This window comes from Acinetobacter sp. LT1, assembly GCF_059800965.1.
In genome coordinates this window covers 1-57671 of the sequence record NZ_JBBAXE010000015.1, presented here as the reverse complement: position 1 = coordinate 57671, position 57671 = coordinate 1, and the positions used below count along the sequence as shown (strand labels likewise).

Sequence of the window (57671 nt, the reverse complement as noted above, 5' to 3'; positions counted from 1 at the left end):
CAAAATCCCTCTATAATACCGCCAATCTTATTAAAGCCAATTGAGTCGTTCATTAAACACATGGCTTTAATCTCTCATTTTTTTAAGTCAATTTCTTCGCTGTGATTCGGCTTATTTTTCAATATTTAGAATTTTATGTGTCTGTGCTGACACATAAAAATATTTAGGTGCCAGCATGGAAATCAAGGTTAATTATCTCGACAATCTTCGACAGGAAGCTAAGTTCGATGACTTTACGGTAATTGCCGATCAACCAATTCGCTACAAGGGTGACGGTTCGGCACCGGGCCCATTTGACTATTTTTTAGCATCGTCAGCATTGTGTGCAGCGTACTTTGTAAAAGTGTATTGTGCAGCTCGAGATATCCCAACCGATAACATTCGTTTATCGCAAAATAATATTGTTGATCCTGAAAACCGTTATAAGCAAACCTTTAAAATTCAAATTGAATTACCAGCCGATATTTCAGAGAAAGATCGCCAAGGGATTTTACGTTCGATTGACCGTTGTACTGTTAAAAAAGTGATTCAAACTGGTCCTGAATTTATTATTGAAGAAGTGGAAAGCATCGATGCAGATGCACAAGCATTGTTATTGCCAAGTCTAACTTCAGAAAGCCATACCTATATTCAAGGTAAAGACCTGCCATTAGAAGAAACCATTGCCAATATGTCTGCCATTTTGGCAAATTTGGGCATGAAGATTGAAATCGCATCTTGGCGTAATATCGTGCCGAATGTATGGTCATTACACATTCGTGATGCACAATCTCCGATGTGCTTTACCAATGGTAAAGGTGCAACTAAAGAAAGTGCTTTGGCATCTGCATTGGGCGAGTTTATTGAGCGTTTAAACTGTAACTTCTTCTATAACGACCAGTTCTGGGGTGAAGATATTGCGAATGCTGAATTTGTGCATTATCCAGATGAAAAATGGTTTAAACCGGGTCCAAATGGTGAATTACCTAAAGAAATCTTAGATGAATATTGTCTTGAGATTTACAACCCAGATGATGAGTTACTGGGCACGCATTTATATGACACCAACTCAGGCAACGTAGAGCGTGGCATTTGCTCGCTACCTTTTGTGCGCCAGTCTGATGGTGAAGTTGTCTATTTCCCATCAAATTTAATTGAAAACTTGTACTTAAGTAATGGTATGAGTGCGGGTAATACTTTGGCAGAAGCCCAAGTTCAATGCTTATCAGAAATTTTTGAACGTGCTGTTAAACGTGAAATTTTAGAAGGTGAAATCGCACTTCCAGATGTTCCTGAAGACGTATTAGCAAAATATCCAAGTATTGTTGCTGGTATTAAAGGTCTAGAAGAGCAAGGCTTCCCTGTATTAGTTAAAGATGCATCATTAGGCGGTCAGTTCCCTGTAATGTGTGTGACTTTAATGAACCCGCGCACGGGTGGGGTGTTTGCATCTTTCGGTGCGCATCCAAGTTTTGAAGTTGCGTTAGAACGTAGTCTGACTGAATTACTTCAAGGCCGTAGTTTCGAAGGCTTAAATGATTTACCTCAACCGACTTTCCAAAGTAATGCAGTGACCGAACCGAATAACTTTGTTGAGCACTTTATTGATTCAAGCGGTTTGGTATCTTGGCGCTTCTTTAGCTCTAAATCTGACTATGACTTTGTTGAATGGGATTTTTCTGGCGAAGGCGAAGAGTCGAACGCAGAAGAAGCTGCAACATTGTTCGGCATTCTCGAAGAGATGGGCAAAGAAGTATATATGGCAGTCTATGAGCATTTAGGTGCGACTGCTTGCCGTATTTTAGTACCAGATTATTCAGAAATTTATCTTGTTGAAGATTTGATTTGGGATAATACCAATAAAGCACTTTCATTCCGTGAAGATATTCTAAATCTACATCGTTTGGATGATGAACAGCTTGAGGCATTAGTTGAGCGTTTAGAAGAATGCGAGCTAGACGATTACACTGAAATCACCACGCTGATTGGCATTGAATTTGATGACAATACAGTTTGGGGACAGCTCACCATTTTAGAACTGAAATTGCTAATTTATGTGGCTTTACAACAGTTTGAAGAAGCAAAAGAGCTTGTAGAAACTTACTTGCAATACAACACCAACACCGTTGAGCGTGGCTTGTTCTATCAGTGCATGAACGTGGTGCTTGAAGTGATGTTAGATGAAGAACTAGAGCTTGAAGACTACCTTACGAATTTCCGCCGTATGTTTGGTGACACACGAATGGACGCGGTATTAGGTTCTGTCGATGGTAGCGTTCGTTTCTATGGTTTAACACCAACAAGCATGAAACTAGAAGGGCTTGATCGCCATTTACGTCTGATCGAGAGCTATAAAAAATTGCATGCAGCTCGCGCTAAAGCCGTAGCGATGTAATTTAAAAAGCGAAATAAAAAAGCCTATTTTTAAATAGGCTTTTTTTATAAAACGACTCGCTAGTTTAAGCAGAAGCTTTGGTGGTCTCTATGGTTTCTGCATCTACTCTATGATCTTGCTGCTCATCCAAAGTATGTTTAGCCGGAATATAAGACATTGCGCGTTCTGCAAGTGCTGTAATGGTAAGACTTGGGTTAACGCCCAAATTGGCACCTAACATTGAACCATCCACAACGTATAAGTTTTTATAGTTAAAGACACGGTTTTGTCCATCTACCACGCCACGCTCTGGACTTGAAGCAATTGCACAACCACCCATACAGTGGGCTGTAAAAGGTACGTTAAACAAAATTTCGGTAATGGTCGTCATTGGGTGACCATTAAACATTTTGGCAACTTTTTCGGTAAAAGCATTGGCCTGTGGAATATACACAGGTAGTTTTTTACCTTCGCTCGATAACACCTTGCCAAAAGGCCAGAACCAATTACGTTTCAAGCGCATGTTGATGGAGGCATCTGCTGTTTGCATCACCAAGAAAATTAAAGTCTGACGTGCAAAACTGACCGGATTACTCATGCGAAGAAAAATAAATGGATGGCAAATGAGTGCCCATAACCAAAAGAAGATACGTGTCCAACCCGGTTTACCTTTCGCCATATAAGTACACATAAGACCCATGGCATCTGAACCAGTTTGGTAACGTGTTGCTTCAATGTGGGTGTCATGGTCAATGTAAATACTTGAACCAATGGCCACACCTTTACTCATGTCGACATCTTTACCAAAAAAACGAACACCTAAAATTGACTCAGCATTAGTACGAACCCGATTGCCCAAATCATCAGAAACATTTGGCAGAGAACCAGACTGTTTTAAACGGAATAACATCTCTTGCGTACCCAAAGAAGATGCAGAGAAAATCACATTTCGAACACACCATGTACGGCGTTGTTTGTTAAACCATGAGCTTGAACATTCAGTCGTAACTTCATAGCCATCGCTGCCATCGGCTTTACCATTAAGTGGTTTAACATCAACAACTTTGGTTTCTTCGTAAACCTTGGCACCATTTTTTTCGGCAAAGTACAAATAGTTTTTATCTAAGGTATTTTTTGCGTTGTGTTTACAACCTGTCATACAACCGCCACATGCGGTACAGGTTCCGCGGTCTGGACCTTCGCCGTTAAAATATGGGTCAGGGTAGGTCTTGCCGCCTTGTTCACCTTCGGGTGGAAAGAAAGTGGCAACACGAGTGGGTTTAAATGTATGACCAACACCGACTGCTTCACCCATTTTTTTTAGCATATGATCGGCAGGACCGAAAATTTTATTATCAGTCACCCCAAGCATGCGTTCTGCTTCAGCATAGTGCTGTGGCATTTCATTTTTCCAGTCCGCTGCATCTGCCCACGTGCCTTCATCCCAAATATGTTCAGGTGGAACCAGTAAGGTATTGGCATAGGTGATTGAACCGCCACCTACAGCATTACCGCAAATAATGGTGACATGGCGAAAAAAACGCATGTTGAAATAACCAAAAAGTTTCATGCCCGGACGCCAAATCCAGCGACGGGTATTCCAGTTATTTTTAGCAAAATCTTTAGCTTCCCAGCGTCGTCCCATTTCCATTACAGCAACAGAGTAGCCTTTTTCGGTTAGACGGCAGGCAGAAACACTACCACCAAAGCCTGAACCAATAATGAGGTAATCATAGTCATAATTGTTTGTTGTCATGCCGAGGACTCCTCTCTGGCGATATTTTTATATTGACTGTGTATGTTTATCAATGAATTGCCCAATGCGCTCAATCGAGTCATTAGATTCGTTTAGTATACCCGCGTGAAACTGAAAAACATGCCCGACTCGGTCATAAACCTTCAAGTTCGTCGGAATACCATACTTTTCGGTTTGTTCAGCGAGACGTTTTGCATCGTCCAATAAGACTTCTTCGGTACCGACATGAATTAGAATAGGAGGTAGACCAGTTAAGTCAGCATAGAGTGGGGAACAGATTGGATCGGTTAGCGATTTTTGTCCGCAATAGTTTTTTGCACACCAAGCTAACCAGTCCTCTGATAGCATCGCATCTTGAGCAGCATGAGTTTTCATCGTGCTTCCAGAGAGGCTTAAGTCAACCCAAGGTGAAAGTAAAACTAATGCCGCTGGTAACGGTAACCCTACATTTCGTATTACAATTGCAGTACTTAAACTCAGTCCACCGCCCGCAGAATCGCCAGCAATCACGAGTTTTTTCGGGTTTTGTCCTTGGGCAAGTAAAGCTTTATAGACTGCAACGACATCTTCAATAGCAGCAGGGCTTGGGTGCTCAGGGGCTAGGCGATATTCAGGTAACCAGACTTGTGCTTGAGCTGCATGTCCGATTTGCGCCGCAAGTTTGGTGTGACTTTTTGAGCTACCCACCACATAGCCTCCGCCATGTAAATACAAGATGCCGACGCCTGATTGAGTCGTTTTGGGCTGAATATGGACTGTCGGTACTTGAGCGATGGTTTGCTTTTTTGTTTTATAGCCACGTGGCCCAAGCACAATTGCACTGGCTGCATCGCTACAAAAACGTTGTAGCTTTAGTGGTGTTTTAGGGGATAAAGCTGGACGTAGTGTGGTACGAATAGTCCATGCAAGAAGCTGCTTCATAATAAGGACTCATACTAAGCATTTAATGTCAGTCAGCATCTCTTAAAATGAAGAGTATGCTGACCACTATTTTTATTTTGCTGATTTGTTGAGTAGGCGAGTTTGCAAGGCAGTGGCAGTTGCAAAAATCTTTTGGTAGCCTTGTGGCAGAATACGTTGAATCATATCAACGGCTTTCGCATCGGCTCCAATAAGTAAACGGCGACGATCTTTACGAACAGCTTCTAAAATTTGTTGAGCGGCATCATCAGCAGGGGTGCGAAGTAATTTATCGAAAGCATCCTGACTTTTTAAAGGATCCATTCCTAAAGACTGGACGCTATTATTCATGCGGGCAGCTTTGGCAATATTGGTACGAATACCACCCGGATGCACACAGGTCGCACTCACTCCAGCATTTTGCATATCAAGTTCTTGGCGCAATGATTCAGTAAAGCCACGAACGGCAAATTTACTAGCGTTATAAGCACTTTGAGTTGGTTGAGCTGTTAAGCCGAACATACTGGAAATATTAATAATATGCCCGTCACCACTTTGCTTTAAGTAAGGTAAAAACTCTTTGGTTCCATAAACTACGCCCCAAAAATTAATACCAATCAGCCATTCAAGGTCTTCGTAGCTCACACCTTCAGCCGTACTACCAATTGCGACACCAGCGTTATTAAAAATCAGGTTAACTTGGCCATGTTCATCTACTACTGTCTTTGCCCAAGTTGCAACTTCATCACGCTTAGCCACATCAACTTTTTGAGTGGTGACTTTGACAGAATAGGGTGCCAACAGCTCGACTGTTTTCGCTAATCCAGCTTCACTGATATCGGAAAGTGCCAGATGGCAACCTTGTTTTGCGAGTGCTATGGCAAGTGCTTGTCCAATACCAGAGCCCGCACCTGTCACAGCTGCGACTTTATTTTTAAAAGACTTCATAAAATTCTCCGTTTATTTTTCTCATTTCCTATGGTGAAGCTTGTTTAAGAAATAGCCGAAACCTGAGTGTAGTTTTCAATATCGAAGCGACGAGTACGTTGTCGATATTCAAGGGTAAAAACTGGCCAGTTATTGGTATTTTTGCCGTCAGCAGTTTGATACCAACTGGTACAACCTTGCGCCCAGACAGTTTTTTTCATTTTTTCTTGAATGCTTTGATTAAACTCATGTTGAACTTCTGCACGAACATTGGTGAACAGAAGTTTGTTTTGTAGGGTTGTTTGAATGGCATCTAAAATATAATTCACTTGGCTTTCAATCATATACACAATTGAGTTGTGCCCAAGATTGGTATTTGGACCATAGAGCATAAAGAAATTTGGAAAGCCGCTAACAGTTAAACCGAGATAAGCTTCTGCACCATCTTTCCATGTGTCTTTTAAGGTGCGGCCATCAAGACCTGTAATCTGCATTGGCGCCATAAATTCCGTTGCGGCAAAGCCCGTACCATAAATAATGGTATCGACTTCACGCAGATTTCCTTCAGTATCTAAAATACCGTTTTCAGTAATTTCTTGAATGCCCATATTAATCACATCAACATGAGGCTGGGTCAGTGTTTCATACCAATGGTTAGAAATTAAAATACGTTTACAACCAATTGGGTAATCCGGCATAAGGCGGTGGCGTAACTTCCCATCTTTAACGACTTTACGGATGTGACGCTGGAATAAATATTCCACCAACGGCATTTCATTTAAAGAAGTTGTAAAGGCCAGCAAACGAATTTCATGGTGTCCATATTGCAAAGCACGGTCTAGACTTTGCAAAACTGGCAGTTTACGGAAAGCTTTTTTCTCTAAAGGCTGGTAAACCCGATCCGGTTTGGGAATAACATACGGTGCCGAGCGTTGATAAACATCGAGATGGGCAACTTGTTTAGCAATTTCAGGTACAAACTGAATTGCGCTTGCACCTGTGCCAATGACTGCAACACGTTTGCCAGTTAAGTCATAGTCATGATCCCAACGTGCTGAGTGAAATGCCTTACCTTTGAAGTTTTCAATACCTTTAAGTTTTGGATAGGCTGGGCGGTTAAGTTGGCCTACCGCGCCCACTAAAAATTCAGCTTCAAATTGTTCGCCAGTCGTGCTTTGAATGTGCCATACACCTTGTAGGGCATCAAATTCGGCACTGGCTATTTCAGTATTAAATTGAACATGTGGACGAATATCATATTTATCCGCACAGTGGCGTAAATATTGATAAATCTCTTGAGATGTTCCGTAGCGATTTTTCCAGCCTAGCTCTTGCTCAAAAGAAAAGGAATACAGATGAGAAGGCACATCACAGGCAGCGCCCGGATAAGTGTTGTCACGCCAGACACCGCCAACATCAGCAGCTTTTTCAAAGAGGGTAAATTGTTCAAAACCTGCTTGTTTGAGTCGAATGGCTAAACCTAAGCCTCCAAAACCAGTGCCAATAATGGCGATGCGTACATTTTTATTTGAATTAGACGACGAATTAAACATGGGCTGCTCTAAATCCTTAAAAACAGTGAGGGAAAAAATCGCAATTTCCTGTATGCAGAATAGACGTTTATTTGCTTGATTTAGAGGATGGATGAGGACAAAATATTGTGATTCGAGGACATTCTGAGCAATACAGTGAAGTATGCATGGGCTTTTGAACGCAGTGTACATAGTGTTCGGTTAATGGCTGATTTTGCGGTGGAATCAGGCATTTCTTATCAGACGATTTTGCAAGGGACAGGGCTTAGCCAACAACAATTACTCGACCCTAATATGGTGGTGACAGGCCATCAGGAATTACAGCTGATTAATAACTTGGTTGAGCAACTAGGAGGCAGACCAACATTAGGTTTAGAGGTAGGTACGCGCTATCATTTCACCACATTTGGGCCATTAGGTATGGCTCTGATGAGTAGTGCGAGCATTCGTGAAGCACTAGATTTGGCTTTAACCTATTTTACTTTAACCTTTGCTTTTACACGCTTTGATGTGTCGGATACACCGCAAGGAATCCGTATCGAAATTGATGAGCAAGATATTCCATCTTCAGTGCGTCAATTCATTATTGAACGCGATGCCGCTGCACTCATTACGGTACAGCGAGATTTGGTGCAGGACAATTTTTGCCAGTATTTGGCTTTTTCTTTCCAACTCAAAGGTGATGCCGAGCCTTATCAGGACTTATTTGGTGTGATGCCAGAATTTGGTGCTGCGAAAAGCTTTGTAATTCTTGACCCGCAAAAAGTAGATCAAAAGCTACTTATGGCAAATGATTTGGTGCTACATACAGCCGAAGAACAGTGCCGTCAAATATTAGAAAAACGCCAATCACAAAATAAATTTACAACCTTAGTGCAACAGCAACTTATGAATGTGCGAGGGGAAATGCCTTCTATGGAAATCGTGGCTGAACGTTTGCATTTAAATGTTCGTACTCTACGCCGTCATTTGGCATTAGAGGGAATGACTTTTATTCAGATACGTGAAGAGGTCAGACAAGTTCTAGCTGAGCAATATTTGGCATTACCAAAAGTTTCGGTTGAACAGATTGCCGAGTGGTTGGGTTATGCAGAACCTACCAGTTTTATTCATGCTTATAAAAGATGGCATGGGAAAACACCTCATGCCATGCGTTTAGTACAAAAATAAAAAAATGAAGGGTGCTTTTGCTTTCCCTTCATTAAAGAGCAGTTTATTTAATAAAGCTTAGTTGCTTACTGATTTTTTCTAAAATCGGTGCTTTCTTGGCTTGAAATTCAACTTTGTTTTGTTGAATCAGGTTGTTGCCTTTGGTGTCGATAGAAATAATGAGCGGACCAAATTCTCTCACACGGTTAATCCAAAGGGTTTCTGGCATACCTAGGTCTTGCCATTCAGCGCCTTCAATCTCTTCAACCAAAGTTGCTGCAAGTACTGCGCATCCACCTGGGAAAATCGCATGAACTGCAATATTTTCCTGACATCCAGCAGCTGTTTCTGGTCCCATGCCACCTTTACCCACAATGAGCTTAACGCCAGTTTGCTTGATAAATTCCCGCTCGAATTTTTCCATCCGCATACTGGTTGTTGGACCAATCGAAACCATTTCGAAGTCGTTTTCACCTTTCTTACGCACAATAGGGCCGGCATGAAAAATCGCTCCGCCTTCAAGGTTAACTGGTAGTTCTCGACCTTGTTCGATCAGTCTGCGATGGGCAACATCGCGACAAGTCACTAAACGGCCAGTCAAATAAACCACATCACCGACTTTAAGGTCTAAAAGATCTTCATCTTTGATTGGCGTTGTCAGAATTTTTTTCATAGTACAACTCCTTCATGAGACAAGATTTCATACGACATATCTGGGTTAATCTTAATTTTGCCACGGCGATGTGCCCAGCAACCTGTATTTACGGCAACCCCAATGGTTGATGGGTGGCGCGCAGAAGATTCAATATTGACTCCCATCACACTGTTATTGCCTGTTAGTCCCTGAGGACCAATACCAATTTCATTAAGACCTTGTTCTAACAGTTGCTCCATCAAGGCAGCGCGTGGGTTATCACTTGTTGAGTCAACCGGACGCATAATCGCGAGCTTAGAAAGGCGAGCCGCTGTTTCAACTGAAGTCGATACGCCAACACCAACCAGTAAAGGTGGGCAGGCATTAACACCGCGTTCGGTAATAACATCCATCACAAATTCAGCAACGCCTTCGTAGCCTTGACCTGGCATTAAAACTTTTGCCGCACCCGGTAAGGTACAACCGCCACCAGCCATATAGACATCAATGGTACAAGTGTCGAGTTCAGGTACAATACGCCAATCTAACCATGGAATTTGAGTACCTGTATTTGTGCCCGTATTTTTTTCATCGAAGGTTTCCACAGCGTTGTGACGTAAAGGACCTATGCGAGTTGCCTCAGCAGTTGCTTCGCTCAAAATATCTTGAAGTTCACCAAGCAAAGGGAAGTTGGCACCTGCTTCAACAAAATATTGAATGACACCCGTGTCTTGGCAGCTTGGACGGTTGAGTTTATCGGCAGCTTGCTGATTTTCTTCCATCGAGTCATAAACTGATTTAGCCAATGGATTGGTTTCTAAAGTACGCAGTTCAATTAACTTGCTTTTCACATCTTTCGGTAGGCGTTTTCCAATATAAGCCGTAAATTTGGCCATGGTGTCCGTAAGGGACTGGACTGCAATATCTTTGTCCATGTTGTGCTCCTTGAAGAAACTTGTTCAGATCTAATTGATATAAATAGGGTTATTGTGTGGCTTTGGCAGTATTTACTTTCACTTTTTGGGAGAAGCTCAGCACTAGTGTTAGTAAGGTCGAGATAATCAGTAAGCCCGCAACAAAATAGAGTCCACCTGTGAAATCTCCAGTTTGATCTTTAACCCAGCCGATCATGGCAGGGCCTGCAAACCCACCTAAATTTCCGATTGAGTTAATCGTGGCAATGCCTGCTGCTGCGGCTGATCCTGACAAGAACATGGTTGGCATGCTCCATAGCGGTGGCTTGGCACAGCTAATACCGACATTCACAATGGTAAGTGCTGCAATTAACCCAATGACGTTGTGTGTGCCTGCTGCAATTACGAGACCAACTGCTGCGGTTAAACATGCAAGAGCAACATGCCATGTACGTTCATTGGTGCGGTCAGAGTGTCGAGACCATAAAACCATGGCAATGACAGAAACAATTGGTGGAATGGCATTTAAAAGCCCCACAGTCATAGACGTCACGCCAAGCTGTTTAATAATTTGTGGCGCCCAGATGCCGAGTGTATAAAGCCCAGCCGACGTTCCGAAATAAATCAATGCAAGAGCAAGTACTCGTGGGTTGGCAAGACCGCGAAGAATGCTGTGATGCTGAGGTGCATTTTTTCCTACATCTTCTTCCTTCATGGTTTTTACAAGCCATTCGCGTTCATCCTGTTTTAACCAAGTAGCTTGTTCAGGGCGGTCAGTCATATATTTAAAAACCACAACACCTAAGATGAGTGCTGGTATAGCTTCAATAATGAACATCCACTGCCAGCCAGCGAGACCCCAAATTCCATGCATTTCAAGTAACGCGGCAGAGATTGGTGAACCAACTGCTGTGGCAATTGGGGCGGCTGCCATAAATAAAGCAATCACACCAGCGCGATGTCGTGCAGGAAACCAGTAAGTTAAGTACAGAATAATGCCGGGAAAGAAGCCAGCCTCGGCAACACCGAGTAAAAATCGCATAACGTAAAAGCTGGTTGAGCTTTCTACAAAGGCCATACCGGCTGCAATCAAACCCCATGTCACCATGACTCGAGCAATCCAGATACGGGCACCGACTTTATGCAAAATAATGTTGGATGGGACTTCAAATAAGAAATAGCCCAAAAAGAAAATTCCGGCACCAAACCCGAGAACCGAGGCTGTAAAGCCTAAGTCTTCTTTCATGGTGAGTGCGGCAAAACCAATATTGACGCGGTCGATATAGGCTATAAGGTATAACAACATAATAAACGGTACGATTCTCCAAGTAATTCGACGTAACGTTCGCTTTTCAATATCCATTTCCATGTCATGACTCCATATTCATGACTACCAATCCTGATTGGTAGTTTTCGCTTTCTTTACCGCTATTGATTCGGCTAGATGGCTTTTCCCGTTCATCCACAGCATTCCTTCTGCGAACGTTTTTATGCTCTTAAACAAGAGGCGACTTATGTCGGGAAACAATGAAATGGATGTTAAACCCTTTAAAAAACTGATGAATCGATATAAAGTTAAATCACTATTGCAAAAAACTTAATAATCATGAATGCAGATACGGAATTAGCTTTCTTTTGTTTATTGGTCAAACAAGGAAGTCTTGTCGCGACGGCACGAGAGTTAAACTTGACTCCACCTGCGGTTTCTAGACGTTTAACTCAACTTGAAGAGCGTTTAGGCGTAAGACTTTTAAATAGAACAACACGGCGAATTAGTTTAACCAGTGAAGGTGAGGTCTACTTTGAAAATGCAGTTCGTATTTTAAAAGAGATCGATGAAATGGAGCGTTTGGTTTCAAGTAGTCGGGCAGCGCCCAAAGGGGTATTGCGTGTGAATGCTCCTTTAGGCTTTGGTCGTTCTTATATTGCTCCAGCGATTTCTACGTTTGCCAAAATCTATCCTGATGTCGATATCCAACTGCATTTAACAGACCGCCCGATTAATCTGCCAGATGAAGCCATTGATGTATCAATCCGCTTTGGCGAAATACCTGATTCACGTCTAATTGCAAAAAAATTGGCAGCCAACCGCCGTTTATTATGTGCATCACCTGGCTATTTAAAGACAGCAGGGCAACCACTCACTCCTCATGATTTAACGCAGCATCAGTGTATTGTGATTCGGCAAAATGATTCTGCTTATGGCAATTGGCGGTTAAGTCATGGCAAACAAGTTGAAACCGTTAAAGTTCATGGGCAACTGAGTACGAATGATGGTGCAGTTGCATTAAATTGGGCCTTAGAAGGCTATGGTATTTTGATGCGGGCAGAGTGGGACGTAGCAAAATATTTAAGAAGTGGTAGATTAGTTCAAGTGCTAGCGGACTATGAAACACCACCAGCAGATGTCTATGCGGTGTATTTAGAGAGACTGAATCTGTCGCCTAAAGTCGCGCACTTTTTAGATCATTTACGCCAATTTTTAAATCAGCATGTCGATGGGCCAGAGCCTCATTCAAGTTGGTAACGATGGTATTAACCTCAATTAAAAAAGCCAACTTAAGGTCTAAGTTGGCTTTCAACATCATTTTCTATTTAAACGCAAATGCAATAACCGTGTTGCTGAGGTGTGGCGAATTTCATCGGTCCGTGCATTAAAATATCGTTCAGTAATGGCTTCACCTGAAAGATCTTCGATCACTTCAAATCCCATCTGCTCCACGGCCTGATGTAAATCTCTTGGTTTAAATTGGCCCAATAAAGGCTCTTTCAGCAAATGAGTAAACTGCGCAACCCCCATACTTCCAAGTCGCTCAATACCGTTTAATTCCTGAAAATCGGTCGAATAGTCGAGTACCACTTCGCTATCGTTTGCAGCAAATTCAGCAATACTTTTTAAAGTTTGTAACGTAGTTTGCGGATTTAAATAGTGCGTTGTGCCTAACCACGAAAAAAATGCAGGAGCAGATGAATCATAGACACTTCTGGTCAAGGCTTCCGAAATAGACTCTTTTTCAAAGTTAATCGCGACAAACTCAACGGTAGTAGGAATATTTCCTAACTTTTTTAGCTTGGCTTGTTTGGCCGCTTGAGTATCAGGATGATCAACTTCAAAAATTTTCAAAGTAGGATAATGGTGTGATTCACGTAGTGCAAAAGAGTCTAGGCCAGCACCCACTAATACATATTGTTGAGTATTTTGTTGAACTGCCTGAGCAAGTAAATCTTCGGCATAGCGAGAGCGACCGACCACTTGTCCAGTAAGTAGACCTAAAGTACGGTTTAAAACCGCAGAATTCATGACTTTAACAATCAGTGAACTAGAGAGAAGTTTTTTCCAGCCTTTACTGGTTAGTTCAAAAGCATAAGGATCTGAAAATACAGGGTTCTGTGTATTTTGAAAATGATTGGCCCGTAATGCAGCAGCGGCTTCAGCAGTACGGCTTGATTGTCCTTCTTTCATCTTTATCCTGTTTTTTTATTTCTTGAAGATATTCAACGAAGAAGGCAGTGTATTTCATGAAAAACTAAAATACACTGCCTATTTCTTACAACTGATTTGATCGAAAATACAAATTAGTGAGTTTTTGTCGTTTGATACGTCACTTCATAATCTTTCAAATCTACTTTTTTCAAACGTTGTTTAAGTTTTTTCAATGACCAAGGCCATGCAGCAAAGTTACGACCGTTGGCATCAAGATAATAACTCTTACATCCGCCGCTATTAAATACCGTTGTTTGTAAGTGCTTTTGTACTAAATCATTATGCTTTTTAATCACATCAGATTTAACATTTAACTTGCTAATTCCTTTGTTTTTAATTTTCAATAAGCCATCTACGATATAGTCGAGCTGTGCCTCTGCTAAACCAATGAAAGAATCATAAACCAGTACGTTAGGTCCTAAAATTAAAAATGCATTTGGTACATTTTCAATGTTGGTTCCTAAGTAAGCCTCTGGTGAACTATCTTTCCAAATATCTTGTAAACATTGACCTTTTTCATTGTGGACACGTTTACCAATTGGTGGGTGAGATACTTCAAAACCTGTACCCCAAATAATCACATCAACTTCGTGGCGTTCACCATTGGCAGCAACCACTGTATTGCCTTCAACTTTCACTAAACCATGAGGGATCAGGGTCGTGTTTGGTGCTTGTAGTGCTGGATAATAATTGTTAGCGAATAAAATACGTTTACAACCAATGTCAAAGTTCGGCGTTACGTTTTTACGTAGCACTGGGTCATTAATTTGCAATTTAAGTAATTGCTTACCCAATACATTCACTGGTTTTAGTGCAAGTGGATTACGTAAACCAAAGTTAATTGCATTTAGCGTTAACGCTACACTTTTACGCCAGCTCGCCTGAATAGCCGGATATTTAGCAATGATTGATTTACTAAACTCGCCCAAGTCTGTATCTGGTTTTGGTAATACCCAAGGTGCTGTACGTTGGAATACAAAAAGTTCTTTCGCTTTTGGTTGAATTTGAGGCACAAACTGAATAGCAGATGCACCAGTACCAATCACGGCAATGCGTTTACCTGTCAAATCATAATCATGGTTCCATTTCGCTGAATGGAACATTTCACCTTTAAAAGTTTCTAAGCCTTCAAGACGTGGAATTTGAGCTTCGGTAATTGGACCTGTGGCAAAAATAACGGTTTTAGATAAATATTGCCCAGTAGTGGTATCAAGTACCCACACATGACGTGAGTCATCCCATGCTGCGTTAAGCAACTCGTTGTTAAACTCAATTTTAGATGCAATATTAAACTCGTTACTCACATCTTCCAGATAACTTAAGATTTCTGGTTGGCGTGCAAATAAATGGCTCCATTTTGCACTTGGTGCAAATGAGTAAGAATAAAGAGCAGAAGGTACATCGCAACCACAACCCGGATAGGTGTTCTCACGCCATGTTCCACCCACGCGGCTAGCTTTTTCAATAATTTTATAATTGGTATAACCAACTTGATCTAGGCGAATGGCAGCAGCGATCCCTGAAATGCCCGCACCCACAATAAAAGTATCGAAAATATGGCTTGGTGATTTGACAGCTTTTTTTGCTGATGCATTTGTTTTCATTTGCGCAGTCATATGTGTACTACCTATAAATTTCTTATTTAAATAATTTGTACGATGTACCAAGGAACTTGGTATACAAGCTTGGGGATGCACGTTTCATAAGCCAGAATAACTTCGCATCAATTTGAGGAATGGTATACATCTCATCCTGATCAAGGCGATTAAGGGTTAATCTTGCGACATCGTCACTTGTGGTCAGCGCATAGTTCATCAGCGCATGGTCTGCTAGCTTTGAATAGCGTCCTGGAATTCGACCATTTTTAATGATATTGGTTGGAACCAGCGTCGGGCAGAGTACATTCACTTTAATATTAAACTTATGCAGTTCAGCTGAAAGCGTTTCTGAAAGCGCACGCACACCCGCTTTAGTCACGTTATAAGCAGTCATTTCTGGTGCAGCCGTGTAAGATGCTGCAGATGCCACATTAATAATCGCGCCGTAACCTAACTTTTTAAACTTGGGAACAAATGCGTGACAACCATGAATAACTCCCCATAGGTTAATATTCATGACCCAGTTCCAGTCTTCTAGACTGAGTTCGTCAAATTTACCACCCAAACCCACACCAGCATTATTAATGACAAGAGTTACAGGGTGCCCAAGCAAGATTTCAGCAGTTTCAGCGAGATGGTTAACCTGTTCAGCATTACCCACATCACAGCGCATAGCAAAAGCTTTTGCACCTTCTTGTTCAAGAAGTTTTACTGTTTCTTCAGCAGCTTCCAGATTAATATCTGCACACACTACGCTGCCACCACGTTTCGCAAGTTCAATTGCAAAACTTCTACCAATCCCACTGCCTGCACCCGTCACTACGGCATAAGCTTTTTGGCTTGGTTTAACTTTCTTTTTGCCAAATAAAATCATGATTCATCCATAAATAGCTTGAAGAGATACCAGCTACCTCTTTGATAGCTGGAAATGCAGGACGATTAAGACATGCGTACTGGTGGGGTAAATTCTTTAACAAAGTAAGGAGCAATTGCGCCGCCTTCGGTCAGCAATTTCTTTTTGTAATACTCAAGATATTCAGTTGTATCATGATCATTTGGATGAAAATCTGGGCGTAAGTAGTCAAGAATTTGACCAATCGTACTGCCGAAAACTCCGTCTTTTGGACCAAAGATTAAGCCTACACCACGACGAGCATCTTTCCAGAATTTCAAAGTCAGCATCTCTTGTGGCTTTCTTAACACAGGCACAAATAATGTAGTTGCAGGAATTAAACCTAAAATGGTAAATAGCGCGAGGAAGAAACCAGACGCGCGTAGTGCATAGCTACCATTTAAAAGCTGATAGACATCGTAGGCAATATCTTTATGCTCAGATTCTTCAAGCATATGCCACATCCACAATGCACGGCTTTTTTCATCATCTGAATAATAGAAATTCTTTTCATGCTTCATCATGTATTCAGCAAGTACCGCAGTAAAGTGCTCAATACCCGCCATCATTGATAATTTGAGTGGCTGGGGAAACTTTAAGAAAACATACTTAAAGAAGTTTGAGCCAAGAAAACGATATAGCGCAACAGGATATTCAGCATCTTGAAGGGCATCGTTATATTCATTGTGCAATTTAGAATGAATTGCTTCTTGGCCAATCAACGACGTTACTCGCTGCTTTAATATTGGATCTTTGATAAATTCACGGTGATGGCGAGCGGTTTCAATAACTAGATCTTCACCGTAAGTTAAAAACACCGAAAGTGTGGCAAAAAACAAAGTAGCAAATTGATTGTCCATATAGAATCTGACATCAATTTCTTTACCATCAAAACCAATATTTAAATGTCTGATTGGAATTGAACTTTTGCTAGCAAAATCTGGTAGCTCAATTTCACGCTGAAATTTAAGCTTGTTGAATGATTTTTTAACTGCGGTCGAGATCATGGCGACACCCTGAGGCAAAGTAGTGGTGCATTTTGATGAAAATCAATAAACTCAATGATCAACAAAGCACTGTAAAATTCCATTTTCAAAAACAGATGATTCTCTGCATTGACTACGGTGTTGTTGCTCCGTTATTTGTTTGATTATTTGGCTGAATAACGGAAGAAGAAACGAGGCAGACAAGAGCTGCTGAATGACTCTTCTTTAATTTTTTCATATTAATCTGACATTATGTTCGGATTCAATTCGGGTAAATTCTTAAATATATAAAAGTATTTTATAGACATTTCTTGTAATAATTTTTCTAAATAAATTGATTTTATCTTTTTGAAAAATAATAAATTAAATTTATTTCTAATCTCTGGAAATAATGAATTAAAATATCAATTGATTGATAAATTGAGATCTGTTTTTCTCAGTTTTTTCACTTAAGTTTGACAACTATTCGGATTTTGTTTTTTTATTTCTACCTACTCAGATTACATGCTAATCTGACTTTATGTTCGGATTATTAATTAGATCGTATGACTACGCGTAAACCACGTCAAACTCGAGCTAAAGTCACTGTCGACACGATTATTGAAGCAGGTTTTATTGCCGTGGCACTTCATGGGCCGAGTGGAACCACGACACGTCATATTGCAGAAATTGCAGGAGTGAGTGTCGGGTCTTTATACGAATATTTTAAAAATAAAGAAGAAATTTATGATGCGATGAATCACTTTTTTGTTCGGGAAATTCTGGACATGATTACAGAGCTTACACCGACAATTTTACAGTTGGAGTTGGAGCCTGTTATTGAAATGATTTTTTATACTTTTAGTGATTTATTAAAGAAAAATAATGACCGTTATTTGACTGTTTTACGTTATGCAGGAGAATTGCAGTACGACAAATACATTCCCAAAATTGAACAGGCTTTAATGGAAGTCATCATGAAATATATGATGCATAATCCAAAATACCTAAAAATCAATAATTTGCCTGTAATTACCTATATCTGTATTAATAGTGGAATTTTTAATGTCGCACGGCATCTTATTTTGCCAAACCCTTATATTAGTTTTGATGAAATGGTGCAGGGGCTAACTACTATGATTATGAGCTATATCAATACAGAGATGGCACGTTCAGAAGAGCATTGAGCAGAGTTAGAATTTTTATAAGTCCAAGTAACGATAAAAAGCCCTCACATAAAAGTTTATATGAGGGCTTAATTGATCTTATGGCATGGTTGGAACTTCTTCAGGACGCATATCGAAAATCAAAATTTCGGCATGATCACCATTGGTAAACGATAAGCTTCCACCTTCACGAATACGTGCAGCATCGCCAGTGTTAAAGGTTTTACCATTTACATCAACACGACCTTTAGCAACGTGTAGGTACACATAACGACCATCAGGAATCACAAAGTCAGCAGTTTCTTCACCATCAAAAAGACCTGAGTAAATATTAATGTCTTGTTTGATCGATAAAGTTTTCTCGCCACCTTTTGGTGAGATGATCAAATGCAATTTACCGCGTTTGTCTGCTTCATCAATATGAACTTGTTGATAGCCTGGCTCTGTATTCACTTCATTTGGAACAACCCAAATTTGCAAGAAATGAACGCCTTCTTGAGCTGAGTGGTTAAATTCACTATGAGCAACGCCACGACCTGCACTCATCAGCTGAATGTCACCCGGCACAATCACAGAGCCTGTACCCATCGAGTCTTTATGCTCTAATGCACCTTCAAGTACATAGGAAATAATTTCCATATTACGGTGAGGGTGAGTACCAAAGCCTTTAGATGGAGCAACGTTATCATCGTTAATTACAAGCAGATCCGAAAAACCAACTTGTTTAGGATCCCAATAGTTAGCAAATGAAAAGCTATGTTTTGATTGTAACCAACCATGATGTGCTGCACCACGCTCGTGAGATAAACGCATATCAAACATGATGTATTCTCCTGATTTAATTTTTTATCTGAATACAGTTTATCGTAGCGTTTATTGGAATGAAGCTATGAAAATAGAAAGCTTGGTGCGATTTATAGAACGATGAAACTTGGACGTAATTTTGCTAGTCAACCAATAGAGTTAAAGGAGAAAAATATTTTTAAATAAGATGAAGATTTCTTTGAGATGAATTTTTACTTTCCATGCTAAACATGCAACATAGAAATTAGTCGCTAAAGAAACAATTTTAAAGAAAAGTACATTAACGAAAATAGCTCCTTTTTATCTCATTTAAAGCTTAGCAAAGAAAAACAAATTTCAAGCCATATACACATTTGTCTATGCTCTATCTTTAAAATAACTTAAGAGTTAAAACCGATAAAAAGATAATATTAAAAATAACTAAAATAAGCTCTTATTAAATAAAATTACTTTTCAATGGAAAAGTTTAGTATTTAGTAGATTTTTTAATGATATTTTTAAAATAACTTTTATTTTCAATAATTTGAATAAGAGTGTGTTATTGTAAATAAATGTGAAAATATTCACAAAGCTATAATTTTTTGTTAAGATCATTAACATTAAAAACATAGAGATAATAATAATGATCAATAAAGTATTAATAGTGTTGTGTGTGGGTATCGTCTTTGTATTAGGGTATTGGGCTTATTTAGATACTCAAAATAAAAGACATCAAGAGCTAATGCAGATCATACAAGAAGCTGAAAAAAACCTGCAAAGTATCGAACGAAATCCGAATCATGCTCATCACAGCAATTTAGCTTCTTTTCATATGCAACAATATATAGGCGAGAAAAAAATTATTTTCTAGCAATAACGAGCTATAAATTTCTAACTTTTTACAGTGTCATTGGTCATATCTTTTCATAAATTTTGATCATGTTTCTGTTGAATCTGTTAAACTTATTGAACGTATAGTAAAAAAGCTGCATAGGGGTTATGCAGCTTTTTTGTGTTTCAAGAGGGGCTGTGGTTGTTTGCTATGTATAAAGCTAGAAATCAAATGAGTGGCATATTTGTTGCTTCTTAAATTTGAGATTCTTGTTTATAGGACTGAACAGAAAAACAATATTGTTCAGCGACCTACATAGACGTAAATATTCCACAGTTCAGATTTTGCATAGAGGCTACTTATGGCGGCGCCCAATTCTTCGGCAGGCTGGTTAGAGCGTTTATTTAAGCTAAGCGACAATAAAACCACTTTCCGAACTGAAGTTCTTGCTGGTGTAACTACATTCTTAACGATGTGTTATATCATTATTGTCAATCCACTCATTTTATCTGAAACCGGCATGGATCATGGTGCCGTATTCGTTGCAACCTGTTTGGCAGCAGCAATCGGATGTTTAGTAATGGGGATCATTGCTAATTATCCAATCGCACTGGCCCCTGGTATGGGTTTAAACGCTTACTTTACCTACTCGGTTTGTATGGGGATGGGTGTGCCATGGCAAACAGCTTTAGCCGCTGTTTTTGTTTCAGGCCTTGTCTTTCTTGCAATTAGCTTCTTTAAAATTCGTGAAGCGATTGTTAATGCGATTCCAATGTCACTTAAATTTGCGATCGGTGGTGGTATTGGTTTGTTCCTAGCACTGATTGCACTAAAAAATGCTGGAATCATTGTTGATAACCAAGCGACCTTAGTCGGTTTGGGTGATATCAAACAGCCTACAGTATTATTAGCGCTATTCGGATTTTTAATGATTGTGGTTTTACACCAATTAAAAGTTCGAGGCGCAATCATTATTAGTATTTTAGTGGTTACGGCCATCGCTACTGCTTTAGGTTTAAATGAATTTAAGGGTGTAGTGGGTCAAATTCCTTCAATTGCACCAACATTCATGCAAATGGACTTTGAAGGTCTATTTACAGCAAGTATGGTCGGCGTCATTTTCGTATTCTTTATTGTTGACTTGTTTGACAGTACAGGTACTTTGGTTGGTGTTTCACACCGTGCAGGTCTTTTACAAGACGGTAAATTACCTCGTTTGAAGAAAGCATTATTTGCAGACTCTACTGCAATCGTTGCAGGTGCAGCATTAGGTACATCTTCAACTACACCATATATCGAATCAGCTTCAGGTGTAGCAGCAGGCGGACGTACTGGTTTAACTGCTGTTGTAGTTGCAGTCTTATTTATCTGCTGTTTATTTTTAGCACCTCTTGCTCAATCTGTACCAGGTTTTGCAACGGCGCCAGCTTTATTGTTCATTGGTGTGTTGATGATCCAAGGAATCACTCACATTGATTGGGATGATATTACTGAAGCTGTTCCAGCATTTTTAACCATTGTATTTATGCCATTTACCTATTCTATTGCTGATGGTATTGCAATGGGCTTTATTAGCTATGCATTAGTTAAATTATTCACGGGTAAGGCAAAAACTGTACCGTACATGGTATGGATTATTGCTGCGCTTTGGGTATTTAAATTTATCGCGTTTGGCGGTTAATATGATTTTTTATAATTTTCTTCTTGAGCTATCTTAGACATAGTTTTCAATAAGAAGAAAATTATAAAAGGGTGTGATTTTGACCACACCCTTTTTTCTTTAGACGTGGAGTTAATATGAATCAAGTCGAGCTGATTCGCGCCTTACCAAAAGCCGAATTGCATGTACATATTGAAGGGACTTTCGAACCTGAATTAATGTTTGCAATTGCCCAGCGCAATCAGATTCAGATTCCTTACAAATCTGTTGAAGAAGTAAAGCAAGCTTATAACTTTCATAATCTTCAATCATTCTTAGATATTTACTATGCCGGTGCAAATGTTCTTGTACATGAACAAGACTTTTATGATTTAGCATGGGCTTATTTTGAGAAATGTGCCGAAGATCATGTTGTTCACACAGAAATGTTCTTTGATCCGCAAACCCACACAGACCGTGGTGTTGCATTCTCAACTGTAATTAATGGTTTAAAACGTGCGTGTGCAGATGCTAAAGCTAAGTTTGGTATCAGCTCTCAACTGATTATGTGTTTCTTACGTCATTTAAGTGAAGAAGCTGCATTTGAAACACTTGAACAAGCGCTGCCGTTTAAGCAAGATATTATTGCAGTCGGCCTTGATTCAAGTGAAGTAGGGCATCCGCCAGCTAAATTTGAACGTGTTTTTGCTAAGGCGCGTGAAGAAGGTTTCTTAATCGTTGCTCACGCTGGTGAAGAAGGCCCGCCTGAATATGTATGGGAAGCTTTAGATCTACTTAAAGTGAATCGTATTGATCATGGTGTGCGTTCTGAAGAAGACGAACAATTAATGACGCGTTTAATTAATGAAAAAATGCCATTAACGGTTTGTCCTTTAAGTAATTTAAAGCTATGTGTTGTTAAGGATATGAAAGATCATAATATCCGCCGTCTTTTACAAAAAGGCGTACATGTGACGGTTAACTCAGATGATCCTTCATATTTTGGTGGATATATGAATGATAATTTCTTTGCCATCCAGCAAGCATTAGACTTGAACAATGATGAATTGAAACAACTCGCAATTAATTCTTTTGAAGCTTCTTTCATTTCAGATGAAGAGAAACAAAAGTGGATTGCAGAAATCCAAAAAATCTAAATAAAAAAACCGCCTATCTCGGGCGGTTTTTTTATATATCAGGTTTATTTAGGCTGTTTGGTCATACTATTTAAAATATTGTCTTTATCAATAAAGTGATGTTTCAAAGCTGCAAGTACATGCCCTACAATAAGAAAACCTGCAAACCAAGAAATATAAATATGTAATGGTTTAACAACAGCTAAAAGCTCTGGGTTATCTTGCACTAAACGTGGAATTTCAAACAAATATAAAACAGGGGCAGGGTGACCAGCACTCCAACTAAACAAGCAACCCGTAACAGGTAAAGCAACCAAAATCACATAAAGGAATAGATGACCAACGTGTGCCAGAGTTTTCATCATCGGTAACATGGTGTCAGGTAGTTTTGGAGCTGGATGTGTATAGCGCCATAAAATCCGGATAATGACTAAAAAGATAATTGTGGTTGCAATGTTCTTGTGCAACGTAATCACATCACCTTTAAAGCTGCCATCAACGTCATAGCTTAAAAAATTTCCACTATAAAAGCCAATAACCCATGCGACGATGAAAATAATTGCCATCACCCAATGCAGAATTTGTGCTGTACGGGTGTAATACTGAGAGGAAGCAGTAGGCATAAAAGACCCTTTTTTTGTCGTTTTGATTTGTGATTTTAGGGGAAAGCACAGATTTTGAGAAATGTTTTATATGTGACAGAGCGTGCTAAAAACAGAACGTTTTACTCCAAAAAGCATTTGATGAGCTGAATTTCACTCGGCAAAATAGTTTGCATAAATGCATCAAATTATTTGTTTCTTCTAAAGTTGAGTTTAGGCACAATACGCGCTGCCAACGTTCAATCAAAGGAAAAAATGATGAAAAAATTGATGCTCGCTCTAGCGCCAGTTGTTTTAGCTTTAACAGCATGTGCAACAACTACAGGCACTGGTACAGGTGCTGCTTCTGCACAAACCACAACTCAACAATTAGGCGTTGCTGCGTTAAAGGTTGCTGTAAATGCGAAATGTATTACAGAGATTAATAATGTTGCAGCTTGGAAAACAGCAACAAAATATATGACTGCTGAGCAACGTGATAGCATCCAAACGAATGTGTGTGGTTGTGTGAGCGAAAAAGCTCCAAACAGTGTGACAGCAGTAGAATTAGCTGCAGCTGCACTTGATGTAAATACACGTGCTACAATCGTAAACCAAGTGGTTTCTAAAACTGTAAACGCTTGTGTGGCAGAAGCTTTACAAAAGTAATTAATAAATTATGTGTTAAAGAAGGCTGATTACTATTGATCAGCCTCTTTTATTTAAAGGTAGTGAGTTGATATGTTTATTGCTGGTGTAGATGAGGCGGGACGGGGGCCTTTAGTAGGTTCGGTTGTGGCAGCAGCCGTTATTTTAGATCCGAATAATCCAATTTTAGGATTAAATGATTCTAAAAAATTAACTGAAAAGAAACGTGAAAAGTTGTTTATTGAAATACAAGAAAAAGCCTTAGCTTGGTCAATTGCTGAAGCAACTCATGCTGAAATTGATGAGCTAAATATTTTACAGGCGACTTTTTTGGCTATGCAACGCGCTGTTGATGGCTTGAAAACTCAACCTCAAAAAGTGATCGTTGATGGTAATCAAATTCCGAAAGGAATTATTATTCCTTGTGAAGCCATTATTGGTGGAGATGCAAGCCATGCTGAAATTAGTGCAGCAAGTATCTTGGCAAAAGTGACACGAGATCGACAAATGGCAGAATTAGATCAGCAATATCCGTTATTTGGTTTTGCCAAACATAAAGGATATCCAACCAAAGCACATTTTGAAGCGATTGCCGTGCATGGCGTGATTGATCAGCATCGTCGTAGTTACGCACCTGTTAAACGTGCTTTAGGTCTATAAATACAACCACTTAAAAAATTTAAAGCGACTATAAAGTCGCTTTAATTAGGGAGAGAACAACTTCATACTAACGATTGAAGTTTTTCTGTGCATAATTATCATCTTCATAAGAAACTTGATAATCTTGATCAAGATGTTGAAGGTGTTCATGCATTGCACGTTCATGTTGAATACGTTGATAAATTTCTTCGCGATGAACAGAAACCTCTTTTGGTGCATTCACACCAATACGAACCTGGTTTCCTTTGACGCCAAGCACAGTAACACTGACTTGATCCCCAATCATTAATGTTTCCCCGACACGGCGGGTCAGAATCAGCATGTTTATCTCCTTGCTAAACGCTTAAAACTGCAATATTGGTACCCAAATAAAAAGCTCAACCTCAGTTTTCAGTCAGATTCTAACAGAAATATGAGAACAAAGTCATATTTTGATAATCTCTGCCAAAAAACTTTCCGTTTAATATAACAGAGCCGCTATAAAAAAAACTATAGCGGCTCTGTGTTTTCTTTGATTATTGTCGGACAAGTAAACATTTTTTAATGAATTCTTGACCGGTTGGTAAAATTAAGCGCGGGCGCTGCTTTCACCATGTTCACGATCCAAACCAAAAGCGGTATGTAAGCAGCGAACAGCAAGTTCAAGGTATTTCTCGTCGATAATCACAGAAACTTTAATTTCAGAAGTTGAAATCATAAGAATGTTGATACCTTCATCAGCAAGGGCAGTGAACATTTTGCTCGCTACACCTGCGTGTGAACGCATACCTACACCAACGATAGACACTTTAACGATGTCATCACGTGTTGAAACTTCACGTGCGCCAATATTTTTAGCAGTTTCGTTTAAGATTTTTTCAGCTTTCGCTAAATCAACACGGTTTACAGTGAAAGTGAAATCTGTTGTGCCATCTTCTTCAACATTTTGCACTATCATATCGACTTCGATATTGGCATCACTTACTGGCGATAAGATTTTAGAAGCAATGCCTGGTTCATCAGGTACACCTAAAATCGTTAATTTTGCTTCGTCACGGTTAAAAGCAATACCTGCAATAATTGGCTGTTCCATAGTATCTTCTGCCTCAGTAGTAATGAGTGTACCTACATTTTCTTTAAATTCGTCGTCAAAAACGCCGTCGTCGTCATTATCAAAGCTTGATAATACACGTAAAGGAACTTGATATTTCCCGGCAAACTCTACTGAGCGAATTTGTAAAACTTTAGAACCTAATGATGCCATTTCTAGCATTTCTTCAAAAGAAATACGGTCGATTTTTTTGGCTTTAGGAGCAACGCGAGGGTCAGTGGTGTAAACACCATCTACATCAGTGTAAATCTGGCATTCGTCAGCTTTTAAAGCAGCAGCAAGAGCAACACCAGAAGTATCTGAACCACCTCGACCTAGTGTTGTAGTATTTCCATTAGCATCAAAGCCTTGGAAACCAGCAACCACAATAACACGGCCTGCATCTAGGTCATTGGTCATGACATCTGTATCAATAGACTCGATACGCGCCTTGGTAAATGCACTGTCAGTTTTAATACCGACTTGACGTCCGGTATAGGATTTAGCTTCCACACCAATCGAATTAAGTGCCATAGCTAACATGGAAATCGTCACCTGTTCACCGGTTGAAACCATTTGGTCTAACTCACGTGGGTCAGGTGTTTCGGTAATGGCTTTAGCGAGAGCAAGTAAGCGGTTTGTTTCACCACTCATTGCAGATACGACCACAACAACCTTGTGACCGTGATCATGCCAACGCTTCACACGACGAGCAACATTTAAAATGCGCTCGGGGGTACCCATAGAAGTACCGCCATATTTTTGAACGATTAATGCCATAGTTGTTCCATATAAGCCATGACCCTGAGAGGCTTTTCAGGGTCAGTTACACAAAAAGTGAAGTCTTATTTTTGTTCAAGCCATGCAGGTAATGCTGCGATAACTTGTCCAAACTTCTCGTTAAGTGGCGCGCCACCTTGTGCTAAGTCAGGTTTACCACCACCTTTACCACCTAACTCGGTTGCTAGATGTTTGATGATGTCACCTGCTTTTAGAGTTGTAGTGTATTGTGATGCAACTGAAGCAAGTAGGCTGACTTTGTCACCCTCTACACCAGCTAACACAATAACTGCATTCTCTAATTTCGATTTAACACTGTCGTGTAAGTTGCGAAGTGATTTTGCATCTACACCTTGAACAGTGGTAATAAGCGTTTGACGACCAGCAATGGTTTGTACCTGATCAATCAATTCTGACGCTTGGAAGTTTGCCAATTTCTGATTGAGCTGTTCAATCTGCTTTTGTAATGCAGAAACCAATTCAACATTCGCTTGTACACGCTCAACAGTTTGGTCTTTCTGTGCTTTTAATAAGCCATTAATGTGCTGGATATCAGCATCAGTTTTTTGTACTACATCTAGCGCTTTAGTACCTGTAACAGCTTCAATACGACGTACACCAGCAGCTACACCACCTTCAGAAGTGATTTTGAATAAACCAATATCACCTGTACGTTTAACGTGGATACCACCACAAAGTTCAATTGAGAAGTTTTTCTCATCAATAATTGAACCCATAGAAAGTACACGTACTTCATCACCATATTTTTCACCAAACAACATCATGGCGCCTTTAGCTTTTGCAGCTTCGATATCAAGAAGTTCGGTTGTTACAGCACTATTTGCAATAATTTCTGCATTCACTAAGCGCTCAACTTGTTGTAACTGTTCAAAAGTTACAGGTTGGTCATTAGCAAAGTCGAAACGTAAGATATCGCTTGCAACTAAAGAACCTTTTTGTTGTACATGTGAGCCTAAGATTTGACGAAGGGCAGCATGTAATAAGTGAGTTGCAGAGTGGTTACGTGCAGTTGCTTCACGAATGTCTGCTTTAACAATCGCTTCAACACTTTGATCTGCTTTAAGGCTACCAACGGTCACAATACCTTGATGAACAAAGGCACCGCCTGACTTTTTAGTATCTTGAACTTCAAAAATACCAGTTTCATTTTTGAAGATACCAGTATCACCAATCTGACCACCACTTTCAGCATAGAAAGGAGTTTGGTTTAAAACGATAAGCGCTTCATCACCTTCTGAAACTTCTTCAACTTGTACGCCATCTTTATAGATCGCTACAATTTGACCTTGACCAGTGGTGTTGATGTAACCATCAAACTGAGTTTCGCCTTCAACTTTTACAATGTTGTTGTAATCAACTGCAAACTTACCGGCATCACGAGCACGTTGACGCTGTGCTGCCATTTCCACTTCAAAACCAGCTTCATCAATAATAAAGTCACGTTCACGTGCAATATCAGCAGTTAAGTCTGTCGGGAAGCCGTAAGTGTCGTAAAGTTTAAATACAGTCGCACCAGGAATAGTTTTATCTTTTAATTGAGCAAGTTCGCCTTCAAGTAGTTTCAAACCTTGCTCAAGTGTTTTAGCAAACTGTTCTTCTTCACGAATTAAAGTTGCTTCAATCACGTCTTTACGCGCTGCAAGCTCTGGATATGCATCACCCATAACTTCAATTAAAGGTTGCAACATTTTGTAGAAGAACGTACCAGTTGCACCAAGTTTATTTCCGTGACGAACAGCACGGCGGATAATACGGCGAAGTACATAACCACGACCTTCATTGCTTGGGTTTACACCATCAGCAATGAGGAAACAGCATGAACGCGCATGGTCTGCAACAACACGTAAAGAAGGCTGACCTTGGTCTTCAATACCAATAATGTTGGCAGCAGCTTTTAATAAGTGTTGGAACAGGTCAATATCGTAGTTTGAATTAACATGTTGCAATACAGCAGAGATACGCTCTAAGCCCATACCTGTATCAACAGACGGAGCAGGGAGAGGGTGAAGCACGCCATCAGCAGTACGGTTAAACTGCATGAAAACGTTGTTCCAGATCTCAATGAAACGGTCACCGTCTTCTTCAGGTGAGCCTGGTAAACCACCCCAAATGTGATCACCATGATCAAAGAAAATTTCAGAACATGGACCACATGGGCCAGTATCACCCATTGCCCAGAAGTTGTCAGATGCGTATTTTTCGCCCTTATTATCACCAATACGGATAATACGTTCTGGCGCTAAACCGATTTCTTTGTTCCAGATGTCGTAAGCTTCGTCATCGGTGTGGTAAACCGTGGCATAAAGTTTATCTTTTGGTAAAGCAAGCCATTGTTCGCTGGTTAAAAATTCCCATGCGAATTTAAGCGCATCACGTTTGAAATAATCACCGAATGAGAAATTACCTAACATTTCAAAGAATGTATGGTGACGTGCAGTGTAGCCAACGTTGTCTAAGTCATTGTGTTTACCGCCAGCGCGTACACATTTTTGAGATGTAGTTGCACGCACATAGTCACGTTTCTCAAGACCTAAAAAGCAGTCTTTAAACTGGTTCATCCCAGCATTTGTAAATAATAAAGTTGGGTCGTTGGCAGGAACAAGAGAACTCGACGCGACACGTGTATGCCCTTGCGTTTCAAAGTAGCGCAAAAATGCTTCACGAATTTCAGCAGATGTCATTAAACGAGTACTCACAACCAAGTCACTCCATATTTTCGAATTTGGCTAAATGTATCAATGCCTGTTTGTTTTATGCCAAACCTTAGCATGTGATACGGGGCTTATTTTTTAAAAACGCTAAATTGTAGCGGAAAAACCCCACCGAACCAACGATTTTAAAAGGAATATCTTACAAAACTGTGATTTGGCTAAAAATCTATATTCAATTGGCCTTGACGTGCTTTACTATATGCCTTCTTTAGTTTGTAGTTTTGTTGATAAGGATAGGTCATGCAACGTATCGCCATTAATGGGTTTGGTCGGATTGGACGTAATGTTTTACGCGCCTGGTTCGAAAGCCCAAAACAATTTCATTTTGAAATCGTGGCGATTAACGATATAGCAGATGTTCAGACATTAGTGCATTTATTTAAATATGATTCTACGCACGGCCGCTTCAATGGAAATGTAGATATATTCATTGAAAATGAAAAAGTTTTTTTGAATATTCAGTCAAATCAACGAACGCTAAAAGTTGAGGTTTTAAAGCAGAAACAACCTGAACTTTTACCATGGTCTAGTTTAGATATTGATGTGGTACTTGAGTGTACAGGACTGTTCCGTTCTCATGCGGATGCGACACGTCATCTACAAGCAGGGGCGAAGCGGGTCATTATTGGGGCGGCACCTTTTGATCATGTTGACGCAGCCATTGTTTATGGTGTGAACCATAATGAAGTCAAAGTGACTGATCAGATCATATCAAGCGTTTCATGTACTACGCAGGCTTTAGTTCCATTAGTCAAAATCATTGATGATGCTTTCGGTATTGAAACTGCGCTTATGACAGAAATTCATGCAGTGACAGCAGATCAATCTGTTCTTGACCACGCACATCGTGATTTACGTCGTGCTAGAGCTTCAGGGCAAAATATTATCCCGACCACGTCAAGTGCACTCGGCGCATTAAAACGTGTTATGCCTAAAATGGAAGACCGTATTGATGGTTATTCAATTCGGGTACCGACTATTAATGTAGCTGCAATTGACTTAACTTTTATCGCGCAATCTCCAATTACTGTGCATCACATTAATGAGTTGCTAATTAAAGCATCTCAAACAGACTATGCAGAAATTATGGCGGTAACAGATGAGCCATTAGTTTCGAGTGATTTCAATCATTCACCTTATTCGCTCATCGTTGATTTAACTCAAACTATGGTTGTAGGGCATCAAGCTAAAGTATTCGCTTGGTACGATAATGAATGGGGCTATGCAAATCGTTTATTGGATCTGTGTGATTCTTTCTAAATATGATTTTAAATCATTTAAGGGTGTTAAATTAATACCCTTTTTATGGTTGTTAATTTCTAATATGAAAAGTTCAAATAATTAAAATTCTAAATATTAGTGTTGTGTAAAATTATATCTATTTGTATGATTCGCAAACATTAAAATTTTAATTATAGAGTTCATATGAAATTTAACTCAAAAAGAATAAGTGGTTTTTTAATTTTTACATCTACTATTATTTTAGCTGCTTGCGGTGGTGAAGGCTCAGATCAAAATACCCATGATCAAGCCGAAAATAATTTAGAAAAAGAAGACAAAATTTACCAAGTCTATTATCAATCTTCTGATATTTCTTCAAGTATCTATCGTGATTCTTTTGAAATTACTCAATATTCAATTAAGAATAATGAAATCTTTTTTGCAAAGTCACATAACCAACCGCTAGAAACTGAACTTTTAACTGAACAGAAAGTTTTAAATAAAGGGACCTTACAAACACATACTGTGAAAAGGTTAACACCGAGCAGTTGGACGTATGAATTAATGCCTGATTTGAAAGAAAATTTAAAATTTGAAATTGTGAATTTAGAGGGTGAAAATATCTTTGATCGTGTATTACCGGGCTATAAAGAAAATAAAAATTTAGAAACGGGCCTTCACAATCAACTTGATAAAAATTTAATAGACTTCTACCAAAATTATAAGAATGTTAGGTTTCCAAAAAATAGTTATTGTTATCGTTTAAAAGAAACTCAATGGAATCAATCTTATATTTCAGATATATCTAGTTTTAATTCAAATCCTTCGTTTAGTGAGAAAAAGCAGTCAATTGTCGAAAGATATAATAACTTAGGCCAAGATAAAAAGTATTTTAGGCTTCTAAATTCGCAGTGGTATGGTTATAACTTAACTGTTTTAGAAAACTTAGAAACTGGTGATATTCAAAGCGCATTGGGAAATAATAATAACCAGTCTGCTTTTTTTATTAATTTTATATCAAGTAGTCGGTGGGATGCTGATAGAAATTTAGCGTATGAAAAGTCTCATCTGTATTCTATAGAAGATAACCCGCTTAATAATGTGCATTCATTAATTGCTTTCAGACAAAAGCTAAAAATCGCAAATCTTGAAAAAGGTTGCTTTGCTTTTAATACTCAAGCAGCTCAAGCTATTCAAAGATTAAATTTAGTTAACTGGCAACCAGGTGATAGTTCAGATATTGGCCCATTCTTTGGTCGAAGAACTTTTGTCTATGATATGAGTGAATTAGAATAAGATGTTGAATATTATTATTAATTCATGAAATCTTCTTTTTGACTTTAGAGTTTATTAAGAAAGATTTATGCAAATTGTCAGGTGCATGGCACAAAGTATCATGCTACACTAAGAGAAATCGGGTGTGTTCCCGATTTTTTTATGTGGGGTCGTTCCACTTTGATCAGATTTTAGGCTTGAAATATGACCATTTCAGAGACATGGTTGCTGCCTGACGGGGTAGCAGATGTATTGCCGGAACAGGCGCAAGTCATTGAAAAACTTCGCCGTGAAGCTTTAGATTTCCTCGCGGTACGAGGTTATCAATTGGTATATACACCATTTATCGAATACATCGAATCGTTGTCTTCATTATCAGAATCAAATCAAGACTTAGATTTAGTAACTTTTAAGGTCATTGATCAGCTCTCAGGCCGTTTACTCGGTGTTCGTGCTGATATGACGCCACAAGTTGCACGTATCGATGCACATGTAAGACCAGTTGAAGGTGTTGCACGTTACTGTTATTCAGGGACTGTATTACATACTAAACCACAAAATTTCAATGCCACACGTGCACCTCTACAATTAGGTGCAGAGTTATACGGGCATGACAGTATCGAAGCTGATGTCGAAATGGTCGATGTTATGCTGGGGTTGATCGAGAACATCTATACTTTACAAGGCGCGCATTTAGATTTGGGCCATGTAGGGTTGTTCCGCAGTTTAGTAAAGTGTGCTGGACTGTCAAAAAATGAAGAGCATGAGCTTTCAGATCTTTATCAAAGAAAAGCGTTACCAGAGTTAGCTGAATTTACTCAAAACCTCAATATGGGTTCTGATTTCTATGCACTTGGCCGCTATTCTAGTGATCTAGAAGCATTGCAGGCGAATTTAAGTGTAAACATCTTACAAGATGCTGAGTTTAAATCAGCGTTAGATGCACTTAAAACGACACTTGCGCAAATTAAAGGCCGTTGGCCAAATCTCAATATCGGTATTGATGTTGTAGAGCTACGTAGTTATCACTATCACACTGGCTTAATGTATGCGGTCTATGCACCGAATCGAGCTGCGCCTTTAGCACAGGGTGGCCGTTATGATGGTATTGGTGAGCACTTTGGCCGCGCACGTCCTGCTACTGGCTTTAGTTGTGATTTATATGCCTTAGGTGCAAATCAGTTCGCGGAAATCGAAACTGTTGTTGCTCCAAAAGGCTCAGAACAGGATTTACTCTCAGCAATTTCGAATGCACGTGCTCAAGGTTTACGTGTGGTTCAATTGTTAGGTAATGATGATTTAAGTTCTATTCCATATGCGACCCATCAACTCGTGTCGCAAAATGGACAATGGAATATTGAAAAGATTTAATCGCCAACGGTAAATTTTTACTGGTGGTTTCCAATTTTAACAGCATGATGTAATGAGGCTATTATGGGCAAAAATGTTGTGGTACTTGGTACCCAATGGGGCGACGAAGGTAAAGGTAAAATCGTCGACCTGCTCACAGATCAGGCGGCTGCGGTAGTACGTTATCAAGGCGGACATAACGCAGGTCATACTCTTGTCGTAGGTGGTAAAAAGACTGTATTGCACCTCATTCCATCAGGCATTTTACGTGAAAACGTATTGTGCTTAATTGGTAATGGTGTAGTACTTTCACCAGCCGCGTTAATTGAAGAAATGGGAATTTTGGAAGCGGAAGGTGTTCCTGTTAAAGAACGTCTACGTATTTCTCCAAACTGTCCACTCATTTTGCCTAACCACATTGCACTTGATCAGGCACGTGAGAAGAAACGTGGTAATGCTAAAATCGGTACTACAGGTCGTGGTATTGGTCCTGCATACGAAGATAAAGTGGCTCGCCGTGCAGTGCGTGTTGCTGACCTTGTTCGTGGTGGTGCAGCGTTAGAAGAAAAACTTCAAGAAATGCTTGAGTTACATAACTTCCAATTAACTCAGTTCTACGGTGTAGAAGCTGTTAAATTTGAAGATGTATTGGCTCTTTGCAACCAATGGCGTGAAGTGCTTGCTCCATTAGTAATTGACGTTACTAAAGTGTTGCACGACTATCGCAAAGAAGGTAAGGCTGTAATGTTTGAAGGAGCTCAAGGCTCACTTCTAGACATTGACCACGGTACTTATCCGTATGTTACAAGTTCAAATACAACTGCTGGTGGCGTAAGCTCTGGTTCAGGTATGGGACCTTTACATCTAGATTATGTATTAGGTATTACTAAGGCTTATACAACACGTGTAGGTGCTGGTCCATTCCCAACTGAATTGGTTTACGATGCCGCTGCTGATTCTGGTGACCCAATTGGTAAACACCTTGGTACAGTTGGTCATGAATTTGGTGCTTCTACTGGCCGTCAACGTCGTTGTGGTTGGTTTGATGCTGAAATTCTTCGCCGTTCTGTAGATGTAAACTCACTTTCAGGTATTTGCTTAACTAAACTTGACGTTTTAGATGGTTTGGAAGAAGTAAAAATCTGTGTAGGTTATGAAAATACAGATTCAGGTTGTGTAGGTTCTTCAGATGCGGTTTCTTTTGAATGCTTGAAGCCAATCTATGAAACTATGCCTGGTTGGAGCGAGTCGACTGTTGGTTTAACTAGTATCGATCAATTACCAGCAAATGCTTTGGCTTATGTTAAGCGTATTGAACAATTAATCGAATGTCCGATTGATATCGTTTCAACTGGTCCAGATCGTGCAGAAACAATTGTTTTACGTCATCCATTCTCTGCTTAATTAGCAAAGATTAAAAAGGCCTCCTGAAAGGGGGCTTTTTTTATACCCGACTAAAGTGCAGTTTTCGTTTTATTAGATTCAGATTAAAACATTATATATAGATAAGGAAGGATGGGCTCAGGATGAAGCTGCAACCAACTATTTCAAAAACAATTTTTTATTCTTTTTTATTTGCTATTGGTGGTTCACCCACGCTGGCGATGTTGGTTATTTATGGACAGGAATATCATGAAGATTTCTTTATGACAGCTTTTATGAGCTTGTCGGTTTTGTTCGCATGTGTGTTAATTCCTGTTGTACTCATACAAAATAGTTATTTACTCTGGAAAAGGGAAAGTCCTAATCTTGAAGAGAAAGTTAAAACCTTAAGTCATGTTTATCTGGGTTTAAATGTAATCTGTTTAATTTTCTGGATTTATTTGATGACTTTATCTACTTGATCGTTACATAAATACTATGATCATGGAGAAATGAGACATTCAAAGCATGAGTGGTATTTCTTATAATAAGTGCAAAAGAATAAACAGCTTTTTATCGATTTAGGTGATCTGTGTTATGAATAAAAAACTCTTTTTAAGCTTGTGTGCAGCAAGTGTGATGACCATTTCTGGCTGTGCAACAGTAGCGGACATGGCTGGTGCAGATACTGCAACCTTAAATGCTCAATCTGCTCAAGGTTTTAATAAGATGGTGCAGGAAGCACGTGGTAAGGGTGCTCTCGATACAAGCTCTAGTACATATAACCGTATTAATGCTGTATTCAACCGTTTAAAACCATATGCCAACCAGATGAATCAGACTGGTCAACCATTTAGCTGGCAGTTAGCGGTGTTGAAATCAGATACGATTAATGCTTACGTTGCACCTGGTGGCAAGGTCGTGTTCTATACAGGTATTGTGAATAAATTGAACCTGACAGATGCTGAAATTGCAGCTGTTATGGGACATGAAATGACACATGCTTTAGAAGAGCATGCAAAAAGTAAAATCGGTGCACAAGCTTTAACTGATTTAGCTCTAGGTATCGGTTTAAGCTATGCGGGTAATAATGTAGGCCAACTCGGTACTGCTGCTGCTCAGTTAGGTACACAAGTGGGTGTGGGCTTACCATATTCTCGTAGCTTGGAAAGTCGTGCTGACCAAGGTGGTTTAATGTTGATGGCGCGTGCAGGCTATAATCCAAATGCAGCGATTACGCTTTGGGAAAAAATGAATAAGCTTGAAGGTGGCGGTGGTTCATCCTTCTTGTCTACTCACCCATCTAACTCACAACGTATTGGTGATATGCGTAAAAACTTACCTGCGGCAATGGCAGTTTATAATAGCCGTAAATAAGATGTAAATTTTATATAGATAAAGAAAACGGATGCTTAAGCATCCGTTTTTTATTTAAGGAGCAGGGTTGGGCTGTTGAGTATGGATGGCCTCAATACCTTTTAGAACTTCACTTGGTAATTCAATCTCAAATGCCTGAATATTTTCTTTGAGTTGATCTAAATTAGTGGCACCAATAATTGTGCTGGTCACAAAGAACTGTTGTTTAATAAAAGCTAAGGCCATCTGAGTTAAGCTTAGTCCATGCTTTTCTGCTAGCTGTGCATATTGTTCAGTTGCCCACTCACTTTGAGGGTTACTGTAGCGGCTAAAGCGAGGGAATAGTGTCACACGAGCATTAGCGGGACGTGCACCATTTCTAAACTTGCCAGTTAGGTAACCAAAAGCCAGAGGAGAGTAGGCGAGCAATCCGACATCCTCATATTTAGCAATCTCTGACATACCTATTTCATAAGTACGGTTAAGAAGACTATAAGGGTTTTGAACACTTACAAATTTACTGACACCTAGCTTTTCGGCTAAATGTAAAAATTTCATAGTGCCCCACGGGGTTTCATTTGATAAACCAATATAGCGAATGCGCCCGCGATTAATCTCTTCTTGTAGAGCGAGTAATGTTTCTTCTAGAGGTGTTGTGTCGTAATCATTTTCAGCTTGGTGATTACCATAAGCGAGCGTACCAAAAAAGTTGGTATGACGTTCAGGCCAATGCAGTTGATAAAGGTCGATATAGTCCGTTTGGAGGCGTTTAAGTGATCCATCTAGAGCTTTGGCAATATGATCACTGTTAAAGCGTGTATTGCCTTCTCGGATGTGTGTTCCTCCAAAGCCAGGACCTGCAATTTTAGATGCGAGAAAGACTTTGTCACGTTGTCCATTTTGGGCAAACCAATTGCCAATAATTGTTTCAGTTGCGCCATAAGTTTCAGGTTTTGGTGGAACAGAATACATCTCTGCCGTATCCCAAAAATATAAACCATTGGCCAAGGCGTAATTGAGTTGTTCAAAAGCTTCTTGTTGGGAGTTTTGCTCACCAAATGTCATGGTGCCTAAACAAATTTCTGGAAGTTTAAGGCCTGTGCGACTAAGTGGGTTAAATTGCATACAGCGGAATCCTTGGAAATTTTGAGTTAGCCTAACGGAGAATATGTATTCAACTTAAATCATAAAATTAGAATAGTTTGTAAGTTTTGTGTATTAACTCATTGTTGCATATAAAAAAAGCAAACCGAAGTTTGCTTTTTATTAAAAATTTAATGAATATTATTCTTCATCGTCGTAGTCATCATCAGAAACAGTGTTTTCTTCTAATGATGCATCAAAAATAAGAATGGCTTTACCATCAGTTTGGATCATACCTTGATCTTCTAAGGTTTTGAGTACACGGCCAACCATCTCACGTGAACATCCAACAATACGGCCAATTTCTTGACGAGTAATACGAATTTGACGACCATTCGGCAAAATCATTGCTTCTGGTTGAGAAGATAGATCGATTAAGCAACGTGCAATACGACCAGACACATCAATGAACGCAAGATCTGTCATTTTACGGGTCGTATTTTTTAGACGGCGAACTAATTGTGCAAAAACAGCATAGCTTAAGTCTGGGTATTGTTTGCTGAGTTCGTGGAAGTTGTCATAAGAGATCTCTGCAATTTCACAGACATCACGAGTTCGAACTTCGGCTGTACGTTGAGGGTTCGGTTCGAAAAGCCCCATTTCCCCAAAGAAATCGCCCGGATTTAAATACGCAACAACAATTTCACGTTCGTCATCTTCACGCAAAATAATTGAAACTGAGCCTTTTAAAATTAAATATAAAGATTTTGACTCTGTTCCGGCATCAACAATTGTGGTTCGTTTTGGATATCTGTTGATGTGAGCACGTTTTAACAATGCTTTAACGGATTCAGGTAGTTGCCCCGGAGATAAAGCATCTGTGCTGAGTTGTGAAAAATTTGAAGTCATGCTTAATATGTTCCGAATAGGGTAAACAATTCACACAAGCTCGAGATGAGCTATTACACAGAAGAGATGAAATTCCTTATCAACTCATTTTATGTTAGTGTACAAAACAAGGGCCTGTTGACATTTCACAGATGGTTGCAACATAAGACAATTCTTTTAGACGTACCAAATAAGAACTATGAAATTTAGCCATTCTAAATAAATAGATCTTAACAATGGAACGTACAAAATAACTTGGTCTTGCGCTATGCCTGCGCTGCTTTAATTGCAACTCAGATTATGGCTGAAATTTCACAAACTTTATTACAAAACTGGACAAAGGATTGCCATTGTCTGGGTTTTGCGTCTTATTTGGATTAATTTTTAGCTATAACGCAATCCATAGATGAAATGTCAACAGACCCTGCTTAAATTTATAATTTTTTTTGGGTAGTTGCAATGCAAACAAGTGTACATTGGCTAGAGAATGTTGCTTTTGAAGCGAAATCGGATAGTGGGCATAGTGTCATCATGGACGGCTCACCTGAGTATGGTGGTGAAAACCGTGGTCCACGTCCTATGGAATTGATATTAATGGGACTTGGTGGGTGTGCTTCGTTTGATATTGTGACTATTTTAAAGAAATCTCGCCAAGATGTGACGAATGTTGTATGTAATTTAAAAGCTGAGCGTGCTGACGCAATTCCGGCTGTGTTTACTAAAATCCACTTACATTTTGTGGTAACTGGTAAAGCTGTGAAAGAAAAGCAGGTTGCAAAAGCAGTTGAATTGTCTGCCGAGAAATATTGTTCAGCAAGTAAAATGCTTTCTGACGGTGGTGTTGAAATTACACATGACTTCGAAATTATTGAAGCGGAATAAGGCATTTTTTTGCTAACTAGAAATTAAAAAAAGCTGACATGAGAGTTGGCTTTTTTATTGTCAAAAATAACTAAAAAATAATAGGGAGAAGAAAGATGAATATTCGTTCTGCTAAATCAAAAGATACTCAAGCTATATGTGATCTACTTAAACAGATGGGATACCCACAGCCTTTTGCTCTTATTCAAGAAAAATTTGAGATACTCCATAATGACTCTAATTCACAAATTTTGATTGCTGAAGAGAGGGGTAAAATTTATGGTTTTTTATCTCTCTACTTTATTCCGCAAATTGCCTTACAAGGTGACTTTGCCAAAATATGCTATCTGTGTGTTGATGAGAATATGCGTAGCAAAGGTGTAGGGCATTTACTCGTAAAGGAGGCTGAGCAACAAGCCAGACGCCGAGGGTGTGATCGAATGGAACTGCATTCAGGAATGCAAAGACCTTTGGCACATCGATTTTACCTAAGAGAAGGCTATGTCGAAGCGCCAAAGTATTTTCGTAAAGCTTTAAATTAACGAGCTGTATTTAGAAAAAGCTGAGGATCTACCCGAGCATTATTAAGGCTCATGCCCCAATGCAGATGAGGGCCTGTCACGCGTCCTGTTTTGCCTACTAAACCTAGTGTTTCTCCTTGGCGGATATGTTGGCCTTTCTCTACTTTAATTGCGCTTAAATGGCAGAACATGCTGACTAAGCCTTGGCCATGATCAATCAACACGGTTTGTCCATTAAAAAAATAAGATCCAGTTTGGATAACCACACCATCTGCGGGAGCAACAACTTTTTGTCCTACTGGCGCAGGAATATCTAGACCTGAGTGAGGCGCGCGTCCCTCGCCGTTAAAGAAGCGTTTTCTTCCAAAAGAGTTGCTAAATTTCCCTGAAGTCGGGCGTATAAATGTAGGTAGGGTTTGCCATGAGCTCTGTGTAAATGAGGTATACACATCATTTTGTTCTTTTGCTTCTTGAGCGTAGCGGTCTAATTGACTTTGATTAGGGTTCACATAATCTTGGTTCGTGACTTTAATCCGCTGTTCTGCGTAAGGATAAGACTTAACTTCTATTTGAATCGGGGCTTTATTTGTGTCGAGTTGAATACTGCCGATTGGAGTAGATAAAGGAATACCAAGCACGGCATAACGCTGCTGACCTTCTTGGCTAATTAAAACAGGCTTTTGTTGAAAAGTGACCTGAGTAATATCAGTACTTAGAGGAACAACTGCAATTCCACCAGGTCGTCTGGAGTCTTGTGGAAGCTGAGCGATTGCTAGTGCCGAAGTAAAAAGACAAGTTGTTGTTAATATAATGTGTTTAAAGTGCATTTTCATTTCAAAACGAGTAGGAAACTAGCAAGATAAACTAAAGCTTAATCACTAAATTCTCAATGAAGAGTTTGTGAAAAGCGTAATAAGAATAAGCATGAATCTAAATATTCAATCATTTTAATAAAATGTAGCTGAACTGTACTTGAAATATATACAAAACAATCCCATATTATAATGGAGTTTTACTCATTGTTATTTTTATAACATTATGAAAAATATATAAAAATTTATTTGAAATCCGAAGAAGTGTTCCCATCTATTAGACAAGTACAAATTTGTTGTGAGGAATAACAAGAATGCGTTTTGAGAAATTTACAAACCGCTTGCAGCAAGCCCTCTCAGATGCTCAATCTTTAGCGATGGGTAAAGACCATACCGCTATCGCAGGTATTCATATTTTGTCTACCTTGTTAGAAGAGCCATCAAATATTAGTTTGTTGCAACAAGCAGGTGCACGGTTACCTGAACTTAAACAAAAACTTGAACAGGCTATAAAAGATGCGCCGACAATTGCCAACCCAACGGGTGATGTCAACTTAAACCCAGAAGCCGTTAAAGCGCTTAATTTGGCAGACAGATATGCGCAAAAGGCAGGTGATGAATTTTTATCAACTGACTGGGTTTTATTAGGTTTGGCAGAGACAGGCGAAACTAAAAATATTTTAAGTGCGGTAGGTGTAACTCCCGACAGCTTACGCAAAGTAATTGAACATATTCGAGGTAATGACAAAGTCATGAGTAATAATCACGAAGACCAACGTGACTCACTTAATAAATATACGATTGATTTAACAGAGCGTGCTTTATCTGGAAAACTTGATCCTGTCATTGGGCGTGACGATGAAATTCGCCGTACCATTCAGGTGTTATCGCGTCGTACCAAAAACAACCCTGTTCTTATTGGTGAGCCGGGCGTAGGTAAAACCGCTATTGTTGAAGGTTTGGCACAGCGTATTGTGAATGGTGAAGTGCCAGAGGGATTAAAAAATAAACGTGTTTTATCCCTCGACTTAGGTTCATTACTGGCTGGTGCTAAATATCGTGGTGAGTTTGAAGAACGTTTAAAAGCTGTTTTAAAAGACTTGGCAAAACACGAAGGCGAAATCATCCTGTTTATTGATGAGTTACATACACTCGTAGGTGCAGGTAAAGGTGATGGCGCGATGGATGCAGGTAATATGTTAAAACCTGCGTTGGCTCGTGGTGAATTGCGCTGTGTGGGTGCGACGACCTTAGATGAATATCGTCAATATATTGAAAAAGATGCAGCTTTAGAGCGTCGTTTCCAAAAAGTGCTAGTTGATGAGCCAAGTGTTGAAGATACGATTGCAATTTTACGTGGACTCAAAGAAAAATATGCCACTCACCATGGTGTGCAAATTTTAGACTCTGCGATTATTGCTGCGGCGAAAATGTCTCATCGTTACATCACTGATCGTCAATTACCAGACAAGGCAATTGATTTGATTGATGAGGCAGCTTCTCGTATTAAAATGGAGATTGACTCTAAACCTGAAGCACTTGATAAGCTCGATCGCCGTTTAATCCAGTTGAAAATGCAATTGGAAGCTGTGAAAAAAGATGAAGATGTCGGCAGTAAAGCTGAAGTCACTCATCTTGAAAAACAGATTGCTGAAGTCGAGAAAGAATACAACGATCTTGAAGAAATCTGGAAGTCTGAAAAAACTTTGGTAGAAGGTACTAAACAGGCTCAGGTGGAACTTGATAAAGCGCGTATTGCTTTTGAGAAAGCTCAGCGTGAAGGTGATTTGGCTGAGGCAGCACGTTTACAGTATGGCGTAATTCCAGAGTTGCAAAAACAACTGGAGCAAGATGAAGTTGCAGAGGAGAACGAAGAGCCAAAACTCATTCGTACTAAAGTAACTGAAAATGAAATTGCTGAAGTTGTTAGTGCTGCAACAGGTATTCCGGTTGCTAAAATGATGCAAGGCGAGCGTGAAAAACTCCTTAATATGGAAGAGTTTTTACATGACCGTGTTGTAGGTCAAGATGAAGCAGTTGTTGCGGTATCGAATGCTGTTCGCCGTTCACGTGCCGGTTTGTCTGACCCGAATCGTCCTAGTGGATCATTCTTGTTCTTGGGTCCAACAGGTGTTGGTAAAACTGAGTTGACTAAAGCTTTAGCTAACTTCTTGTTTGACAGTGATGATGCCATGATTCGTATCGACATGAGTGAATTCATGGAGAAACATTCTGTTAGCCGTTTGGTTGGCGCACCTCCAGGATATGTCGGTTATGAAGAAGGTGGTGTTTTAACTGAAGCTGTTCGCCGTAAGCCATATAGCGTGGTGTTGTTTGATGAGGTTGAAAAAGCACATCCAGATGTATTCAATATCTTGCTCCAAGTATTGGACGATGGCCGCTTAACCGATTCACAAGGTCGAGTAGTAGACTTTAAAAATACGGTAATTGTGATGACTTCGAACTTAGGTTCACAAGATGTACGTGAGCTAGGTGAGGGTGCAACAGACGATGAAGTGCGTACCATTGTAATGAATGCGGTAAGTCAGCATTTCCGTCCGGAATTTATTAACCGGATTGATGAGCTTGTGATTTTCCATTCACTCAAAAAAGCACAAATTCGTGGTATTGCCGATATTCAGTTGGATCGATTACGTTCGCGTCTTGTTGATCGTGACATGAGTCTAACTGTAGATGATACCGCTTTTGATTTATTGATTGATGCTGGTTTCGATCCTGTCTATGGCGCGCGTCCATTAAAACGTGCGATTCAACAACAGATTGAAAACACATTAGCACAAAAAATCTTGTCGGGTGATTTTGTCGCAGGTGATACTATTCTAGTTAAAGGCGAAAATGGGCATTTAGTCTTCGATAAAATGAAACTCAGTTAAGCTTTTTCTGCTAAAACCGAAAAGAGAATATGGAAACATATTCTCTTTTTTTATGTTGAATCAGTTTTTATGGTTGATGTGAGTAAAGCAATTATGGCATCTGAAACTTTCTGAGTTAATGTCTTTAACTTTTGTTCTGAGTGACCAGATAAAAAATAACGATAATGATAAATATGCTGTTGGTAAGAAATGCAAATAAAAAAGGTGCCCACAGGTTTTTCTGGGGTTTCACTTCCGCCAGATTTTAATAGCCCAGTACAACTGACAATAATATCAGCTTGTTGAAATAAGCTTTGACCCAGCCTACACATTTCCTCTGTGACTTGCGGTGACTCTGCTGTGTAAGTCTTTATTAACTTTGGATCGATATTTAAAATACTAATTTTAATGCTTGGGTCGTAGCTAACTAAGCCACCTAGTAAAATATCTGCACCACTATTTTTGTGAATAGAAAACTGACTTGTTAAATAACCCGAACTCGCACTCTCAATAAAAGCAACTTTGAGCTGGCGATCTTCTAATAGTTGGCAGCACTGCTGAAGCATTATTTCACCTCGAATGGTGTTTATTTATAAATAAAATCAATTTACAGATAAATTATAAAATTACAGTAAGTGATTTAGCAGTGTCGTACAAGTCTGAGATAAAAATCTATAAAACAACTTGAATATTCACTAAATGCTTGTGTAATAGTTCAGGTTTTAAAATGATCAATGTTAATTGTCGGGAAGTCTATTTATAACATTGCGACATGTTTAAAAAATTGTTAATTTTGTTCGATATAACGAACAATAACAATTTAGGATAAATGCAATGAACAATAAACAAGGACCTGCGCTGTGTATTTTAGGTTTTATTTCGCTAATACCCATCAATGTATGGGCTGCACAGCCTCTAAGTGAAGGGGCCTTAGCAACACAAACAGGGGCAGTAAATGCAGCTTTACCTGTGATTATTGCGAAAGCTCAAGACGATGCTAAGAAACCAATGATAGAACAACAACAAGCACGTCAGGTGTTAGGGGATAATTATTTACAACAAGTTCGATGGGATGCACTTAGAACAAGTGTACTTTCACCTTATCAAGAACAAAAACAAAACCATGTTATCGATAGTAAGGAAAAGAAGAAACTAGAAATGATGGCATTACCGGAAAGAGCAGACCGATTTACCAAATATGATTTTGAATCAAGAAATGTTCATGGCGAGGTTATTATTACCGTGAAGTAATAATAACCTCTAATCTTATTAATATTGATCTAGACCAGGATGCTGAATTTTCCATGCACGGTGGATTTTCTGATTACGTTTAAAATCAGGGCCAATGGTTTCAGAAGTGATTTCTTCAACCTGAAAAATAGCTTCGATCTCTTCATCCATTTCAAAACCACGATAGTTGTTTGAGAAATAGAGCGTTCCTTCACTATTTAAACGGTTCATTGCACGTTTAATGAGTGAAACATGGTCACGTTGGACGTCGAAAGTACCATAGAACTTTTTAGAGTTTGAGAATGTCGGTGGATCGATAAAAATAAGGTCATATTGTTCGTGACCTTCTTTTAACCACTCAAAACAGTCACTCGCAAAGAACATGTGCTGTTCATCTGCGTGATCTACAGTCAGGCCATTTAAAACGAAGTTTTCTTTTGACCAGCTTAAGTAGGTATTAGATAAGTCTACACTTGTCGTGCTTGCAGCACCGCCTAAAGCCGCATGTAAGCTTGCTGTAGAGGTGTAGCTATATAAGTTCAAGAAGTGCTTACCACGAGCTTCTTGAGCAATACGTAAACGCATTTGACGGTGGTCGAGGAATAAACCTGTATCTAGGTAATCTGTCAGGTTAACTAAAATTTTAGCTTTACCTTCCTGAACGATAAAACGTTTTGAAGCTGTGCTTTGTTTTGTATATTGATTTGTACCAGTTTGGCGCGCACGTGTCTTAATGAAGATAGCATCGCGGTTTAAACCAGTAACAGCACGAATTGCAGCGAGTGCTAAATTAAAACGTTTTTTTGCTTTTTCAGGATCGATTGTTTTTGGTGGTGCATATTCCTGAACGTGTAAGCGATCGCCGTATAAGTCAACAGCGACGTTAAAGTCAGGTAAGTCTGCATCATACAAACGTAAGCAATAAACATTTTCTTTCGTTGCCCATTTTTTCAAGGCAGTCATATTTTTTTGCAAACGGTTGGCAAAATCTTGAGCTTCTTCCATTTCAATAGGTTGAACTTGCCAAGTTGCTAAGAATGGCTGAGTTACTTTTTCAGGCTTAATTGAACCAAAGCGAATGTAAATCGGTAACTTACCATTCATTAAACGTAAGGTTTCAGGCGCTTCAAATGCTAAAACATCGGCTTGTTCAATTTGAGCTGCAATAATTGCTGCATATTGATTTGGGAAATGTTTTTGTAGAAGTGCAGATAAACCTAAGTAAAGAGAGCGGTTAGATGCTTTATCACCTAAACGTTCACCATATGGAGGGTTAGTCACAATAAATGCAGTTTTGCCTTCAGCTGAAAAATCAGGCCAGTCCGCTAAAGTACGTTCTTCAATCTGAATTTGACCTAATACTTTTTCAAAGCCTGCCGCAATAATATTTTCACGAGTAGCTTTGACAGCTTCCCAGTCTGCATCGTAGGCATAAAATTTAGGTAAAGGTAATTCAAGCGCCTTTTCGTGACGTTCTGCTGCTTCAGCTTTAAGTGAAAGCCAAAGTTCACGGTCATGACCATGCCAACCATTAAAACCAAAACGGCGAACAAGGCCTGGTGCACGGTCAGTTAAAATCATTAATGCTTCAATAATAAATGTACCTGAACCACACATCGGGTCGAGCACAATTTCTGGGTTGCGCTGTTGAAGCTGAGCTTTTTGTAAGATTGCCGCAGCAAGGTTTTCTTTAATTGGCGCATCCGTCATATAACGACGGTAACCACGTTTATGTAATGAATCACCTGATAAATCTAGGCAATATGTATGCTCAGTTTTACCTGCTAAAACATATAACGTAATTTCTGGTTGTTTAGTATCAATGCTCGGACGACGACCTACAGCTTCCATAAAGGAATCTACAACACCATCTTTTGCTCTAAGCGTTGCAAATTGAGTGTTAACCTTAATTTCACGTTCTGCATGTAAGCGAATAGCGAAGGTACTTTGTGGTGCAAAAATAAGTGACCAGTCAAAACTAATCGCACCTTCATAAAGCTCTTCTGCTACATCACGCGCATCATGTGTATGTTCGAGTTCATAAGTATGAATAGGCAATAAAACACGAGAAGCAAGACGCGACCACATACAGATGCGATAAGCATGTTCAAGCGTTCCTTCAATGATTAAACGTCCTGCTTTACGTTCTGTCACTTTGGTGCCAAGCTGTTCTATTTCTTCTTGTAAGAGGGCTTCTAAACCATCAGCACAAGTAATCCAATAGTGGTTTAAACGTAAAGAGGTATTCATAAACTCGATTGACCAAAACATATAAATATTAACGATGCAAAGTTTAACTTATTTTGATGTGTAAAGGTTTTTAAATTATTGCAACCTATCATAATCCAACCAATAAACTGATTTTTAAAGATTAAAACAATTAAAGTGGTATGTATTTTGCTAACTCAGTCCTATCAATGGTTATTTAATTAACAAACATAGCCAGTTTTTAACCATTTTATTATTTTAAATTGATGGGGTAATTATAAATGAAAGACATGATGGGGAATGGTTTTATTGCTAATGCGGATGCTTTCTCAGTAGCGACACAAATATATGTACGCATGCGTAGGGTGACGGGGCGGGTAATAGATGCAATGTACGTTGTCCAAAATAAAGATTATGCAAAATATGTCATTGCGCTGGCACTAGAATCAGAGGATGACGAATTAAAACGAAGTGTTGAGCGATTGAAATCGTTGGTTGATACAATACCAGAGGAGCCTTCTCAAAAAGAAAAAATCGCTGTTGTTAAAGTCGATGAAGAGTCGGAAATTACCGCTGAGGATATTTATCGGGCACAAGTTCCGCACCATTACATTGGTGCATTAAGGTAATTGCCAATAAGGTTCTAAATTTTCTGGTCAATTTAGGGCCTTATTCTGTAAAGTTCTTCTGCGAAAAGAGCGGAATTCAGCTACACTATGCACGTTTTCGCGATTCGACCCATAGGAATCCATTATGCATATTGCAGCGTTGCATCAACCGAGCCAGGTTCAGCTCAATCAAGACGGAAATTTAAAACATTTTTTAACGATTGAGGGACTTTCAAAAGAAAACCTCACCAAGATTTTAGATACCGCACAAAGCTTTTTAGACGATAATAATAATTTAATTAACCGTCCGCTCTTAGAGGGATTGACGGTTATGAATCTCTTCTTTGAAAACTCCACACGTACCCGTACTACTTTTGAAGCAGCAGCAAAACGTTTGTCTGCCAATGTACTGAACATTGATATTGCTCGTTCAAGTACTTCAAAAGGTGAAACTCTGCGCGATACGCTCTGGAACCTTGAAGCAATGGCAGCGGATATCTTTGTTGTTCGCCATTCATCTTCGGGTGCTGCACATTTCATTGCTAAAGATGTATGTCCAAAGGTCGCGATTATTAATGCAGGGGATGGACGTCATGCTCATCCGACGCAAGCGATGCTTGATATGCTGACTATTCGCCGTGAAACTAAAAAACCATTTGAAGATTTAAGCGTTGCTATTATCGGGGACATTAAACACTCTCGTGTAGCACGTTCGGATGTAGCTGCATTACAAACTCTAGGTTGTAAAGATATTCGTGTGATTGCACCGAATACATTATTGCCAGTGGGCTTTTCGGAATATGGCGAGCACGTTCGCTTGTTTAACAAGATGGATGAAGGCATTACCGATTGTGATGTGATTATTGCCTTACGTATTCAAAACGAACGTATTGACTCTCCAGCGTTATCTTCACAGTCTGAATTCTACAGAATGTATGGTTTAAACAAAGAACGTCTTGGTTTAGCTAAACCAGATTGCATTGTGATGCATCCGGGACCAATGAACCGTGGTGTAGAAATTGATTCAAGTGTTGCTGATGGAGATCAGTCGGTTATTTTGAAACAAGTAACCAATGGTATTGCAGTTCGTATGGCCGTATTGGCGTTATCAATGCAAGGCCAACTCCAAGAGCAAGGTTTAATTGAAGCGATTACGTTGTAAGGAATGGATCACATGAGTATTGTAAAAATTGAAAATGTACGTGTGTTAGACCCAATCCAAAAAACAGACAGCGTACAAACTGTATATATTGAAAATGGAAAGTTGGTTGCTCCTGTAGAGCAAGTGGAGCAAACCATTGACGGCCAAGGTAAATGGTTAATGCCAACCATGGTTGATTTATGCGCGCGTTTGCGTGAACCGGGTCAACAGCAACATGGGACATTGAAATCGGAAGGTAAGGCAGCACGTGCCAATGGTATTTTGCATGTTATTACACCACCTGATTCAAAGCCGATTGTACAAGACAACGGTGCTCTCATTCATGGCTTGATTGAAAAGGCATGGCATGATGGGGGCATTCACATGCATATCATTGGTGCTCAAACCCAAGGTTTAAATGGTAAACAACCTGCAAATATGGCGGGCCTGAAAAAAGGCGGTTGTACTGCTGTTTCTAATGCAAATGCTGCTTTTGAAAATGACGATGTAGTTATTCGTACCTTGGAATATGCAGCGGGTCTTGGTTTAACGGTTGTGTTTTATGCTGAAGAACCACAGATTGCTAAAGACGGATGTGCACACGAAGGCTTTATTGCATCACGTCAAGGTTTACCAATGATTCCTGCAATTGCAGAAACCGTAGCGATTGCAAAATATCTGCTTATGATTGAAGCGACTGGCGTAAAAGCTCACTTTGGTTTGTTATCTTGCGGTGCATCGGTTGAATTAATCCGCGCAGCAAAAGCAAAAGGTTTACCTGTGACTGCCGATGTAGCAATGCATCAATTGCATTTAACTGAACACTTAACTGATGGTTTCAATTCACTTGCGCATGTTCGTCCACCATTGCGTTCTGAGCAAGATAAAGAACTTTTACGTCAAGGTTTAAAAGAAGGCGTGATTGATGCAATTTGTACGCATCATGAGCCTTTAAGCAGTTCAGCAAAAATGGCACCATTTGCTGAAACTCAACCGGGCATTACTGCTTTTGATACTTATGTATCTTTAGGCATTCAGCTCATTAATGAAGGTTTATTTGAACCTTTAGAGTGGGTTGAAAAAGTGACTAGCGTACCTGCGCAGGTTGCCAATATGACTACGCGTTGGGAAGATGAAGCAGGATGGGTATTAGTAGATCCTGAATTAAACTGGACAGTAAGCAAAGACACAATTTTATCACAAGGGAAAAATACTCCATTGCTGGGTCAAAACCTTAGCGGTAAAGTACTTCAAACTTTTGCTAACTGATAAAACGGTTATTTAAAGTAAATTTAAAATATAAACAGGTAGATCAATAAGATCTGCCTGTTTTGTAAATACTAGATGGAAATTTGTATATAAATTATTTAAAAAACAACAAAAGATTGAGCGCACATTAGAATAAAAAACTATCAGCAAAGAGAAGTATTTGAATAATCAAAAGTTGCTGGTTACGACGTATAAAATTCGGGAGAATAACCAATGTCGATAAACCCTATAGAACTGCTTAAAGAAAAAGTATCATCAACAATATTAGATAATCAGGATGGATACCTAGGCGAAAAATCGAATGCTTTATCTAAGTTTTATCCAATTTTGCTTTCACTATTAGCTGCTAAACCTGATCTTATTGGACAATTAAAAAACAGTTTGGCTCCCTCATTATCAGACCTTTTTTCTCATAATGACCAAATCAAGAATACTGTACTTACTCACTTAAGCGGTACGGCACCAAATAATGAAATAGAAAGTACACTCAACAGTGCAATTAAACCTAGTCTTAATGCAATTTCGGACGTTGCCGGAAATGATCAACAGAGTATTGTAAATTATTTACGTCAGCATGCAGATACTATTCGTTCGCATTTACCGGGATGGGCAGTAGGTCTATTAGCTCCTTTAGGACTTGGTGCAGGTTTATCTTCAGTTCCACATGCAACTTCAGCAGCCCCACCATTAGCTGCAGCCAGTGAAAAAACAGGCAAATCTCGTGGGTTCCTCCCTATTATTGCCTTAATTATTTTGGGTCTTATCATTGCTTGGTTATGGCGTTCTTGCCAGCATAAAGAAGCTGTGCCAGCACCTGAACCAACAGCTGCCAGTGGTGTTGAGGCTACTACCGCAGCTGCACCTGCGAGTTTAACCTTAAGCACAGATGATAAAGGTGCTGTTAGCCAGTGTCAGGCAGGTATTGGCGATCAAGGATTCTTAGCAACACTACAAACTCAAGTTAAGCAGGTTTTCTCATCAACTCAAGACTGTAACGTTGATACCAGTCAAACTTATGCGGCTGGATTTACAGATAAAGATGCACTTGCTGGCGTGCTTGGTGCCTTAAAAGGTGTGCCAAATGCATCTTTAGAATGGATAGGTGACAAAATTACTTTGAAAGCAGGTGATGCAGCAGCGTTAGCAGCATTAACCGCAAAAGTAAAAGCTCTTGTTCCTCACACTGAAGTTGTTTCTACTGCACCAGAAACAGCTGAGCAATCTGTAAGCAATAGCTTAACTGCTTCGCAAACTGCTTTAGGCTCAATTGATCCGAATAATGTCGATGTAAATGCATTAGTAAAAGCACTTAACTTGCAAATCATTAACTTTGCGAGTGGCTCAAGCGATATTCCAGCAGACAACAAAGCTATTCTTGATCAAGCTGCAACACTTTTAAATAAAGTCAGTGGTGTGAAATTAAATGTGGGTGGTCATACCGACTCAACAGGCAACGCTGCGGCAAATAAAGCTTTATCACAACGCCGTGCTCAAGCAGTAGTCGACTATTTAACATCTAAAGGTGTAGACGGGTCTAAATTAGTTGCACAAGGTCATGGCTCTGATCAGCCTGTTGCAGAGAATACAACAGAAGAAGGACGTTTTAAAAACCGTCGTATTGAGTTTTCAGTAGCTCAATAATATTCTGATTTATGAAAAATTAGATATTTTAATTTGAAAAAAGCTTCTCATTTTGAGAAGCTTTTTTGTTGAAACAAATAGTGTTGGATTAATATGAGAATCAGTTTGGTTGGAAGTGGGCGAGTTGCCTTTCATTTAGCAAAGGTACTGTTGGCTCAAGGTCATCACATCGTACAAGTGTATGCGCGTGATTTTGAGAAAACCCAAAAGTTTGCAGAGCAGTTTCAGGCAAAAGCATGTCAGTCACTTCAACAATTCCAATCAACTGATCTTATCATTTTAGCGGTTTCAGACAGTGCAATTGCAGATATTGTAAAACAAGTTCATGAATTCTTTCCTGATACACTTATTGTCCATACTTCGGGTAGTACTGATATTGAAGTCATCAGTCAGGTACATGAAAAAGCAGGGGTATTTTATCCATTACAGACATTTAGCTTTGAAAGAGACGTCAATTGGCAAGCCACACCATTATTTGTTGAAGCGGTAACAGATGCCGATCAAAAACTACTTTTAAATTTAGCAAATAGCCTAAGCAGTCGAGTATATCAATATACCTCAAAACAACGTTTAACTTTGCATTTAGCGGCTGTATTCGCTTGTAACTTTAGTAACTATTGTTTTGATATGGCAAAGCAGGTAGTAGATAAAGAGCAGGTCGACTTTAGCTTGCTCTATCCTTTAATTATAGAAACAGCAAAAAAAGCGACTGAAAATGATCCTAAGCAAATGCAAACTGGGCCTGCTGTAAGAGGAGATCAGAATATCTTGGCAATGCATCAAGACTTATTGGCTCAAGCAGAGCGGGATGATTTAAAACAGGTCTATCAACTTTTAAGTGATGGCATCGTGAAGCGCCATCACTCGGACTAAAGCTTGCTCAAAATTAAGGTTCGCCGTTATTGCCCCATTTTAAGAAACCCGCACGTTGATTTAAACGTTCAAAATATTGGTCGACATGCTTAAGCGTTGGATGGTCAAAAGGAGTGGCCTTCCAGCGTTGTACAGACAGACCAATTGGAATATCGGCCAAGCTAAATTGTGAACCAGCAACATAGGCCTGAGTTTTTTCAAGTTGTTGATCGAGAATCTGTATATGATGATTCCAGTCATCAATACCTTGTTTTAATAAGTTTGGATCTTGATGATCTGGAGAATGTCTCAAGAGAGACATAATTGTATAAGTCCAGCTGTTATTCAGTTCGATGGCTTGCCAATCAATCCACTGATCAACAAAGAATCTTTCTTTCGCTTGAGTAGGGTAAAGCTGATGTTCTTTATCGTAAGCATTTGCCAAATAACGGATAATACTGTTGGACTGCCAAAGGACTAAATCGCCATCTAAAACAACAGGAATTTGCCCATTTGGGTTTAATTGTAAATATTCAGGTGATTGAGCGGAGCGAAAGCCTCGTCCCCAATCTTCTCTTTCATATTCAAGATTTAGTTCTTCGCACAACCATAAGACTTTGCGTACATTAATGGAGTTATCGCGCCCTAAAATTTTTAACATGTGGTGTCCTTAGTATTTTTAGTGTGGCAAGTACCAGTTTCTATAAATAGCTAGATTCGCTTAGATTGGCAATTATTAATTAGAAAGAAGAAATACTATAGATCAGATATATTTAATTTCTTTTTATATAAAAAAGAAAAGGCCTAGTTTATTACTAAGCCTTTTTTATTATTTACTTAATCTTTTTAAAGATAAAGTCATTAATTTTATGGCCTGACTCAATACCACGGCGTTCAAACTTAGTCACTGGGCGCCATTCTGGACGTGGGTAACTGTTGCCTTTACCTGCCAAGTTTTCAAGGTCTGGACGGTTGTCTAAAATATCAAGCATCCATTCAGCATACGGTTCCCAGTCTGTTGCTGCATGGAATGTACCACCAAGCTCAAGTTTCTGTTCAACCAATTGCATACGCTCATGAATAACAAAACGGCGTTTGAAATGACGTTTCTTTTGCCAAGGGTCTGGGAAGTAAAGTTGTACGCAGTTAATGCTATTGTCTGGCATTTCACGTAAAACCTGAATCGCGTCTGCATCAAGTACACGTAAGTTTTTAAGTTCTGCCATACCTGCTTCATAAAGACACTGAGCAATACCAGGTACGTGGACTTCAATACCCACATAGTTGCGTTCAGGATTGGCTTTTGCCATAAGCACTAATGAACGACCCATACCAAAACCGATTTCAACAGTTAAAGGACGTTCTGGATGTTCGAAGTGTTGACGTAAGTCACCAACAGGATATCCCAAAATTAAATCGCGATGTTGTTCTAATGCCGTGCGTTGAGACGTATTAAGGGGTGCTGAACGACGCATAAACGTCACAATTTCACGGTGTTCAGGCAAATTGTCTAAGTCTGCAATTTGCGTTTCTAACTGATCGATCGACATAACCTTGGCAATATTGAAATTCAAATGCGGTATTTTAAGTCTTCATCTGGTCAAGTCAAATGTTTCGGTGTTTTTCTTCATGTAGATGTCATGTTCAATATTTAATCTAAGAATCTATATAAATTTCAAATGAACATATTTACTCATGAAAACTTTTCAATTACGCACACTTTCAGTGCTATTAGGGGCACTGGGTGCTTTTACATATAGTCCTTGGGCACAAGCACAACTCATGTTTAGTCAATATGTTGACGGCAGTAGTAACCGCAAAGGTTTGGAAATTTATAATCCAGATGGCGCTTCAGTTAACTTAGCCGACTATGAGATTCAACAATTTAATAATGGTGGTACAGCAAAAACAGCGGCTTTCCGTTTACAAGGGTCATTAACCAGTAAGCAGAAGTTTTTAGTAGGTCGTTCTGAGTTACAGGCTGAACTTGGTAGTAAAGTAAATCAGGTCGCTGCATTATCTTTTAACGGTGATGATGCCGTTGTACTTGTTTATAAAGGCACACCTGTAGACCGTTTTGGGCGTATTGGTGAGCGACCAGAAGCAGGATGGGGAACAGCCGTTTCAAGCTTGGGAAATAGTTTTAAGCGTATTGAAACTGAGAACCCAGCTTTAAGTATTGATGCAACTGCAGCATTTGATTTGGACCGTTCATGGTCAGCTTGGACAAATCGAAATGACTTTTCAAATTTATCGGGTTCTACAACACAGCCACCTGTTGAAACGGTGAGTTGTTCAAGCTCGGATACACCAATTGCTGATTTAGCAACCGCAGCACAAAACCAGAGCTATACCGTACGTGGGGTAATTACTGCCGACTATCGCTATGCCAATGGTTTCTCTGGTTTTTATGTTCAAACACCTGACACCAAAGCACGTGCGAATGTCAGTAATGCTATTTTTGTTTATGTTCCAAATAGCAGCGTTGTAAAAGGTGGTCAAGTTGGCGATGAAGTTATTTTGCGTGGTCGTTTAACGACTTATCAAAATCAGCTACAGATCGATCAATTACAACAAGATATTCAAACTTGTAATAGCAATATGGTAAATCAGGTTCAGCCGATTAGCCTCGAACTTCCGTTTACTAGTTTAACAGGTGGTTCAACCCATTCTCCGCAGCGTTATCAAGGTATGTTGGTTAAATTACCTCAGACTTTAACGGTAAGTGAAAACTATAACTATGGTCGCTATGGTGAATTATCTCTAAGCTTAGGGCGTTTATATATTCCGACTAATTTATATCCGGCGTTATCTCCTGAAGCTAAAGCCCTTGCTCAGAAAAATTTATTGTCGAAAATTATTTTTGATGACGGCTATAACAATCAAAACCGTACTCCGTGGTTACCGACAAATTTTAGCGCTGCCAATACGCTACGTTCGGGTTATCAACTTAAAAATGCTGAAGGTATTTTAGAATACCGTTTTAATGGTTGGCGTGTGCAACCAGTGCTTGGACGCAATCAACCTGAAGTAATTACTCAAACAAACCCGCGTCAAAATGTCATTACCAAAAATGCTAATCACATTCGTGTAGCTTCATTTAACGTTTTGAACTATGACAATGGCGCAACGGGTTTCCCAACGGAGCGCGGTGCAACGACACAAGCTGAGTTTGATAAACAGCATCGTAAAATTGTGAGTGCATTAAAAGCGATTGATGCCGATGTTTATGGTTTAATGGAAATTGCGAACAATGGTTATGGGCCTAACAGTGCAATTGCTCATTTAACGAGTGCTTTAGGTAGCGATTGGAAATACGTCGTTCCTGGAAATCTAGACCGTTTAGGTGGTGATGCAATCGCAGTTGCTATTATTTATAACAGCAAGCGTGTTAAACCTTTAAATAAACCTGTCGTGCTTGATTTAGGCGACAAGAACCGAACAACATTGGCGCAAAGTTTCCAAGCCGTTCGTGGTAATAAAACCTTTACCGTTATTCCAAATCACTTGAAATCGAAAAGCTGTAGTGGGGTGGATGCTAGCTCTACTGATGCAGACCAAAAAGATGGTCAAGGTTGTTGGAACCCGACTCGCGTGAAAGCAGTAGATCAAATCGTGCAATGGTTAGCGAAAAATCCGACCCAAGTGCCTAAGCAAAATGCTTTACTTGTAGGGGATATGAACAGTTATGCAAAGGAAGAACCTATTTTGTCATTTGAAAAAGCAAACTACAAAGTTTTGCTGAATGACGCTAAGGTAGGACAGGGTGCAGAGGCATATAGCTATGTATTTGGTGTTGCGAGTGATGCCAATGGAAATGGTGGAGCGGGTAATTTAGACCATGCAATTGCTGATGCAGCTCTATATCCAAAAGTAGTGAGAACCTTTGCATGGCATATCAATGCAGATGAGCCAACCGTTTTAGACTACAACGAAGAATATAAAACGGATGAGCAAAAGGCCTTGTTCTATGCTGAAGATGCTTATCGCTCTTCGGATCATGATCCGGTAATTGTTGATCTGGATTTAAATGGTAAAGATTCAAGCCAGCCTGATGATGATAAGAAAAACGGTATTTTTGATTTCTTAACTGAATTAATGAATTGGATTAGCCAGCTTTTTAAACGTAATTAATAGAAAAATTGCGTGACGTAAATGTGTTTTATCATATTTTAAACAATCGTCACGCAAGACAACTTGCAAGGAATAAATTTTTCAAGAATATTAGATGGTGTAAGTATTTTATAAGTTTACGCTTTTTTACAATTAAAGAATTGTGCAAACCTTGCAGGTTTTCTAGAAGCAATTTAAAACGTTAATATGAGATAACAAGGATCAGATATGAAATTATATTATTCGCCAGGCGCATGTTCTTTAGCTGCACATATTATTTTAAATGAAATTAATGTTGATTTTGACTTAGAACGAGTAAATTTAAAAACACATAAAACAGAAAAAGGTGCAGATTATTACGAGATTAATCCAAAAGGATATGTACCAGCTTTAGAAATTAACCCTGGTTTAATGTTAACTGAGAACGTTGCGATTTTACCTTTCCTTGCTCAGCACGATCCTAAGCAGGATTTAATTCCTCCATCGGGTATGGGCCGTGCGAAAGTATTGGAATGGTTGGGTTATTTGAACTCTGAATTGCATGATGCTTATGCAGTTTTCTTTGGGGCACCTTTAACGAGCGATGAAAAAACCAAAGCTTATGCTGAAATCAACCGTCTTTTAAAATATATCGATAACTATTTGTCTGAATCTGATTACGATTATTTGGTAAATGATAATTTTGGTCCAGCAGATGCTTATCTATTTGTTTTAACAAATTGGTCAAACTCAATTGAGCACGACTTAACACCGTATAAGCACATTATTGCATTACGTAATAAAGTTGCAGAGCGTCAATCTGTACAAATTGCGATGCGTGACGAAGGCTTAATTTCATAAAAGATTTTAAGAGCCAAAAAAAGCCCCTAATCAATAGGGGCTTTTTTATACTAAAGACGATTAGTGTTGAGCGTCTTTTTTCACTTCAGCAGCGGTATTTTCAACAGCTTGAGCTGTATCAGCAGTCGCTTTACGTGCAGTCGCTTCTGTTTCAGCTGCAGCTTTAGCAGTCGCATCAGCAGCGTGATCGGTTGCAGCATCGATCTTCTCAGCAGCATTATCAGTTGCAGTTGCAATATCGTCAGCAGCTTTATCACCAGCAGATTTGATATCAGCACTTGCTTGTTGAGCAGCATTTTCTAAGTGTTCACCTGTAGTCGCGCCAGTTTCTGGAGCTTTATCTTTATTACAACCAACAAGGGCAACAGTCGCAGCAAGACCTAAAGCAACAAGTAATTTATTCATTGTGTTTTTCCTTCTAATTCATGGCATCCAAATATGGATGTCTAAAATATAAACATAAAGTAAATGATTAATAAAGATCGAAAATTGTTAAAAAGTTGTAACTCTAGTATTAAAAAAGCCTAGCATTTTGTAATGCTAGGCTTGAAATAAATAATAATAATTTTGACCGATTTTACTGCCCAGAACGGATGATGTAATCAAACGCAGAGAGTGATGCTTTAGCGCCTTCACCTGTAGCAATAATGATTTGCTTGTAAGGTACAGTGGTACAGTCACCGGCAGCAAATACACCTCGCACATTGGTTTCGTTGCGGTCATTCACAATGATCTCGCCACGGTTGGTTAATTCAACTTCACTGTCTTTCAAGAAGTCAGTGTTTGGCAATAAACCAATCTGTACAAAGATCCCTGCAAGCTCGACCACATGCTCTTCATCAGTCGCACGGTCTTTATATTTAAGACCAGTCACTTGTGAACCATCGCCTAACACTTCTGTACTTAAGGCATTCATAATCACCGTGGTGTTTGGCAAGCTATGCAATTTGTTTTGCAACACTTGGTCAGCACGAAGCTTGGTGTCAAACTCAACCAGAGTTACATGCTCAACAATCCCTGCAAGGTCAATTGCTGCC

General features: G+C 39.4%; 52 protein-coding genes. 27 read left to right on the top strand and 25 right to left on the bottom strand.

Annotated elements, in window-relative coordinates:
* Positions 1-175 precede the first annotated feature (175 nt).
* Complete coding sequence (locus WBW42_RS14510) at positions 176-2374, top strand: OsmC domain/YcaO domain-containing protein (RefSeq protein WP_032056762.1); 2199 nt, start codon at positions 176-178, stop codon at positions 2372-2374.
* A gap of 64 nt (positions 2375-2438) precedes the next feature.
* Here WBW42_RS14510 and choxAB read toward each other — a convergent pair whose 3' ends face one another.
* From choxAB to WBW42_RS14490, 4 genes are all read right to left on the bottom strand, one after another.
* The gene (gene choxAB, locus WBW42_RS14505; protein ID WP_005077030.1) at positions 2439-4109 is read right to left on the bottom strand and encodes a cholesterol oxidase; all 1671 of its coding nucleotides are present in this window, start codon (positions 4107-4109) and stop codon (positions 2439-2441) included.
* A 27-nt stretch (positions 4110-4136) separates the two neighbouring features.
* The gene (locus WBW42_RS14500; RefSeq protein ID WP_032056761.1) at positions 4137-5030 is read right to left on the bottom strand and encodes an alpha/beta hydrolase; all 894 of its coding nucleotides are present in this window, start codon (positions 5028-5030) and stop codon (positions 4137-4139) included.
* A 72-nt stretch (positions 5031-5102) separates the two neighbouring features.
* Positions 5103-5957 (bottom strand): SDR family NAD(P)-dependent oxidoreductase, encoded by an 855-nt coding sequence (locus WBW42_RS14495; protein WP_032056760.1) that lies wholly within the window; start codon positions 5955-5957, stop codon positions 5103-5105.
* A 44-nt stretch (positions 5958-6001) separates the two neighbouring features.
* Entirely contained in the window at positions 6002-7489 is a 1488-nt protein-coding gene (locus WBW42_RS14490) for a flavin-containing monooxygenase (RefSeq protein WP_284106342.1), read from the bottom strand.
* 135 nt (positions 7490-7624) lie between these two features.
* Here WBW42_RS14490 and WBW42_RS14485 point away from each other — a divergent pair, with 135 nt between their 5' ends.
* Positions 7625-8638 carry an AraC family transcriptional regulator gene (locus WBW42_RS14485; RefSeq protein ID WP_032056758.1) on the top strand — a complete coding sequence of 338 codons (1014 nt, stop codon included), beginning with the start codon at positions 7625-7627 and terminating at the stop codon, positions 8636-8638.
* 43 nt (positions 8639-8681) lie between these two features.
* Here WBW42_RS14485 and ttdB read toward each other — a convergent pair whose 3' ends face one another.
* The 3 genes from ttdB to WBW42_RS14470 are packed head-to-tail and all read right to left on the bottom strand — an operon-like array spanning position 8682 to position 11534.
* Positions 8682-9290 (bottom strand): L(+)-tartrate dehydratase subunit beta, encoded by a 609-nt coding sequence (ttdB, locus tag WBW42_RS14480; protein WP_000722967.1) that lies wholly within the window; start codon positions 9288-9290, stop codon positions 8682-8684.
* Positions 9287-10186 (bottom strand): L(+)-tartrate dehydratase subunit alpha, encoded by a 900-nt coding sequence (gene ttdA / locus WBW42_RS14475; RefSeq protein ID WP_002163154.1) that lies wholly within the window; start codon positions 10184-10186, stop codon positions 9287-9289. Before ttdA ends, ttdB begins: the two co-directional genes overlap by 4 nt.
* 49 nt (positions 10187-10235) lie before the next feature.
* Positions 10236-11534 carry an MFS transporter gene (locus WBW42_RS14470; RefSeq protein ID WP_032056757.1) on the bottom strand — a complete coding sequence of 433 codons (1299 nt, stop codon included), beginning with the start codon at positions 11532-11534 and terminating at the stop codon, positions 10236-10238.
* Positions 11535-11771: 237 nt separating this feature from the next.
* On the opposite strand from WBW42_RS14470, the gene WBW42_RS14465 reads away from it, so the two are divergent.
* On the top strand, positions 11772-12692 hold the full coding sequence (locus WBW42_RS14465; RefSeq protein ID WP_032056756.1) for a LysR family transcriptional regulator: 921 nt from the start codon (positions 11772-11774) through the stop codon (positions 12690-12692).
* 57 nt (positions 12693-12749) lie between these two features.
* On the opposite strand, the gene WBW42_RS14460 is transcribed toward WBW42_RS14465, so the two are convergent.
* The 4 genes from WBW42_RS14460 to WBW42_RS14445 all read right to left on the bottom strand — a co-directional run bounded on the left by WBW42_RS14460 (position 12750) and on the right by WBW42_RS14445 (position 17146).
* Positions 12750-13628 carry a class I SAM-dependent methyltransferase gene (locus WBW42_RS14460; protein ID WP_032056755.1) on the bottom strand — a complete coding sequence of 293 codons (879 nt, stop codon included), beginning with the start codon at positions 13626-13628 and terminating at the stop codon, positions 12750-12752.
* A gap of 113 nt (positions 13629-13741) precedes the next feature.
* Positions 13742-15265, bottom strand: coding sequence for a flavin-containing monooxygenase (locus tag WBW42_RS14455; RefSeq protein ID WP_032056754.1), 1524 nt, complete (start codon positions 15263-15265; stop codon positions 13742-13744).
* A 22-nt stretch (positions 15266-15287) separates the two neighbouring features.
* Positions 15288-16121, bottom strand: coding sequence for an SDR family NAD(P)-dependent oxidoreductase (locus WBW42_RS14450; protein ID WP_032056753.1), 834 nt, complete (start codon positions 16119-16121; stop codon positions 15288-15290).
* Between the two features lie 65 nt (positions 16122-16186).
* Entirely contained in the window at positions 16187-17146 is a 960-nt protein-coding gene (locus tag WBW42_RS14445; RefSeq protein WP_005070390.1) for a metal-dependent hydrolase, read from the bottom strand.
* Between the two features lie 524 nt (positions 17147-17670).
* Between WBW42_RS14445 and WBW42_RS14440 the strand changes: the two genes are divergently transcribed.
* Entirely contained in the window at positions 17671-18291 is a 621-nt protein-coding gene (locus WBW42_RS14440; RefSeq protein WP_002163161.1) for a TetR/AcrR family transcriptional regulator, read from the top strand.
* A gap of 78 nt (positions 18292-18369) precedes the next feature.
* Here WBW42_RS14440 and WBW42_RS14435 read toward each other — a convergent pair whose 3' ends face one another.
* Positions 18370-19092 (bottom strand): pirin family protein, encoded by a 723-nt coding sequence (locus WBW42_RS14435; RefSeq protein WP_017386374.1) that lies wholly within the window; start codon positions 19090-19092, stop codon positions 18370-18372.
* A gap of 604 nt (positions 19093-19696) precedes the next feature.
* On the opposite strand from WBW42_RS14435, the gene WBW42_RS14430 reads away from it, so the two are divergent.
* From WBW42_RS14430 to WBW42_RS14420, 3 genes are all read left to right on the top strand, one after another.
* Positions 19697-19924 (top strand): hypothetical protein, encoded by a 228-nt coding sequence (locus tag WBW42_RS14430; RefSeq protein WP_002163179.1) that lies wholly within the window; start codon positions 19697-19699, stop codon positions 19922-19924.
* Positions 19925-20246: 322 nt separating this feature from the next.
* Positions 20247-21566: an NCS2 family permease gene (locus tag WBW42_RS14425; protein ID WP_005070381.1), complete on the top strand. Its 1320-nt coding sequence runs from the start codon at positions 20247-20249 to the stop codon at positions 21564-21566.
* A gap of 116 nt (positions 21567-21682) precedes the next feature.
* A complete protein-coding gene (locus WBW42_RS14420) occupies positions 21683-22681 on the top strand; it encodes an adenosine deaminase (protein ID WP_017403116.1) in 999 nt (332 codons plus the stop codon).
* Positions 22682-22725: 44 nt separating this feature from the next.
* Here WBW42_RS14420 and WBW42_RS14415 read toward each other — a convergent pair whose 3' ends face one another.
* On the bottom strand, positions 22726-23283 hold the full coding sequence (locus WBW42_RS14415; RefSeq protein WP_032056752.1) for a cytochrome b: 558 nt from the start codon (positions 23281-23283) through the stop codon (positions 22726-22728).
* 237 nt (positions 23284-23520) lie between these two features.
* Here WBW42_RS14415 and WBW42_RS14410 point away from each other — a divergent pair, with 237 nt between their 5' ends.
* Both WBW42_RS14410 and rnhB read left to right on the top strand, forming a co-directional pair.
* Entirely contained in the window at positions 23521-23910 is a 390-nt protein-coding gene (locus WBW42_RS14410; protein WP_005076998.1) for a hypothetical protein, read from the top strand.
* A gap of 72 nt (positions 23911-23982) precedes the next feature.
* Positions 23983-24549 carry a ribonuclease HII gene (gene rnhB, locus WBW42_RS14405; RefSeq protein ID WP_032056751.1) on the top strand — a complete coding sequence of 189 codons (567 nt, stop codon included), beginning with the start codon at positions 23983-23985 and terminating at the stop codon, positions 24547-24549.
* Positions 24550-24616: 67 nt separating this feature from the next.
* Here rnhB and csrA read toward each other — a convergent pair whose 3' ends face one another.
* The 3 genes from csrA to alaS form a co-directional block, all read right to left on the bottom strand.
* On the bottom strand, positions 24617-24871 hold the full coding sequence (csrA, locus tag WBW42_RS14400; RefSeq protein ID WP_000906487.1) for a carbon storage regulator CsrA: 255 nt from the start codon (positions 24869-24871) through the stop codon (positions 24617-24619).
* 246 nt (positions 24872-25117) lie between these two features.
* Positions 25118-26398 (bottom strand): aspartate kinase, encoded by a 1281-nt coding sequence (locus tag WBW42_RS14395; RefSeq protein WP_002115333.1) that lies wholly within the window; start codon positions 26396-26398, stop codon positions 25118-25120.
* A gap of 65 nt (positions 26399-26463) precedes the next feature.
* Complete coding sequence (gene alaS, locus WBW42_RS14390) at positions 26464-29100, bottom strand: alanine--tRNA ligase (protein WP_032056750.1); 2637 nt, start codon at positions 29098-29100, stop codon at positions 26464-26466.
* Between the two features lie 270 nt (positions 29101-29370).
* Here alaS and WBW42_RS14385 point away from each other — a divergent pair, with 270 nt between their 5' ends.
* The 6 genes from WBW42_RS14385 to WBW42_RS14360 all read left to right on the top strand — a co-directional run bounded on the left by WBW42_RS14385 (position 29371) and on the right by WBW42_RS14360 (position 35715).
* Positions 29371-30390 carry a type I glyceraldehyde-3-phosphate dehydrogenase gene (locus WBW42_RS14385; RefSeq protein WP_032056749.1) on the top strand — a complete coding sequence of 340 codons (1020 nt, stop codon included), beginning with the start codon at positions 29371-29373 and terminating at the stop codon, positions 30388-30390.
* A gap of 165 nt (positions 30391-30555) precedes the next feature.
* The gene (locus tag WBW42_RS14380) at positions 30556-31647 is read left to right on the top strand and encodes a hypothetical protein (protein WP_032056748.1); all 1092 of its coding nucleotides are present in this window, start codon (positions 30556-30558) and stop codon (positions 31645-31647) included.
* 183 nt (positions 31648-31830) lie between these two features.
* Positions 31831-32997 carry an ATP phosphoribosyltransferase regulatory subunit gene (locus tag WBW42_RS14375; RefSeq protein ID WP_032056747.1) on the top strand — a complete coding sequence of 389 codons (1167 nt, stop codon included), beginning with the start codon at positions 31831-31833 and terminating at the stop codon, positions 32995-32997.
* A gap of 63 nt (positions 32998-33060) precedes the next feature.
* The gene (locus WBW42_RS14370) at positions 33061-34380 is read left to right on the top strand and encodes an adenylosuccinate synthase (RefSeq protein ID WP_002121613.1); all 1320 of its coding nucleotides are present in this window, start codon (positions 33061-33063) and stop codon (positions 34378-34380) included.
* A gap of 122 nt (positions 34381-34502) precedes the next feature.
* Positions 34503-34820 (top strand): hypothetical protein, encoded by a 318-nt coding sequence (locus WBW42_RS14365; RefSeq protein WP_002121533.1) that lies wholly within the window; start codon positions 34503-34505, stop codon positions 34818-34820.
* 115 nt (positions 34821-34935) lie between these two features.
* Complete coding sequence (locus WBW42_RS14360) at positions 34936-35715, top strand: M48 family metallopeptidase (protein WP_002121572.1); 780 nt, start codon at positions 34936-34938, stop codon at positions 35713-35715.
* Positions 35716-35769: 54 nt separating this feature from the next.
* On the opposite strand, the gene WBW42_RS14355 is transcribed toward WBW42_RS14360, so the two are convergent.
* Both WBW42_RS14355 and crp read right to left on the bottom strand, forming a co-directional pair.
* The gene (locus WBW42_RS14355) at positions 35770-36819 is read right to left on the bottom strand and encodes an NADP(H)-dependent aldo-keto reductase (RefSeq protein WP_032056746.1); all 1050 of its coding nucleotides are present in this window, start codon (positions 36817-36819) and stop codon (positions 35770-35772) included.
* 159 nt (positions 36820-36978) lie between these two features.
* Positions 36979-37686, bottom strand: coding sequence for a cAMP-activated global transcriptional regulator CRP (crp, locus tag WBW42_RS14350; protein ID WP_005070320.1), 708 nt, complete (start codon positions 37684-37686; stop codon positions 36979-36981).
* A 240-nt stretch (positions 37687-37926) separates the two neighbouring features.
* Between crp and WBW42_RS14345 the strand changes: the two genes are divergently transcribed.
* The 3 genes from WBW42_RS14345 to WBW42_RS14335 all read left to right on the top strand — a co-directional run bounded on the left by WBW42_RS14345 (position 37927) and on the right by WBW42_RS14335 (position 39068).
* On the top strand, positions 37927-38046 hold the full coding sequence (locus tag WBW42_RS14345; protein WP_002121587.1) for a hypothetical protein: 120 nt from the start codon (positions 37927-37929) through the stop codon (positions 38044-38046).
* A 78-nt stretch (positions 38047-38124) separates the two neighbouring features.
* Positions 38125-38547 carry an OsmC family protein gene (locus WBW42_RS14340; protein WP_002121528.1) on the top strand — a complete coding sequence of 141 codons (423 nt, stop codon included), beginning with the start codon at positions 38125-38127 and terminating at the stop codon, positions 38545-38547.
* Positions 38548-38642: 95 nt separating this feature from the next.
* Positions 38643-39068 (top strand): GNAT family N-acetyltransferase, encoded by a 426-nt coding sequence (locus WBW42_RS14335; protein ID WP_032056745.1) that lies wholly within the window; start codon positions 38643-38645, stop codon positions 39066-39068.
* On the opposite strand, the gene WBW42_RS14330 is transcribed toward WBW42_RS14335, so the two are convergent.
* The gene (locus WBW42_RS14330) at positions 39065-39874 is read right to left on the bottom strand and encodes a M23 family metallopeptidase (RefSeq protein WP_032056744.1); all 810 of its coding nucleotides are present in this window, start codon (positions 39872-39874) and stop codon (positions 39065-39067) included. The genes WBW42_RS14335 and WBW42_RS14330 overlap by 4 nt on opposite strands.
* 299 nt (positions 39875-40173) lie before the next feature.
* Between WBW42_RS14330 and clpB the strand changes: the two genes are divergently transcribed.
* A complete protein-coding gene (gene clpB / locus WBW42_RS14325; RefSeq protein ID WP_005070314.1) occupies positions 40174-42753 on the top strand; it encodes an ATP-dependent chaperone ClpB in 2580 nt (859 codons plus the stop codon).
* Between the two features lie 50 nt (positions 42754-42803).
* Here clpB and WBW42_RS14320 read toward each other — a convergent pair whose 3' ends face one another.
* A complete protein-coding gene (locus tag WBW42_RS14320) occupies positions 42804-43298 on the bottom strand; it encodes a CinA family protein (RefSeq protein ID WP_032056743.1) in 495 nt (164 codons plus the stop codon).
* Positions 43299-43566: 268 nt separating this feature from the next.
* Between WBW42_RS14320 and WBW42_RS14315 the strand changes: the two genes are divergently transcribed.
* Positions 43567-43983 carry a hypothetical protein gene (locus tag WBW42_RS14315; protein WP_032056742.1) on the top strand — a complete coding sequence of 139 codons (417 nt, stop codon included), beginning with the start codon at positions 43567-43569 and terminating at the stop codon, positions 43981-43983.
* Positions 43984-44001: 18 nt separating this feature from the next.
* Here WBW42_RS14315 and rlmKL read toward each other — a convergent pair whose 3' ends face one another.
* The gene (gene rlmKL, locus WBW42_RS14310) at positions 44002-46212 is read right to left on the bottom strand and encodes a bifunctional 23S rRNA (guanine(2069)-N(7))-methyltransferase RlmK/23S rRNA (guanine(2445)-N(2))-methyltransferase RlmL (RefSeq protein ID WP_032056741.1); all 2211 of its coding nucleotides are present in this window, start codon (positions 46210-46212) and stop codon (positions 44002-44004) included.
* A gap of 239 nt (positions 46213-46451) precedes the next feature.
* Here rlmKL and WBW42_RS14305 point away from each other — a divergent pair, with 239 nt between their 5' ends.
* From WBW42_RS14305 to WBW42_RS14285, 5 genes are all read left to right on the top strand, one after another.
* Positions 46452-46799, top strand: coding sequence for a hypothetical protein (locus tag WBW42_RS14305; RefSeq protein ID WP_032056740.1), 348 nt, complete (start codon positions 46452-46454; stop codon positions 46797-46799).
* Between the two features lie 124 nt (positions 46800-46923).
* Positions 46924-47940 carry an aspartate carbamoyltransferase catalytic subunit gene (locus tag WBW42_RS14300; RefSeq protein WP_002121555.1) on the top strand — a complete coding sequence of 339 codons (1017 nt, stop codon included), beginning with the start codon at positions 46924-46926 and terminating at the stop codon, positions 47938-47940.
* 12 nt (positions 47941-47952) lie between these two features.
* Positions 47953-49188 (top strand): dihydroorotase, encoded by a 1236-nt coding sequence (locus WBW42_RS14295; RefSeq protein ID WP_032056739.1) that lies wholly within the window; start codon positions 47953-47955, stop codon positions 49186-49188.
* Positions 49189-49401: 213 nt separating this feature from the next.
* Complete coding sequence (locus WBW42_RS14290) at positions 49402-50829, top strand: OmpA family protein (protein ID WP_032056738.1); 1428 nt, start codon at positions 49402-49404, stop codon at positions 50827-50829.
* Between the two features lie 93 nt (positions 50830-50922).
* Positions 50923-51702, top strand: a complete 780-nt coding sequence (locus tag WBW42_RS14285; RefSeq protein WP_032056737.1) for a Rossmann-like and DUF2520 domain-containing protein — start codon at positions 50923-50925, stop codon at positions 51700-51702.
* A 13-nt stretch (positions 51703-51715) separates the two neighbouring features.
* Here the strand turns inward: WBW42_RS14285 and WBW42_RS14280 are convergent, their stop codons facing one another.
* Both WBW42_RS14280 and trmB read right to left on the bottom strand, forming a co-directional pair.
* Positions 51716-52342, bottom strand: coding sequence for a glutathione S-transferase family protein (locus WBW42_RS14280; RefSeq protein ID WP_032056736.1), 627 nt, complete (start codon positions 52340-52342; stop codon positions 51716-51718).
* A gap of 172 nt (positions 52343-52514) precedes the next feature.
* A complete protein-coding gene (trmB, locus tag WBW42_RS14275) occupies positions 52515-53231 on the bottom strand; it encodes a tRNA (guanosine(46)-N7)-methyltransferase TrmB (RefSeq protein ID WP_032056735.1) in 717 nt (238 codons plus the stop codon).
* A gap of 145 nt (positions 53232-53376) precedes the next feature.
* Between trmB and WBW42_RS14270 the strand changes: the two genes are divergently transcribed.
* On the top strand, positions 53377-55815 hold the full coding sequence (locus WBW42_RS14270; protein ID WP_032056734.1) for an ExeM/NucH family extracellular endonuclease: 2439 nt from the start codon (positions 53377-53379) through the stop codon (positions 55813-55815).
* Between the two features lie 207 nt (positions 55816-56022).
* Complete coding sequence (locus WBW42_RS14265) at positions 56023-56634, top strand: glutathione binding-like protein (protein ID WP_032056733.1); 612 nt, start codon at positions 56023-56025, stop codon at positions 56632-56634.
* A 60-nt stretch (positions 56635-56694) separates the two neighbouring features.
* On the opposite strand, the gene WBW42_RS14260 is transcribed toward WBW42_RS14265, so the two are convergent.
* Both WBW42_RS14260 and WBW42_RS14255 read right to left on the bottom strand, forming a co-directional pair.
* The gene (locus tag WBW42_RS14260; RefSeq protein ID WP_002121546.1) at positions 56695-57039 is read right to left on the bottom strand and encodes a hypothetical protein; all 345 of its coding nucleotides are present in this window, start codon (positions 57037-57039) and stop codon (positions 56695-56697) included.
* A gap of 172 nt (positions 57040-57211) precedes the next feature.
* Positions 57212-57671: FAD-dependent oxidoreductase (locus tag WBW42_RS14255; protein ID WP_336735282.1), on the bottom strand; the 460-nt coding region annotated here is incomplete at its 5' end.

Bases quoted from the DNA above. Each gene is read 5' to 3' on its own strand.
- WBW42_RS14510 (WP_032056762.1), top strand. From the start codon at position 176: ATGGAAATCAAGGTTAATTATCTCGACAATCTTCGACAGGAAGCTAAG.
- choxAB (WP_005077030.1), bottom strand. From the start codon at position 4,109: ATGACAACAAACAATTATGACTATGATTACCTCATTATTGGTTCAGGC.
- WBW42_RS14500 (WP_032056761.1), bottom strand. From the start codon at position 5,030: ATGAAGCAGCTTCTTGCATGGACTATTCGTACCACACTACGTCCAGCT.
- WBW42_RS14495 (WP_032056760.1), bottom strand. From the start codon at position 5,957: ATGAAGTCTTTTAAAAATAAAGTCGCAGCTGTGACAGGTGCGGGCTCT.
- WBW42_RS14490 (WP_284106342.1), bottom strand. From the start codon at position 7,489: ATGTTTAATTCGTCGTCTAATTCAAATAAAAATGTACGCATCGCCATT.
- ttdB (WP_000722967.1), bottom strand. From the start codon at position 9,290: ATGAAAAAAATTCTGACAACGCCAATCAAAGATGAAGATCTTTTAGAC.
- ttdA (WP_002163154.1), bottom strand. From the start codon at position 10,186: ATGGACAAAGATATTGCAGTCCAGTCCCTTACGGACACCATGGCCAAA.
- WBW42_RS14470 (WP_032056757.1), bottom strand. From the start codon at position 11,534: ATGGAAATGGATATTGAAAAGCGAACGTTACGTCGAATTACTTGGAGA.
- WBW42_RS14465 (WP_032056756.1), top strand. From the start codon at position 11,772: ATGAATGCAGATACGGAATTAGCTTTCTTTTGTTTATTGGTCAAACAA.
- WBW42_RS14460 (WP_032056755.1), bottom strand. From the start codon at position 13,628: ATGAAAGAAGGACAATCAAGCCGTACTGCTGAAGCCGCTGCTGCATTA.
- WBW42_RS14455 (WP_032056754.1), bottom strand. From the start codon at position 15,265: ATGACTGCGCAAATGAAAACAAATGCATCAGCAAAAAAAGCTGTCAAA.
- WBW42_RS14450 (WP_032056753.1), bottom strand. From the start codon at position 16,121: ATGATTTTATTTGGCAAAAAGAAAGTTAAACCAAGCCAAAAAGCTTAT.
- WBW42_RS14445 (WP_005070390.1), bottom strand. From the start codon at position 17,146: ATGATCTCGACCGCAGTTAAAAAATCATTCAACAAGCTTAAATTTCAG.
- WBW42_RS14440 (WP_002163161.1), top strand. From the start codon at position 17,671: ATGACTACGCGTAAACCACGTCAAACTCGAGCTAAAGTCACTGTCGAC.
- WBW42_RS14435 (WP_017386374.1), bottom strand. From the start codon at position 19,092: ATGTTTGATATGCGTTTATCTCACGAGCGTGGTGCAGCACATCATGGT.
- WBW42_RS14430 (WP_002163179.1), top strand. From the start codon at position 19,697: ATGATCAATAAAGTATTAATAGTGTTGTGTGTGGGTATCGTCTTTGTA.
- WBW42_RS14425 (WP_005070381.1), top strand. From the start codon at position 20,247: ATGGCGGCGCCCAATTCTTCGGCAGGCTGGTTAGAGCGTTTATTTAAG.
- WBW42_RS14420 (WP_017403116.1), top strand. From the start codon at position 21,683: ATGAATCAAGTCGAGCTGATTCGCGCCTTACCAAAAGCCGAATTGCAT.
- WBW42_RS14415 (WP_032056752.1), bottom strand. From the start codon at position 23,283: ATGCCTACTGCTTCCTCTCAGTATTACACCCGTACAGCACAAATTCTG.
- WBW42_RS14410 (WP_005076998.1), top strand. From the start codon at position 23,521: ATGAAAAAATTGATGCTCGCTCTAGCGCCAGTTGTTTTAGCTTTAACA.
- rnhB (WP_032056751.1), top strand. From the start codon at position 23,983: ATGTTTATTGCTGGTGTAGATGAGGCGGGACGGGGGCCTTTAGTAGGT.
- csrA (WP_000906487.1), bottom strand. From the start codon at position 24,871: ATGCTGATTCTGACCCGCCGTGTCGGGGAAACATTAATGATTGGGGAT.
- WBW42_RS14395 (WP_002115333.1), bottom strand. From the start codon at position 26,398: ATGGCATTAATCGTTCAAAAATATGGCGGTACTTCTATGGGTACCCCC.
- alaS (WP_032056750.1), bottom strand. From the start codon at position 29,100: ATGACATCTGCTGAAATTCGTGAAGCATTTTTGCGCTACTTTGAAACG.
- WBW42_RS14385 (WP_032056749.1), top strand. From the start codon at position 29,371: ATGCAACGTATCGCCATTAATGGGTTTGGTCGGATTGGACGTAATGTT.
- WBW42_RS14380 (WP_032056748.1), top strand. From the start codon at position 30,556: ATGAAATTTAACTCAAAAAGAATAAGTGGTTTTTTAATTTTTACATCT.
- WBW42_RS14375 (WP_032056747.1), top strand. From the start codon at position 31,831: ATGACCATTTCAGAGACATGGTTGCTGCCTGACGGGGTAGCAGATGTA.
- WBW42_RS14370 (WP_002121613.1), top strand. From the start codon at position 33,061: ATGGGCAAAAATGTTGTGGTACTTGGTACCCAATGGGGCGACGAAGGT.
- WBW42_RS14365 (WP_002121533.1), top strand. From the start codon at position 34,503: ATGAAGCTGCAACCAACTATTTCAAAAACAATTTTTTATTCTTTTTTA.
- WBW42_RS14360 (WP_002121572.1), top strand. From the start codon at position 34,936: ATGAATAAAAAACTCTTTTTAAGCTTGTGTGCAGCAAGTGTGATGACC.
- WBW42_RS14355 (WP_032056746.1), bottom strand. From the start codon at position 36,819: ATGCAATTTAACCCACTTAGTCGCACAGGCCTTAAACTTCCAGAAATT.
- crp (WP_005070320.1), bottom strand. From the start codon at position 37,686: ATGACTTCAAATTTTTCACAACTCAGCACAGATGCTTTATCTCCGGGG.
- WBW42_RS14340 (WP_002121528.1), top strand. From the start codon at position 38,125: ATGCAAACAAGTGTACATTGGCTAGAGAATGTTGCTTTTGAAGCGAAA.
- WBW42_RS14335 (WP_032056745.1), top strand. From the start codon at position 38,643: ATGAATATTCGTTCTGCTAAATCAAAAGATACTCAAGCTATATGTGAT.
- WBW42_RS14330 (WP_032056744.1), bottom strand. From the start codon at position 39,874: ATGCACTTTAAACACATTATATTAACAACAACTTGTCTTTTTACTTCG.
- clpB (WP_005070314.1), top strand. From the start codon at position 40,174: ATGCGTTTTGAGAAATTTACAAACCGCTTGCAGCAAGCCCTCTCAGAT.
- WBW42_RS14320 (WP_032056743.1), bottom strand. From the start codon at position 43,298: ATGCTTCAGCAGTGCTGCCAACTATTAGAAGATCGCCAGCTCAAAGTT.
- WBW42_RS14315 (WP_032056742.1), top strand. From the start codon at position 43,567: ATGAACAATAAACAAGGACCTGCGCTGTGTATTTTAGGTTTTATTTCG.
- rlmKL (WP_032056741.1), bottom strand. From the start codon at position 46,212: ATGAATACCTCTTTACGTTTAAACCACTATTGGATTACTTGTGCTGAT.
- WBW42_RS14305 (WP_032056740.1), top strand. From the start codon at position 46,452: ATGAAAGACATGATGGGGAATGGTTTTATTGCTAATGCGGATGCTTTC.
- WBW42_RS14300 (WP_002121555.1), top strand. From the start codon at position 46,924: ATGCATATTGCAGCGTTGCATCAACCGAGCCAGGTTCAGCTCAATCAA.
- WBW42_RS14295 (WP_032056739.1), top strand. From the start codon at position 47,953: ATGAGTATTGTAAAAATTGAAAATGTACGTGTGTTAGACCCAATCCAA.
- WBW42_RS14290 (WP_032056738.1), top strand. From the start codon at position 49,402: ATGTCGATAAACCCTATAGAACTGCTTAAAGAAAAAGTATCATCAACA.
- WBW42_RS14285 (WP_032056737.1), top strand. From the start codon at position 50,923: ATGAGAATCAGTTTGGTTGGAAGTGGGCGAGTTGCCTTTCATTTAGCA.
- WBW42_RS14280 (WP_032056736.1), bottom strand. From the start codon at position 52,342: ATGTTAAAAATTTTAGGGCGCGATAACTCCATTAATGTACGCAAAGTC.
- trmB (WP_032056735.1), bottom strand. From the start codon at position 53,231: ATGTCGATCGATCAGTTAGAAACGCAAATTGCAGACTTAGACAATTTG.
- WBW42_RS14270 (WP_032056734.1), top strand. From the start codon at position 53,377: ATGAAAACTTTTCAATTACGCACACTTTCAGTGCTATTAGGGGCACTG.
- WBW42_RS14265 (WP_032056733.1), top strand. From the start codon at position 56,023: ATGAAATTATATTATTCGCCAGGCGCATGTTCTTTAGCTGCACATATT.
- WBW42_RS14260 (WP_002121546.1), bottom strand. From the start codon at position 57,039: ATGAATAAATTACTTGTTGCTTTAGGTCTTGCTGCGACTGTTGCCCTT.